General features: G+C 71.0%; 50 protein-coding genes and 1 riboswitch (1 of these 51 only partly in view). Of the genes, 23 read left to right on the plus strand and 27 right to left on the minus strand.

Annotation, left to right across the window (positions count from 1 at the left end; all coding sequences use genetic code 11):
* A protein-coding gene (locus AB0F17_RS09915; RefSeq protein ID WP_358019130.1) for a histidine kinase crosses the window boundary here: on the plus strand, nucleotides 1–1,107 show its 3' portion. Its footprint begins 255 nt before the window's first position; the window shows 1,107 of its 1,362 coding nt (coding positions 256–1,362); the start codon falls outside the window, past its left edge; it ends in the stop codon at nucleotides 1,105–1,107.
* Nucleotides 1,092–1,805 carry a response regulator transcription factor gene (locus AB0F17_RS09920; protein WP_358019133.1) on the plus strand — a complete coding sequence of 238 codons (714 nt, stop codon included), beginning with the start codon at nucleotides 1,092–1,094 and terminating at the stop codon, nucleotides 1,803–1,805. Before AB0F17_RS09915 ends, AB0F17_RS09920 begins: the two co-directional genes overlap by 16 nt.
* Before the next feature lie 61 nt (nucleotides 1,806–1,866).
* On the opposite strand, the gene AB0F17_RS09925 is transcribed toward AB0F17_RS09920, so the two are convergent.
* Together AB0F17_RS09925 and AB0F17_RS09930 are read right to left on the minus strand one after the other, a co-directional pair.
* Complete coding sequence (locus tag AB0F17_RS09925) at nucleotides 1,867–3,015, minus strand: methyltransferase domain-containing protein (RefSeq protein ID WP_358019136.1); 1,149 nt, start codon at nucleotides 3,013–3,015, stop codon at nucleotides 1,867–1,869.
* Nucleotides 3,016–3,260: 245 nt separating this feature from the next.
* Nucleotides 3,261–4,085, minus strand: a complete 825-nt coding sequence (locus AB0F17_RS09930; protein WP_358019139.1) for a L,D-transpeptidase family protein — start codon at nucleotides 4,083–4,085, stop codon at nucleotides 3,261–3,263.
* Nucleotides 4,086–4,219: 134 nt separating this feature from the next.
* On the opposite strand from AB0F17_RS09930, the gene AB0F17_RS09935 reads away from it, so the two are divergent.
* The 4 genes from AB0F17_RS09935 to AB0F17_RS09950 all read left to right on the plus strand — a co-directional run bounded on the left by AB0F17_RS09935 (nucleotide 4,220) and on the right by AB0F17_RS09950 (nucleotide 6,808).
* Nucleotides 4,220–4,696 carry a YbaK/EbsC family protein gene (locus tag AB0F17_RS09935; RefSeq protein ID WP_358019142.1) on the plus strand — a complete coding sequence of 159 codons (477 nt, stop codon included), beginning with the start codon at nucleotides 4,220–4,222 and terminating at the stop codon, nucleotides 4,694–4,696.
* Between the two features lie 10 nt (nucleotides 4,697–4,706).
* Nucleotides 4,707–5,444, plus strand: a complete 738-nt coding sequence (locus tag AB0F17_RS09940) for a GNAT family N-acetyltransferase (protein ID WP_358019145.1) — start codon at nucleotides 4,707–4,709, stop codon at nucleotides 5,442–5,444.
* Nucleotides 5,445–5,663: 219 nt separating this feature from the next.
* Entirely contained in the window at nucleotides 5,664–6,170 is a 507-nt protein-coding gene (locus tag AB0F17_RS09945) for a hypothetical protein (RefSeq protein WP_358019148.1), read from the plus strand.
* A 194-nt stretch (nucleotides 6,171–6,364) separates the two neighbouring features.
* Nucleotides 6,365–6,808, plus strand: coding sequence for a hypothetical protein (locus AB0F17_RS09950; RefSeq protein ID WP_358019151.1), 444 nt, complete (start codon nucleotides 6,365–6,367; stop codon nucleotides 6,806–6,808).
* A 16-nt stretch (nucleotides 6,809–6,824) separates the two neighbouring features.
* Here AB0F17_RS09950 and AB0F17_RS09955 read toward each other — a convergent pair whose 3' ends face one another.
* On the minus strand, nucleotides 6,825–7,595 hold the full coding sequence (locus AB0F17_RS09955) for a hypothetical protein (RefSeq protein WP_358019154.1): 771 nt from the start codon (nucleotides 7,593–7,595) through the stop codon (nucleotides 6,825–6,827).
* A gap of 232 nt (nucleotides 7,596–7,827) precedes the next feature.
* The gene (gene metF / locus AB0F17_RS09960) at nucleotides 7,828–8,751 is read right to left on the minus strand and encodes a methylenetetrahydrofolate reductase [NAD(P)H] (protein WP_214637748.1); all 924 of its coding nucleotides are present in this window, start codon (nucleotides 8,749–8,751) and stop codon (nucleotides 7,828–7,830) included.
* Nucleotides 8,752–8,824: 73 nt separating this feature from the next.
* Between metF and AB0F17_RS09965 the strand changes: the two genes are divergently transcribed.
* Nucleotides 8,825–9,892 (plus strand): polyprenyl synthetase family protein, encoded by a 1,068-nt coding sequence (locus AB0F17_RS09965; RefSeq protein WP_358019157.1) that lies wholly within the window; start codon nucleotides 8,825–8,827, stop codon nucleotides 9,890–9,892.
* A 124-nt stretch (nucleotides 9,893–10,016) separates the two neighbouring features.
* Here AB0F17_RS09965 and thiE read toward each other — a convergent pair whose 3' ends face one another.
* The 3 genes from thiE to AB0F17_RS09980 are packed head-to-tail and all read right to left on the minus strand — an operon-like array spanning nucleotide 10,017 to nucleotide 12,198.
* Nucleotides 10,017–10,652, minus strand: a complete 636-nt coding sequence (thiE, locus tag AB0F17_RS09970; protein WP_358019160.1) for a thiamine phosphate synthase — start codon at nucleotides 10,650–10,652, stop codon at nucleotides 10,017–10,019.
* Nucleotides 10,630–11,004 (minus strand): Rv2175c family DNA-binding protein, encoded by a 375-nt coding sequence (locus AB0F17_RS09975; protein ID WP_214637754.1) that lies wholly within the window; start codon nucleotides 11,002–11,004, stop codon nucleotides 10,630–10,632. The genes thiE and AB0F17_RS09975 overlap by 23 nt, the downstream gene beginning before the upstream one ends.
* Nucleotides 11,005–11,034: 30 nt before the next feature.
* A complete protein-coding gene (locus tag AB0F17_RS09980) occupies nucleotides 11,035–12,198 on the minus strand; it encodes an FAD-dependent oxidoreductase (RefSeq protein ID WP_358019163.1) in 1,164 nt (387 codons plus the stop codon).
* A gap of 58 nt (nucleotides 12,199–12,256) precedes the next feature.
* Nucleotides 12,257–12,374: riboswitch (TPP riboswitch) on the plus strand.
* Here AB0F17_RS09980 and AB0F17_RS09985 point away from each other — a divergent pair.
* The 4 genes from AB0F17_RS09985 (at nucleotide 12,343) to pknB (ending at nucleotide 16,760) form a co-directional block, all read left to right on the plus strand.
* Nucleotides 12,343–13,638, plus strand: coding sequence for an FAD-dependent oxidoreductase (locus tag AB0F17_RS09985; RefSeq protein ID WP_358019166.1), 1,296 nt, complete (start codon nucleotides 12,343–12,345; stop codon nucleotides 13,636–13,638). It overlaps the preceding riboswitch by 32 nt.
* Entirely contained in the window at nucleotides 13,635–13,835 is a 201-nt protein-coding gene (thiS, locus tag AB0F17_RS09990) for a sulfur carrier protein ThiS (RefSeq protein ID WP_358019169.1), read from the plus strand. Before AB0F17_RS09985 ends, thiS begins: the two co-directional genes overlap by 4 nt.
* Nucleotides 13,828–14,583, plus strand: a complete 756-nt coding sequence (locus tag AB0F17_RS09995; RefSeq protein WP_358019172.1) for a thiazole synthase — start codon at nucleotides 13,828–13,830, stop codon at nucleotides 14,581–14,583. Before thiS ends, AB0F17_RS09995 begins: the two co-directional genes overlap by 8 nt.
* Before the next feature lie 254 nt (nucleotides 14,584–14,837).
* Complete coding sequence (gene pknB / locus AB0F17_RS10000; protein ID WP_358019174.1) at nucleotides 14,838–16,760, plus strand: Stk1 family PASTA domain-containing Ser/Thr kinase; 1,923 nt, start codon at nucleotides 14,838–14,840, stop codon at nucleotides 16,758–16,760.
* A 13-nt stretch (nucleotides 16,761–16,773) separates the two neighbouring features.
* On the opposite strand, the gene alc is transcribed toward pknB, so the two are convergent.
* From alc to AB0F17_RS10015, 3 genes are read right to left on the minus strand one after another with little or no spacing between them, the layout of a single operon-like run.
* On the minus strand, nucleotides 16,774–17,718 hold the full coding sequence (gene alc, locus AB0F17_RS10005) for an allantoicase (protein WP_358019177.1): 945 nt from the start codon (nucleotides 17,716–17,718) through the stop codon (nucleotides 16,774–16,776).
* On the minus strand, nucleotides 17,719–19,029 hold the full coding sequence (allB, locus tag AB0F17_RS10010) for an allantoinase AllB (RefSeq protein ID WP_358019180.1): 1,311 nt from the start codon (nucleotides 19,027–19,029) through the stop codon (nucleotides 17,719–17,721).
* A gap of 39 nt (nucleotides 19,030–19,068) precedes the next feature.
* Entirely contained in the window at nucleotides 19,069–20,208 is a 1,140-nt protein-coding gene (locus AB0F17_RS10015) for a glycerate kinase (protein ID WP_358019182.1), read from the minus strand.
* A gap of 160 nt (nucleotides 20,209–20,368) precedes the next feature.
* Here AB0F17_RS10015 and AB0F17_RS10020 point away from each other — a divergent pair, with 160 nt between their 5' ends.
* The gene (locus tag AB0F17_RS10020) at nucleotides 20,369–21,520 is read left to right on the plus strand and encodes a winged helix DNA-binding domain-containing protein (RefSeq protein WP_358019185.1); all 1,152 of its coding nucleotides are present in this window, start codon (nucleotides 20,369–20,371) and stop codon (nucleotides 21,518–21,520) included.
* Nucleotides 21,521–21,552: 32 nt separating this feature from the next.
* Here the strand turns inward: AB0F17_RS10020 and AB0F17_RS10025 are convergent, their stop codons facing one another.
* Genes AB0F17_RS10025 through uraD form a run of 6 tightly spaced genes read right to left on the minus strand, consistent with a single transcriptional unit; the run spans nucleotide 21,553 to nucleotide 26,001 of the window.
* The gene (locus AB0F17_RS10025; RefSeq protein ID WP_358019188.1) at nucleotides 21,553–23,007 is read right to left on the minus strand and encodes an 8-oxoguanine deaminase; all 1,455 of its coding nucleotides are present in this window, start codon (nucleotides 23,005–23,007) and stop codon (nucleotides 21,553–21,555) included.
* A complete protein-coding gene (locus AB0F17_RS10030; RefSeq protein WP_214637761.1) occupies nucleotides 23,004–23,477 on the minus strand; it encodes a (2Fe-2S)-binding protein in 474 nt (157 codons plus the stop codon). Before AB0F17_RS10030 ends, AB0F17_RS10025 begins: the two co-directional genes overlap by 4 nt.
* Complete coding sequence (locus AB0F17_RS10035; RefSeq protein WP_358019191.1) at nucleotides 23,477–24,337, minus strand: FAD binding domain-containing protein; 861 nt, start codon at nucleotides 24,335–24,337, stop codon at nucleotides 23,477–23,479. Before AB0F17_RS10035 ends, AB0F17_RS10030 begins: the two co-directional genes overlap by 1 nt.
* Nucleotides 24,338–24,341: 4 nt before the next feature.
* Nucleotides 24,342–25,214, minus strand: a complete 873-nt coding sequence (gene pucL, locus AB0F17_RS10040; RefSeq protein ID WP_358019193.1) for a factor-independent urate hydroxylase — start codon at nucleotides 25,212–25,214, stop codon at nucleotides 24,342–24,344.
* A gap of 2 nt (nucleotides 25,215–25,216) precedes the next feature.
* The gene (gene uraH, locus AB0F17_RS10045) at nucleotides 25,217–25,519 is read right to left on the minus strand and encodes a hydroxyisourate hydrolase (RefSeq protein WP_214638059.1); all 303 of its coding nucleotides are present in this window, start codon (nucleotides 25,517–25,519) and stop codon (nucleotides 25,217–25,219) included.
* Nucleotides 25,516–26,001 (minus strand): 2-oxo-4-hydroxy-4-carboxy-5-ureidoimidazoline decarboxylase, encoded by a 486-nt coding sequence (uraD, locus tag AB0F17_RS10050; RefSeq protein WP_358019196.1) that lies wholly within the window; start codon nucleotides 25,999–26,001, stop codon nucleotides 25,516–25,518. Before uraD ends, uraH begins: the two co-directional genes overlap by 4 nt.
* A 147-nt stretch (nucleotides 26,002–26,148) precedes the next feature.
* Here uraD and AB0F17_RS10055 point away from each other — a divergent pair, with 147 nt between their 5' ends.
* Nucleotides 26,149–26,994, plus strand: coding sequence for a deoxyribonuclease IV (locus AB0F17_RS10055; RefSeq protein WP_358019199.1), 846 nt, complete (start codon nucleotides 26,149–26,151; stop codon nucleotides 26,992–26,994).
* A gap of 535 nt (nucleotides 26,995–27,529) precedes the next feature.
* Here the strand turns inward: AB0F17_RS10055 and AB0F17_RS10060 are convergent.
* From AB0F17_RS10060 to AB0F17_RS10070, 3 genes are all read right to left on the minus strand, one after another.
* Nucleotides 27,530–28,270, minus strand: coding sequence for a LytTR family DNA-binding domain-containing protein (locus AB0F17_RS10060; protein ID WP_358019202.1), 741 nt, complete (start codon nucleotides 28,268–28,270; stop codon nucleotides 27,530–27,532).
* Nucleotides 28,271–28,336: 66 nt separating this feature from the next.
* Nucleotides 28,337–29,500, minus strand: a complete 1,164-nt coding sequence (locus AB0F17_RS10065; RefSeq protein WP_358019205.1) for a histidine kinase — start codon at nucleotides 29,498–29,500, stop codon at nucleotides 28,337–28,339.
* Between the two features lie 44 nt (nucleotides 29,501–29,544).
* Nucleotides 29,545–30,141, minus strand: coding sequence for a molybdopterin-dependent oxidoreductase (locus tag AB0F17_RS10070; RefSeq protein ID WP_358019208.1), 597 nt, complete (start codon nucleotides 30,139–30,141; stop codon nucleotides 29,545–29,547).
* A gap of 263 nt (nucleotides 30,142–30,404) precedes the next feature.
* Here AB0F17_RS10070 and aroF point away from each other — a divergent pair, with 263 nt between their 5' ends.
* Both aroF and AB0F17_RS10080 read left to right on the plus strand, forming a co-directional pair.
* Nucleotides 30,405–31,436 carry a 3-deoxy-7-phosphoheptulonate synthase gene (gene aroF, locus AB0F17_RS10075; protein WP_358019211.1) on the plus strand — a complete coding sequence of 344 codons (1,032 nt, stop codon included), beginning with the start codon at nucleotides 30,405–30,407 and terminating at the stop codon, nucleotides 31,434–31,436.
* Between the two features lie 110 nt (nucleotides 31,437–31,546).
* Nucleotides 31,547–31,837, plus strand: coding sequence for a YiaA/YiaB family inner membrane protein (locus tag AB0F17_RS10080; RefSeq protein ID WP_358019214.1), 291 nt, complete (start codon nucleotides 31,547–31,549; stop codon nucleotides 31,835–31,837).
* A 60-nt stretch (nucleotides 31,838–31,897) separates the two neighbouring features.
* Here AB0F17_RS10080 and thiI read toward each other — a convergent pair whose 3' ends face one another.
* From thiI to AB0F17_RS10095, 3 genes are read right to left on the minus strand one after another with little or no spacing between them, the layout of a single operon-like run.
* A complete protein-coding gene (gene thiI / locus AB0F17_RS10085; RefSeq protein WP_358019217.1) occupies nucleotides 31,898–33,094 on the minus strand; it encodes a tRNA uracil 4-sulfurtransferase ThiI in 1,197 nt (398 codons plus the stop codon).
* Nucleotides 33,095–33,152: 58 nt separating this feature from the next.
* Complete coding sequence (locus AB0F17_RS10090) at nucleotides 33,153–33,794, minus strand: response regulator transcription factor (protein ID WP_358019220.1); 642 nt, start codon at nucleotides 33,792–33,794, stop codon at nucleotides 33,153–33,155.
* Between the two features lie 39 nt (nucleotides 33,795–33,833).
* On the minus strand, nucleotides 33,834–34,934 hold the full coding sequence (locus tag AB0F17_RS10095; RefSeq protein WP_358019223.1) for a DUF5931 domain-containing protein: 1,101 nt from the start codon (nucleotides 34,932–34,934) through the stop codon (nucleotides 33,834–33,836).
* Between the two features lie 113 nt (nucleotides 34,935–35,047).
* Between AB0F17_RS10095 and AB0F17_RS10100 the strand changes: the two genes are divergently transcribed.
* Together AB0F17_RS10100 and AB0F17_RS10105 are read left to right on the plus strand one after the other, a co-directional pair.
* Entirely contained in the window at nucleotides 35,048–36,013 is a 966-nt protein-coding gene (locus AB0F17_RS10100) for an MHYT domain-containing protein (RefSeq protein WP_358019226.1), read from the plus strand.
* 95 nt (nucleotides 36,014–36,108) lie between these two features.
* Complete coding sequence (locus tag AB0F17_RS10105; RefSeq protein ID WP_358019229.1) at nucleotides 36,109–36,945, plus strand: MHYT domain-containing protein; 837 nt, start codon at nucleotides 36,109–36,111, stop codon at nucleotides 36,943–36,945.
* A gap of 136 nt (nucleotides 36,946–37,081) precedes the next feature.
* On the opposite strand, the gene AB0F17_RS10110 is transcribed toward AB0F17_RS10105, so the two are convergent.
* Nucleotides 37,082–38,107: a 6-phosphofructokinase gene (locus AB0F17_RS10110; protein WP_358019232.1), complete on the minus strand. Its 1,026-nt coding sequence runs from the start codon at nucleotides 38,105–38,107 to the stop codon at nucleotides 37,082–37,084.
* Nucleotides 38,108–38,184: 77 nt separating this feature from the next.
* On the opposite strand from AB0F17_RS10110, the gene AB0F17_RS10115 reads away from it, so the two are divergent.
* The 3 genes from AB0F17_RS10115 (at nucleotide 38,185) to AB0F17_RS10125 (ending at nucleotide 41,236) form a co-directional block, all read left to right on the plus strand.
* A complete protein-coding gene (locus AB0F17_RS10115) occupies nucleotides 38,185–38,787 on the plus strand; it encodes an IS607 family transposase (protein ID WP_358019235.1) in 603 nt (200 codons plus the stop codon).
* A 174-nt stretch (nucleotides 38,788–38,961) separates the two neighbouring features.
* Complete coding sequence (locus AB0F17_RS10120) at nucleotides 38,962–40,476, plus strand: glycerol kinase (protein ID WP_358019238.1); 1,515 nt, start codon at nucleotides 38,962–38,964, stop codon at nucleotides 40,474–40,476.
* 31 nt (nucleotides 40,477–40,507) lie between these two features.
* Nucleotides 40,508–41,236 (plus strand): Clp protease N-terminal domain-containing protein, encoded by a 729-nt coding sequence (locus AB0F17_RS10125; RefSeq protein WP_358019241.1) that lies wholly within the window; start codon nucleotides 40,508–40,510, stop codon nucleotides 41,234–41,236.
* Here AB0F17_RS10125 and AB0F17_RS10130 read toward each other — a convergent pair.
* Together AB0F17_RS10130 and AB0F17_RS10135 are read right to left on the minus strand one after the other, a co-directional pair.
* Nucleotides 41,233–42,579 (minus strand): N,N-dimethylformamidase beta subunit family domain-containing protein, encoded by a 1,347-nt coding sequence (locus AB0F17_RS10130; RefSeq protein ID WP_358019244.1) that lies wholly within the window; start codon nucleotides 42,577–42,579, stop codon nucleotides 41,233–41,235. The two genes, AB0F17_RS10125 and AB0F17_RS10130, sit on opposite strands and share 4 nt — an antisense overlap.
* A 54-nt stretch (nucleotides 42,580–42,633) precedes the next feature.
* Nucleotides 42,634–43,548 (minus strand): lactonase family protein, encoded by a 915-nt coding sequence (locus AB0F17_RS10135; protein ID WP_358019247.1) that lies wholly within the window; start codon nucleotides 43,546–43,548, stop codon nucleotides 42,634–42,636.
* Nucleotides 43,549–43,570: 22 nt separating this feature from the next.
* On the opposite strand from AB0F17_RS10135, the gene AB0F17_RS10140 reads away from it, so the two are divergent.
* Nucleotides 43,571–44,482, plus strand: a complete 912-nt coding sequence (locus tag AB0F17_RS10140; protein WP_358019250.1) for a helix-turn-helix domain-containing GNAT family N-acetyltransferase — start codon at nucleotides 43,571–43,573, stop codon at nucleotides 44,480–44,482.
* Between the two features lie 59 nt (nucleotides 44,483–44,541).
* On the opposite strand, the gene AB0F17_RS10145 is transcribed toward AB0F17_RS10140, so the two are convergent.
* Nucleotides 44,542–45,564 (minus strand): alkaline phosphatase PhoX, encoded by a 1,023-nt coding sequence (locus AB0F17_RS10145; RefSeq protein WP_358019253.1) that lies wholly within the window; start codon nucleotides 45,562–45,564, stop codon nucleotides 44,542–44,544.
* Between the two features lie 201 nt (nucleotides 45,565–45,765).
* A complete protein-coding gene (locus AB0F17_RS10150) occupies nucleotides 45,766–46,233 on the minus strand; it encodes a DNA starvation/stationary phase protection protein (RefSeq protein ID WP_358019256.1) in 468 nt (155 codons plus the stop codon).
* A 98-nt stretch (nucleotides 46,234–46,331) separates the two neighbouring features.
* Between AB0F17_RS10150 and AB0F17_RS10155 the strand changes: the two genes are divergently transcribed.
* Both AB0F17_RS10155 and AB0F17_RS10160 read left to right on the plus strand, forming a co-directional pair.
* Nucleotides 46,332–47,303 carry a MerR family transcriptional regulator gene (locus tag AB0F17_RS10155; RefSeq protein ID WP_358019259.1) on the plus strand — a complete coding sequence of 324 codons (972 nt, stop codon included), beginning with the start codon at nucleotides 46,332–46,334 and terminating at the stop codon, nucleotides 47,301–47,303.
* Nucleotides 47,300–49,777, plus strand: a complete 2,478-nt coding sequence (locus tag AB0F17_RS10160; RefSeq protein WP_358019262.1) for a VIT domain-containing protein — start codon at nucleotides 47,300–47,302, stop codon at nucleotides 49,775–49,777. The genes AB0F17_RS10155 and AB0F17_RS10160 overlap by 4 nt, the downstream gene beginning before the upstream one ends.
* Nucleotides 49,778–49,932 lie beyond the last annotated feature (155 nt).

Below are 49,932 nucleotides of genomic sequence, written 5' to 3' on the forward strand. Positions count from 1 at the left end.
CCCGACAGCCTGGTACGGCTGGTCAATCCCGCCGCCGCCGACTCGGACGGTTCGGGCCCGCTTCCGCTCCTGGTGGTTCTGACCGCGTTGCCGCTGGCGGTACGGCGGCTGTATCCGCTGATCACCTTCTGGGTGGTGCTGGCCGCGGCGTTGGCCACCTCCGACGACGCGACCTGGATCACCGTGCTGACGTTCGCCATCGCCGCCTATGGCGCCGTGGCCCACAGCCGTCACCGGGCGCTGGCGGTGGGCGGCCTCGTCCTCGCGACCGTCCTGGCCGGCGCGGCCTTCCAGGACTCCGTACCGCCGTTGCCGAGCTGGCTGGGGCCGTTCGTGGTCCTGCTGAGCGCTGGAGTCGCCGCGAGTTTCGGCCGGTTCTGGAGGCAACAGCTCGACGCCGGCCGCCGCCGGTTCGCCGCACTGCAGCAGGCTCAGGAGGAGGCCATGCGCCGGGCCGTCGAGGTGGAGCGCTCCCGGATCGCCGGCGAACTCCACGACGTCGTCACCCACAATGTGAACGTGATGGTGATCCAGGCCGGAGCGGCGCGCAAGGTCATGGACACGGCCCCGGCCCAGTCGAAGCAGGCCATGCTGGCGGTCGAAGCCAGTGGCCGGGCCGCCATGGCCGAACTACGCCACGTCATGGGCCTGCTCGCCGGTCCGGAGAGCGCGCGGGCGGCAGGCAGCGCCGACGGGCTCGAACCACAACCGGGACTCGACCAGCTCGACTCCTTGATCAAACGGGTTCGCGAAGCCGGAGTGCCGGTCAGCGTCGAGATCTCTCCACCGCCCGGCCCGCTGCCGCCGGGGGTGGACCTGGCCGCGTACCGCGTCGTGCAGGAGGCCTTGACCAACACGATCAAGCACGCGGCCGGCGCCGCGGCGTCCGTCACGATCGGCCACAGCGGCGACTGGCTGGAGATCGAGATCACCGACACCGGTGGTCGGCAGGCGGCCGAGGTCACCAGCGCCGGCGGCGGCGGGCAGGGCAGGGGCCTGATCGGGCTACGCGAGCGGCTCGCGCTCTACGGCGGCACCCTGCGGGCGGGGCCAAGGAGCGGCGGCGGCTACCAGATCAAGGCGAGGGTTCCATGGACCAGCACGTGAACCGGCCACTGCGCGTGGTCATCGCCGACGACCAGGCGCTGGTACGCAGCGGGTTCGGGATGATCCTCGCCGCCGACGGCATCGAGGTGGCGGCCGAGGCGGCCAACGGCGCCGAAGCCGTCGCCGCCGTCCGGCGCACCCGGCCCGACGTCGTGCTCATGGACATCCGGATGCCGGAGATGGACGGCCTCGAAGCCACCCGGCAGATCACGGCGAGCGCCACGGACGAGACCCGCGTCCTCATCCTGACCACCTACGACCTCGATCACTATGTCTACGCCGCGCTCACCATGGGGGCCAGCGCGTTCCTGCTCAAGGACGTCACGCCCGAGCACCTGGTGGCCGCGGTCCGCCTGGTCCGCGCGGGCGACGCCCTGCTCGCCCCGTCGATCACCCGTCGCCTGGTCGAGCGGTTCGCCCGCCGCGACGAGGCCAGGGCGGCCGTCCACCGCGATCTGTCGGGGCTGACGCCCCGGGAACTGGAGGTGTTGCGCCTGCTGGCCACCGGGCTGAGCAACGCCGAACTCGCCGAACGACTGAGCCTCAGCCCGACGACGGTGAAGACCCACGTCGCGCGCATCCTGTCCAAGCTCGGCCTCAGGGACCGGGTCCAGGCAGTCGTGCTCGCGTACGAGACCGGGTTGATCACCCCAGGCTCACCCACCGACCGACCACCAGGGAGCCCCACCATCAGATGACAGGAACGCCTTTCCGTGGGAATCGAACTTCCCGCCCCGCGCACCACTTCGACGAGGCCGGTCAGCGAATAACGCCCTTCCAGGTGCCCCGCCATACGCGAATGACCCCGTTGGGCGTGATGGAGACGCGAGCGCCGTACAACGGCAGTGACCCGTTGGCCAGCCAATGGAACCGGATATCGTCGAAGATGTCCCACAACCTGCGAGGCCCCGCCTGGTGCACGGTCGGACAGTCCATCCCCTGCGCGCTGGCTCGAGCCCACGACCCGTCTTCGTGCAGGAGCCAGGCTGTCCGGCGGCCGTCCTCGCCCTCTTCGTATCGGTCCTCGATCCCCGGCGCCGTGACCTCCAGCATCGACCGCAGCTCCCACCCGGCTCCGGCGTCGACGACGGGATACCGCCCCTGCCTGACGTCCTCGCCGGACTGGTCGCGGATCGCCTCGTACATCTCGGCAAGCCGCGACACGTATGCTCCGCTGCCCGAACGGGTGGGCATGAACATCGCCCAATCACGCTCGATCTGTCCTCGCGCCCAACCGTCGTCGGTCTTGTTCGCCGTGACGATCAGCGAGGTGTTGGCGATGCAGGTGACCAGCCGTCCTCCGGGGCGCAGCGCTTCCAGCCAGCTCGTGGGAATCGGCCGTACCGCGACCATCGACACGATCCGGTCGTACCGGCCGGGCAGCGGGCCATTCCCATCGCAGGTGACGACCTTGGGGTGCAGACCGACGCGGTCGAGCCGCTCTGCGGCGGCCGCTGTCAGATAGGGGTCTACGTCGATGCTGGTGACGTGCGCGTCGCCCAGCAACCGAGACAGCAGCGCGGCACTGTAGCCCGAGCCCGTAGCCAGGTCGAGCACGTCCGCGCCGTCGTAGATCTCCCCGTGCCGCAGCATACGAACAACCAGACCAGGCAGTGTAGAGCTGGAGGTCGGCCGCCCGGTGAGGACCTGTCCGAGGCTGGCGTGATCGGCGTGAACCCCCGCCACCTGCGTGATCAAGCTCTCATCACGGTAACTCGCCGCCAGCCACTCCTGCTCGTCAGCGAGCCCATCGCGTAGTTCCCACCGGCCGAACGAGGCGCCGGCCGGGGTGTCCCACCACCGGGGAAGGAACAGGTGGCGGGCGATGGTCGCAACGGGCTCGCGCCAGCGTGACCCACGCGGAGTCACGTCGGCGGCGAGCCGAGCGGCATGTTCGTGCCAGGTCACTGATAGGGCCTCCGCTCAAAGCGGCCCATCAATACGCTCACGGTAGATGAGAGCACGATCTGTGAGAGCACATCAGTATTGTTGAGCGATCCCGCGGCGCCGACTACGCGTCAGCGGCTCGCCACCGAACAAGCCTCGGCCGTCTGACCCGGACGTTCGTTCGTCGGCGAGCCCCAGGATGCCGAAAGGTCCGCGAACTCCGGGACGAGAACCTCCCGAAGCTCACGGACCTGTCGTCGGCGGAGCTAGCGTCGCACGTGCACCGGTACGCCCTTGCCGAGCAGACCGGGCAGCTCGACCGCCACGTTCATCGGCATCCGCACGCACCCGTGAGACGCCGGGTACAGCGGCACCGACAGCGCGCCGTGGAACGCGATGCCGCCGTTGAAGAAGATCGGGTTGTACAGCTGGCCCAGGTACGACCGGTGCCAGCCCGTCGCGCGCCACGTGGTCTTGAAGTCGCCCGTGGGCGTCGTGGCCGAGCCGCAGAAGCGCTGGGTCTTGCCCTGCCACGTCGCCGTCTCGCAGTAGGGGACGCCGCTGCCGGACGAGATGTGGGTGATCAGCTTCACCTGGCCGCCGACGTAAAGGACCATGATCTGCTTGGTCAGGTTGACCTCGGCGCGGGTCGGCTGGCCGTTCTTGACCAGGACCTTGGGGGTCCTGGGGTTCTCCAGCGCGGTCCACGTGCGCTTGGCGATCGTGCTGGTCGGCCTGATGCCGTTGACCTTCTGGAACGCCCACACGGCCGTCAGCGTCGATCCGCCGTAGCGGCCGTCGGCCTTGCCCGGGCGGTAACCGAGCCCTCTGAGCCGGCTCTGCAGCCACATGACCGCTTCGCCCTTGGCACCCAGCTTGAGCTGCTTCTTCGGCGCGGCGACCGCACTTGGTCCCGCCTCGGCGGCCGCCGTGGGAGGCGTCGCACTGGGCGTGACCGCGGTGGGTGTAGCCGCACTGGGCGTGGCCGCCGTGGGCGTTGTCGTGATGGAAGTGATGGCGGGCGCGGCGGCCAGCCGCACCTGGGTTGCGGACGTACCGCACCCCGTCAGGAGTACTGCACCAACCGTCAAGAGAGCAGCCACGCCGGGCAGCCGTCGGTCCCCCACCCCGTACCACCTCTCATACCATGAACATTCGAATCAAAGGACCTTACACCACCACCATGTCCAGGTAATGCAATGGTCAATCTGTTTAGAGTGTGCCCATGTCTGAGAAGTTGCCGGCTAACGCCGTTCTGGTGGAAACCGCCCTCCGCGCGCTGGGCGCCGAGGGAGAGATCATCGTCTTGCCGGAGAAGGCTCCCACTGCGGCCACCGCCGCCGCGCAGGTCGGCTGCGAGGTCGGCGCCATCGCCAACAGCCTCATCTTCGACGCGGACGGCGCGCCGCTCCTCGTGCTGACCAGCGGTGCGCACCGCGTCGACGTCGAGTTGATCGCCCGCACGGCGGGGGTTCAGAAAGTACGGCGGGCGACACCGGAGTTCGTCAGGGCGGCGACGGGCCAGCCGATCGGCGGCGTCGCGCCCGTGGGGCATCCGGCCCCGGTGCGGACCCTGGTGGACAACTGGCTGGACAAGCACGAGGTCGTATGGGCGGCGGGCGGGCACCCGCTCACCGTCTTTCCCACCACATTCGATGAGCTGGTGCGTATCACCGGTGGCACCCCCGTCGACGTCGAGTAGTGTGCGACGCGTGATCGAGTTTCGCGGGGCGGGTCAAGCGGAGTTCACCGAACGCCTGGACTCGGTGATCGACATCTATACCGCCGCCATGCGCCCGCCCACGGACCAGATCACCGGCCGCAAGGCCATCATGCGAAATCACGGCACATATCCCTACTTCCAGTGCTACTTCGCTGAATTGCGCGGGGGCCCGGAGACTCCGGACTCGCCTTCGGCCTTCGCCGAGGTTCCGGCCCCGGGCGGGGTTCCGACGCTGAGTGAACGCAGACGGTGGTTCACGGCCTCGATGCCGGACGCCTCATCGAGCAGCGTGCCGGCCGCGGAGCCGAACACCGCGTGGAACGCCGCCGGAACGCGACACCCCGGCGGCGCGTCCAGCCCGAAGATCGTCGGCTTCGCCTACGGCTTCCGGGGCGCCCCGGGCCAGTGGTGGCACGACGTCGTGTTCCGCGCGCTGGAGAGCCGCGCGGGCAGGGAGGCCGCCGAAGCCTGGCTGGGCAACGCGTTCGAACTGGCCGAGATCCACATGCACCCCGACTACCAGGGCAAGGGCATCGGCCGGGCCATGATCACCACCCTGTGCGCCGGCCGCCCTGAGCGTTCGGCGGTCCTGTCCACGCATGACCGCCCCACCATGGCCCGCCACCTGTACGCCAGCATGGGCTTCACCGACCTGCTGAGCCCGTTCCTGTTCCCCGGCGGTTACGAGCAGTACGCGATCTTGGGCAGACGCCTCCCTCTGACCTGATCCATGCGCATCAGCCCGACCGTCCAAGAACAGCGGTACCTACCAGCGCGGCTCCCGGCCGTCCGCGACACGATCGACATAATTGAGATGATCAGCCTGGTCAGGCGGGATACTCGAGCCCTTCGTCCGGGTCATCCCGAGCACGTCCCCCTTCACCGACACCCGTGACACGCCACTCGGCGAGCATGCCGCCGCCCGGGCGTCCGGCAGGAGGAACACATGCGTCTCGTCGCCCAGATCGGAGTGGCCGCCACCCTCATGGTGGGCCCAGGCACCCCGGCCGAGCAGGTCACCACGCCTACCGCCACAGCAGGGGCCACGACGTCGCCACCCTCCTCAGACGACAAGGGCCCCATTCCCAAGGCGCTGAAGAAGGTCCCGTCACTCCGCATCCTCCCTTCGCATCCCCGCCAGGCCAGCCACGTCCGGGTATTCGTGCACTGCCCCAAGAAGGCCAATCACGCGATCATCGGCTCCACCGCGTTCCAGTTGAAGGGGTCGAGACGTGTCTACCGGGAGGTGGGGATGGGATTCTCCGACCGGGGCCTGGGGCACCGTGGCGTGTCCATCTCCTACTACGCCCTGCCGGGGTGGCACAAGGCGCTCCTGAAGTGCGTCAAGGTCACGATGAACAAGAAGACCCGCATCAGCCGGACTCGGGTGATCGGCCGGGACGCCATCCCCCTCTACGTGCGTAGGTTCAGCATCTGGCAGTACTTCGACTAGGCCGGCGGCGTGGCGGAACCCGTCGCGGGCGCGGCGTTCGGCCGTGGCCGGGAGCGGTCACGTTCAGGCAACCGATAGCGGTCTGCATGCGGATGTAAGCCCGCTGTAAGCACGTTTCAGGCGACCCGCGCATCAATGGTGACGCAAGCCTTCAACGGGCCCGCACGGTTCACGCCATCACCTAGGAGATCCCGATGAACCGCACCATCCGCAGCCTGCTCGGAGTCACCGCCGCCGCCGGCCTCGTCGCCCTGGGCGTCCCAGCCCTCAGCGCCGCCGCGAACGCGTCGACCGCATCCACCGCGGGCATCACCAGCGCGACCTTCGACGGTCTCCGGCAGGCCCAGCCCTTCCTGTTCACCTACACCTTCAACGGCCATCTCAAGGTCGCCGGCGGCAATTTCACCGTCAACCGCCGTGTCTACCTGGTCGTCAAGTTCACCACCGGCCGGGTGGCGTTCGCCAGGTGGGAGACCGCCCGGCCGCACCCCATCACTCCCGGCGGGGCCATCTATGTGGAGACGACGATCGCCGCTCCCTGCTCCGGGTTCAAGAACGGCTACGCTCGCGGGTACGACGAGGCCACCAAGACGTGGTCTCCCCAGCTGCCGGTGGAGATCTGCCAGCGGATCGACTGACCGGCCCGCGCCTGTCCTAGCGGGACGCCGTCGGCGTCCCGCCGCTGCCGGGCAGCCGCACCACCGCGGACCAGGCTTGCGCCTCCCCGAACCGCCATCCCGCGACCACCGGGTAGGGGAGAGCGTCATCTGTCCAGCCGGCATCGGACCCGAAGTAGAACGCGCCATCGGCGCGGGCGGTGTCCTCATCTCGGCACAGGTTCCGCAGATGCGCACTCAGCCCGGGATGGGCGATGGAGGACAGCGGGCCGTCCCAGCGGGGGTCCACCCCGTACGCCGGCTCCAGCGGGAAGAGGTGGTCGGGACCGCGCAGGGTGCCGGTGGCGACCCGCATCGCGTCCATCAGTGAGCCGTCGGTGTGCGCGCGGAGCATGACCGTCATGTAGGCCTGTTTCAGGTCCGCCGGTTTCATGCCACGCTCGACGAGGATGCGCCCCAGCTCCGCGCCCGGCAGCCCGCCCTCCAGGCCGTCGATGCCGTGCCCGGAGTCCTCGCCATAGAAGAGCGAGCGGCCCAGGTCGATGGTCCAGTGAGGCGCGATCTCGTCCCAGCCCTCCAGCAGCTCGCCCAAAATCGGAATAGTGGGAAACGGCGCCCGGACGAGCTCTCCCCGGACCACCGGGCCGATGTCGAACCCCTTCTTGAACAGCTCGAGCGATAGATCGTCGCAGCAGTAGTAGACGCCGTAGGAGGCGTTCGGGTCGTACTCGTCCACCGGCTTGCCGAGCAGGACAGCGAAGGCGCGGGCCAGGGTGTCGTCCCAGGCATCCCGGGGTGTAGCGGTCATCACGGCTCCCATCGACGCGTCAAGGTGGGCGTCACTCTAGACGCCGCCCCCGACATCCCCGCAGCCTCCGCCAGGTGAGTGGACGGCCAACAGCCCGCACGTAACGGCGCCAAGCCGGGGAACCCCGTGACCGTTCCCCTGGACAGGCCTCAGCCACGGTCGGCGGATGGGGCCCACCGTGCTCTGCCGTACAAAAAACCGCCTGTCACCAGTACGGACGGTCGGATCCGCGTCAGGCGGACAGCGCTTCGACCACCGAGAGCCGCTCGAACACCTCTCGCGTCGCGCTCGACCGGTTGAAGGTGATGAAGTGGATGCCCGGCGCGCCCTCGTTGAGCAGCCGCTGGCAGAGCTCCACCCCGTGATCGATCCCCAGCCGCCGCACGGCCGCCGGGTCGTCGGCCACCTCCTCGAAGCGGGCCGCCAGCTCGGCCGGGAACGGCGCCCCCGACAGCTGCTCCGACCTGGCGATCGTGCTCATCTGGGTGACCGGCATGATGCACGGGATGATCGGCGTGTCGCAGCCCTGCGCCGCCACCCGGTCGCGCAGCCGCAGGTAGTCGTCGGCCTGGAAGAACATCTGGGTGATCGCGTAGTCGGCCCCGGCCCGGCACTTGCGGACGAAGAAGTCGGTGTCGGACTCGATCGACGGCGAGCGCGGGTGTTTGTACGGGAACGCCGCCACGCCCACGCAGAAGTCGCCCACCTGCCGGATCAGCCGCACGAGCTCCTCGGCGTAGAGGACGCCCTCAGGATGCTGGACCCACTCGCCCGTCGGGTCACCCGGAGGGTCGCCCCGCACGGCGAGGATGTTGCGCACACCCGCGTCCGCGAAGCGGCCGATCAGGTGGCGCAGCTCGCGGATCGAGTGGTTGACGGCGGTGAAATGCGCCACAGGAGTGAGCGTGGTGTCGTGGGCCAGCCGTTCGACGATGTCCACCGTGCGGTCACGGCTGGAGCCGCCCGCGCCGTACGTCACGGACACGAACGTCGGCCGCAGCGACTCCAACTCCCTGATCGCCCGCCACAGCTGCCGCTCCCCCTCGTCGGTCTTCGGCGGGAAGAACTCGAAGGAGAACGACCGTGCACCGGAGGCGAGAAGCTCGCGGACGGTGGGGACACGATCGGGCAGGATGGAGGATCGACCAAGCGCCATGTGAACCAGGCTACCGCCACATGCCCCGTCCCTGGAGATCCGCCTTGACCGCCCGGCCACTAGTCTCAGTGCTATGACCACTGACGCCGCGAGCCTGGACGCACTGCGTACCGAGGTCGACGCCGCGCTGCGGAAGTTCGTCGAACGGCAGCTACCCGCCCCCGGCGACACCGAACTCGAACCGCTCCGCGCGGCCGCCGACGACCTGCTGTCCGGCGGCAAGCGGCTGCGCCCGGCCTTCTGTTACTGGGGCTGGCGTGGCGCGGGCGGCACCGACGTGCCCGAGATCTTCACCGCCGCCGCGTCGCTGGAGCTCCTCCAGGCCAGCGCCCTGGTGCACGACGACGTGATGGACAAGAGCGACCTGCGCAGGGGCATGCCGTCCGCGCACCGCCGCTTCGAGGCGATCCACGAGAAGTCGGCCTGGCACGGCTCGGCGCAGCAGTTCGGCGAGGGCGCGGCGATCCTGCTGGGCAACCTGCTGCTGATCTGGTCCGGCGAGATGTGGCGCAGCAGCGGCCTGCCGCCCGAGTCGCTCGCGGCGGCGCAGCCGGTGCACGACCACATGCGTACCGAGCTGATGTGCGGTCAATACCTCGATCTGCTGGAGCAGGCGCACGGCGAGAACACCTTCGAGTCCGCCCTGCGCGTCGCCCTCTACAAGAGCGGCAAATACTCCGTCGAACAACCGCTCCGCCTCGGCCTGGTGCTCGCCGCCGGCGGGCTGGCGCCGTGGATGGACGAGCTCTGCATGGAGTACGGCCGGCGTGTCGGCATCGCGTTCCAGTTGCGCGACGACATCCTGGGCGTGTTCGGTGACCCGGCGCAGACCGGCAAACCGGCGGGCGACGACCTGCGCGAGGGCAAGCGGACGATGCTGGTCGCCAGGACGCTGGCCGCGGCCTCGCCCGGCGACGCCGAGACGGTGCGTGCCCTGCTCGGCGACCCGGGGCTCGACGAGCACGGGGTGAACGTGCTGCGGGGGATCATCGAGGGCACCGGGGCGCTGCGGGCGTGTGAGGACATGATCGGCGACTACCTCGGCGAGGCACTGACGTTCCTCGGCAAGGCGCCCATCACGCCAGAAGCCCGCGCGGCCCTGTCGAGCCTGGCGGTGGCCGCCACCTCACGCACCACCTGAGCCCGGCGGCCGCACGCGCGACGCGAGTCCGGGCACTCGATGGCACGCGTGTCGCGGAAACACACCGCGCCGAGCGGACAACGGGCGCGCGGAAGCACCTCACGGACAAAGCACCGCACGCCCGTCAGTTGGCCAGGCGCTTGGCGAACTCCGCTGCCGCGGCGCCCGGGTCGTCGGCGTCCGTGATGGCGCGTACCACCACGACCCGTTCGACCCCGTACGACCGGACCTGGTCGAGGTTGGCCAGGTCGATCCCGCCGATCCCGAACCACGGCCGCCCGCCGCCGAGCGACGCCGCGTGCCGGAGCAGCGACGGCCCCGGCGCGTGGCGGCCCGGCTTGGTCGGCGTGGGCCAGACGGGACCGCAGCAGAAGTAGTCGACGCCCTCCTCCACGGCCGCGGCGGACGCCTCGGCGGTGGAGTGGGTGGACCGTCCGATGAAGACGTCGTCGCCGAGTATCTCTCGCGCGACCTTCACCGGAAGATCGTCCTGCCCCAGGTGGAGCACGTCAGGCCGGGCGGCGTACGCGATGTCGGCCCGGTCGTTGACCGCCAGCAGCCTGCCGTGCCGGTCGCAGGCGTCGCGGAAGACCTCGAGGAGCGCGAGCTCTTCGCGCGCCTCGAGTCCCTTCTCCCGCAGTTGGACGATGTCCACGCCGGCGGCCAGCACCGCGTCGAGGAAGTCCGCCAGATCACCGCGTTCGCGGCGGCCGTCTGTGCAGAGGTAGAGGCGGGCGTCAGAAAGCGAGGGCTTGGGCACGCCGCTTGACCTCGGTATGGCGACCGGCCCTGATGGCGTCGACGGGCGAGCCAGGCAGGGAGTCGTCGGGGGTGAAGAGCCACCGGAGTGACTCGACATCGTCGTAACCGGAGTCCCGCAGCACCGAGAGGGTGCCAGGCAGGCCCTTCATCACGTCCTTTCCATCAAGGAACACAGCGGGCACTTGTGGCCCGCCACCGCCCCGGCGTACACCCAGCAGCTTGCGGTCCTTGAGGAGTTGCTTGGCCCGCCCCAGTGAGAGGTCGAGGCGCGCGGCCACTTCGGGGAGAGTGAGCCACTCGGCGACGAGTTGGTCGGTCTCCCGGTCGATCTGCGCAACAGAAAGCGTCACGAAACCACAACTACCACATGCCGTGCTTGCTCAAACAACACAATCCCGTAGGGAGACGTCGGGATCTACCAGGCATTCGGCGTCAACGCGGTGGCCGCCTTCGATGATTCTGCGGCCCTGTACGAGATCCCGAGGCCGATCCACGGCGAGTACCGCGGCCAGGGTGTCGTCCGAATTGAGCCAGCAGGCCGACCATTTGCCTTCGAGCTCGCCCCGGTAGAGGAGACGGTCTCCGGCCGGGTGGTGGCCCGCGTACTGGACCATGTGGCCGAACTGCTCGGACCAGAAATAGGGCACCGGGTCGTAAACCGAGTCCCCGCCCAGCAGCGTGGCGGCGGCCACCTCGGGTGAGTTGAGCGCGGCGTCCCAGTGCTCGACCCTGAGCCGGGTCTGGAAGCGGCGCGACCACCAGGCGGCGCAGTCGCCCACCGCCACGACGTTCGGCAGGGAGGTGCGCATGTGCTCGTCGGTGACGACGCCGTTGTCCAGGTCGATGCCGGAGCCCGCCAGCCAGCCGACGGTCGGGCGCACCCCGACGCCGGTGACGACGACGTGCGCCTCGATGAAGCCGCCGTCGGCGAGTGTGAGGCCGCCCTCGTCCACGGAGCCGACCAGGGTGTCGAGCCGCAGGTCGATGCCCTCGTACCAGCCCTGGGTGCGGGCGCCGATCTCGGGCCCGACCGCCTGGGCGAGCGGGGTCGGGCCGGCCTCTATCACGGTCACCTCGCAGCCGGCCCGGCGGGCGGCGGTGGCCACCTCGGCGCCGATCCAGCCGGCGCCGATGATCACCACGCGGGCGCCCTTGACCAGCCGGGCGCGCAGCTCCAGCGCGTCGTCCAGGGTGCGCAGCACGTGCTGCTGGCCGTCGCCGGGCAGCGTGATCGGCTCGGCTCCGGTGGCGATGACCAGACCGTCATAGCCGAGCTCGCCCTCGGAGGTCTGCACAACGCCAGGGCGCAGCGACTTGGCCGAGACGCCCGGCCAGAAGTCCACCTCCAGCACCGCGAGGTCGGCGTCGACGAAGCTGGAGTCACTGCTGCCGGACAGGACCGCCTTCGACAGGGGCGGGCGATCGTACGGCCGATGCCGTTCCTGCCCGATGAGGGTGATCCTGCCGTCGAACCCTCTCGCGCGGAGCGCCTCGACACTACGTACGCCGGCCAGACCGGCGCCTGCCACCACGACATGATTCACGTCCAAGACCATAACGGGGGCCGTGCCGGATCGTCGCGCCGAGGCCGTAGGCTGGGGGCGTAAGACGCGCGGGAGTCCGGCCGTTTACCGGGCTGAGAGGAAGGCTGCACCGGGCCTTCGACCGCAAGACACCTGATCCGGATCATGCCGGCGAAGGGAGCGGATGTGGACATCGTCGTAGGCGGCGGGATCGTCGGGCTGTCCATCGCCTGGCGCCTGGCCCGCTCCGGTCGGCCGGTCACCGTGGTCGACCCGGCTCCGGCCTCGGGGGCCTCGCACGCGGCGGCAGGCATGCTGGCACCGGTGAGCGAGGTCACGTACACGGAGGAGCCACTGCTCCGGCTGGGCCTCGCCGGACTGCGCCGCTGGCCGTCCTTCGCCTCCGAACTCGCCACCGACGCCGGCCTTGGGGCTGACGGCAGCGGGCCCGCGGCGGCCGTGAGCGAGGTCAGCGACGCGGCGCGGGCCGGGCTGGACTTCCGGGTCGATGGGACGCTCGCTGTGGCGTTCGGGGCCGACGATCTGGCGGCGCTCGGAGAGCTGGCCGCGTTCATGGAGAAGTTGGGGCTCCCGGTCGAACGGCTGACCGGGCGCGAATGCCGTCGCCTGGAGCCCATGCTGGCGCCCTCCGTCCGTGGCGGGCTGCTGGCCCGGGGTGACGCGTGGGTGGACCCGCGCCGCGTCACCACCGCACTCCTGGCCGCCCTCAAGCGCCTCGGCGTCCCACTCGTACGGGCTCGCGTGAGCGAACTGCTCCGCGACGGCGACCAGGTCGTAGGCGTACGCCTCGCGCCCCCGGGCCAGGCACCCGCCCCGGATCGGTCGCCCGTCTGGGGCGGGTCACCCGAGACTCGGGGCGAGCGGATCGCCCAGGCCGACCTACCCGACGAAACCCAGGCCGACCAGATCACCCGGGCGCACCTGATCGACGAGATCCGGGGTGAGCGGGTCATCCTGGCGGCCGGGGCGTGGAGTGCCGGGCTGGTCGATGTGCCGGTGCGGCCGGTCAAGGGGCAGATCATGCGGCTGCGTTCCCCCCAGCCGCTGCTCGGCAGGTGCGTACGCGGGACGGTGCACGGGGCGTCCGTCTACCTGGTGCCGAGGGGTGATGGCGAGCTGGTGGTCGGGGCGACACAGGAGGAGCTGGGGTTCGACACGAGAGTGACGGCGGGCGGGCTGTACGAGCTGCTGCGGGACGCCCGCGAGCTGGTGCCGGGCGTCACCGAGTTGGAGGTGGCCGACGTGGTGGCGGGGTTGCGACCGGGCACGCCGGACAACGTGCCGCTCATCGGGCCCAGCGGTACGCCGGGACTGGTGCTGGCCACCGGGCATCACCGGGGCGGGGTGCTGCTGGCCCCTCTCACGGCGGCCATTCTGCTGGGCGAGGAAGGCGAGATGGCGGAGCTGTGCTCGCCGCTGAGGTATCGGGATATTTCATGAATGTGACCATCAACGGGGCCGCGCATGAGGTGCCCGACGGCACCACCGTGGCGCAGGCCGTACTCACTCTGACGACGGCCACGACCGGTGTGGCCGTGGCCGTCAACGACGAGGTGGTGACGCGGAGCACCTGGGAGACGACGGCGCTCGGCGACAGCGACCGCGTGGAGGTTCTGACGGCGGTGCAAGGTGGATGATCTGCTGATCGCCGGGGAGAAGTTCTCCTCCCGGCTCATCATGGGCACCGGTGGCGCGCCGTCGCTGGAGGTGCTCGACCAGGCGCTGGTCGCCTCCGGCACCGAGCTGACGACCGTCGCCATGCGGCGGCTCGACCCCGGTGCGCCCGGCTCGGTGCTCGACATACTGCGCGAGCGCGGCATCAAGGTCCTCCCCAACACCGCCGGCTGCTTCACCGCCGGCGATGCCGTGCTGACCGCCCGGCTGGCCAGGGAGGCGCTCGGCACGAACTGGGTCAAGCTCGAGGTCATCGCCGACGAGCGGACGCTGCTGCCGGATCCGATCGAGACGTTCGACGCGGCGGAGCGGCTGGTGACCGACGGGTTCGTGGTGCTGCCGTACATCGGGGACGACCCGGCGCTGGCGCACCGCCTGGAGCTGGCCGGGTGCGCGGCGGTGATGCCGCTCGGCGCGCCGATCGGCTCGGGCCTCGGCATCCGCAACCCGCACAACATCGAGCTCATCGTGGAGGCGGCCTCGGTGCCGGTGATCCTCGACGCGGGCATCGGTACGGCCAGCGACGCCGCCCTGGCCATGGAGCTGGGCTGCGACGCCGTACTCCTGGCCACGGCCGTCACCAGGGCACAGCGGCCGGACCTGATGGCGGCGGCCATGAGAGCGGCGGTCCAGGCGGGCCGGCTCGCCCGCCAGGCGGGCCGCATCCCCCGCCGCCGCTACGCGGAGGCCTCCTCCCCGAAGGGTCCTTAGCCCCGGGCCCCGGCCTGCCGCGGGGGCGCAGACTCACAAACCGCCAACCCATAAACCGGCAAGCCAGCCGACCGCAGGCCGGCCGACCCCCCAGACCCCAACCCCCGCAGCCCGAGGCCCGCGTGAGGGCAGTGGGACGTCGGTGGTTTATGTCCTGTTACGCGCAAAATAGGGGCATTTCAACGAGCACGGCTCGGCATCGGTTTCGGATGGTCAGGCCTTGCCAGTGGCAAAACGCCCGTAAACTCAGGGGGGTGGACACGACGACTGCGGACCCCCTGGTCGGCCGGCTACTCGATGGGCGCTATCGCATCGAGTCCCGGATCGCGCGGGGTGGTATGGCGACCGTCTACCTGGCGCTCGACGTCCGGCTTGACCGCACGGTCGCGCTGAAGGTCATGCATCGCTCGCTCGCCGAGGACCCGGCGTTCGTGCGGCGATTCATCGGCGAGGCCAAGTCTGTGGCCAGCCTCTCCCACCCCAACGTGGTGCACGTCTTCGACCAGGGCACCGACACCGACGCGGTCTATCTGTCGATGGAGTACGTGCCTGGCAAGACGCTCCGCGACACCCTGCGCGACCGGGGCAGGCTACCCGCCCGCGAGGCGCTGGAGATCATGATACCGGTGCTCGCGGCATTGGGCGCGGCCCATCAGGCCGGGATGGTGCACCGCGACGTCAAGCCCGAGAACGTGCTGCTCACCGACGACGGCCGGGGCAAGGTGGTGGACTTCGGCCTGGCGCGGGCGATCGAGGCGACCAACCAGACCCGTACCGGCGTGATGATCGGCACGATCGGCTACATGTCGCCCGAGCAGGTCATGACCGGCGGCGCCGACGTGCGGAGCGACGTCTACGCGGCGGGCATCATGCTGTTCGAACTGGTGACCGGCCAGCAGCCCTACGACGGCGAGACGCCGATGTCGGTGGCCTACCGGCACGTCCATGACACCGTGCCGGCGCCGTCGTCGGTGGTGCCGGAGGTGCCGCCGCTGATCGACACGCTGGTGAGGCACGCCACGGCGCGCGCCCCCGACGACCGTCCCGCCGACGCGACCGCCATGCTGGTGGCGGCCGTGGACGCGCACCGCATGCTGCCCCGTACGACGACGCCACCGACGCACACGAGGACGTCCCAGGCGCACTCCATGCCGTATTCGGCGCCGGGCTCCAGAACCGGCACCGCGCCGCACGCGATGACGCAGGCGGTGCCGAACCACACGATGATCCAGCCGCGCGAGGAGGTGCCCGCGCCGCGCGCCGGTTTCCGGCCCAACTGGTTCCTGGTCGTGCTCGCCGTCGTCATGGTGGTGGCGGTGGCGCTGACGGGCTGGTACTTCTCGCAGGCCACGTACGTACCGGTGCCGAACCTGGTCGGCAAGGACGTGGCGGCCGCCGAGAAGCTCGCCGCCGGCAGTGGCTTCAAGGTCAAGACGGCCGCCGGCCAGTACGACGAGAAGATCGCCGAGGGCCTCGTGCTGCGCACCGACCCGGCATGGAACGTCGAGGTCGAGCGGGGTGCGGTCCTCACGCTGGTGCCCTCGCTGGGGCCGAAGCGGGTGCTGGTGCCCAACGTCGAGGGCATGTCCGAGCCCGAGGCCCGCACCGCGGTCGCCAAGGTCGGGCTCGACGTCAATCGCGTCAGCCGGCTGGCCAACCAGGGGATCGAGCGCGGCAAGGTGATCCGCACCTCCCCCGAGGTGGGCGAGAAGGTCAAGGAAGGCTCGAAGGTCAACATCTACGTCAGCGCGGGGCTGGTGATGCCCGACGTCGCCGGCATGCCCAAGGACGAGGCGGCCAACTACCTCGGCACCCAGGGCTTCCAGGTGCAGGTCAACGAGGTCGACGACGACGCCGAGCCGTGCACGGTGATCGCGCAGGCGCCGAAGGCCAAGTCCGAGGTCGACAAGGGCGCCCAGGCCATGATCACGGTGGCCCGGTGCCAGACCGACTTCTGGGACTGGTTCAAGGGTGACAACGAGGCGCGTGACGACCAGGAGTTCCAGCTCGTCCCGTCGGTGGTGGGAAAGAACACCAACGACGCTCGGAACGAGTTACAGGGGCTCGGCTTCAAGGTGCAGGTCCGCAAGCTCTCCAAGGATGGAGTCGTCCGGTTCCAGCGCCCGGCGGGCAACAGCGAGCGCCCGCCCGGCGCGACGGTCGTCCTCTGGCAGTGACCCCGGCCGCCGGTCAGGCGAGGTTGCCGTGGAGCCGGACCCTTGCCAGCCCCCCGTCGGGGTAGATGTCGACGCGCACCCGCGTGACCGGCTCGTCGCCCTCCAGACGGAACCGGTGCGGGGTGTCGGGCCGCAACCGCGTCCTGGCCAGCAGCCCGACCTCATGGTCACCGTCGTACCCGGTCAGTGACACCCACCCGGGCGCGTTGAACAGCAGGTTCGTGGTGTCGATCTCGGCCAGCCGGATGACGCCCCGCGCGGCGAGCCGGATGACCAGCCACTCGTTCCCCTCCTCGCGCCGCCGCGCGGTCTCCCAGCCCTCCGCCTGGTGACGGGCCAGCCCGGGGGCGAGGACGTTGTCGGGAGCCGAGTAGAACTCGTTGGAGCAGGCGACGACCCGGCCCCCGTTCGCCAGGGCGGCCAGGTCGAGGCTGAGCCCGTCGTACAGGGACAGATCCGGCCGGACCTCACCGTGCACGCGCAACCGCGCGATGCCGCCGTCGGGGTACATGTTCAGCCGGACGTGCGTGTAACGGGAGTCGTCGGTCACCTCGAAAGGGTGCTCGGCGTCGCCTTTGAGGTCGCTCCTCGGCACGATCTCCACCCACGCGGCGTCGGCGAGCTCGGCGGGCGACGGATAACCGTCCACGGCCACCGCCTCGACCGACGCTTGAGGCGGGTAGTTGCCCTTGAACCAGGCCGTGTCGATCACCACGCCGCGGACGGCACCCGGCAGGCCGAGCCGGACGATCGCCCAGTCGTGGCCGGGCTCGCGGCGGCGGCGGGTCTCCCAGCCGTCGTAGACCTGGCCCTTGTTGCCGAACGTCTCCGCCCGGAAGCCGGGCCGTCCCGGCCGGATCAGGCTCTCCTTCTCGGCGAACGACTCGTCGCTGGCGGCGACGACCGACCCGCCGAGGGTACGGAGCGCGAGGTCGGGCAGCGCGGTGAAGCTGGGCATCTACTGCTCTCCAAACAGGAAGGTTCCGTGCGGTACGCCGTCGGCGGGCCGGCCGCGCAGCCAGGTGGTGAGGACGGCGCCCTTGAGGAGGTGGCCGTGGTAGGGCGTCACCGGGTTCTTGTGGTGCAGCCGGGCCGCGTCGACCGCGTTGACGCCAGTGGGATCGAAAGCCACCAGATCAGCGTCATTGCCCACCTTTATCGCGCCTTTTCCAGAAATATGGGCCATTGCCGCTGGTTGGGTGGACATCCAGCGGACCACGTCCGCCAGCCCGTGACCGCGACGCGACGCCTCGGTCCACACGGCCGGCAGGCCGAGCTGGAGCGAGGCGATGCCGCCCCAGGCCGCCGCGAACGAGGGCACCTTGAGGTCGGCCGGAGAGGGCGAGTGGTCGGAGACCACGCAGCTCAGCACACCGCTCGCCAGCCCGTCCCAGAGCCGGTCGCGGTTGGCCGCGGAGCGGATCGGCGGGCAGCACTTGTAGGCGGTGTCGCCTTCGGGCACCTGTTCGGCGGCCAGCGTCAGGTAGTGGGGACAGGTCTCGGCCGTGACGCGCACCCCTTCGGCCTGGGCGGCGGCCAGCGGCTCCAGGCAGTCGGCGCTGGAGACGTGCAGGATGTGCACCCTGGCGCCGGTCTCCCTGGCCAGCCGGATCACCTGCTCGACCGCGCTGCGCTCGGCCGCGCCCGGCCGCGAGTCCACGAACTCCCGGTATGTCGGGCCCACCGGCTCGGCGAGCAGCGCCGGATCTTCGGCGTGTACGACCATGAGGCCGTCGAACCCGGCGAGCTCCTCGAGCGCCGGCCGCACCTCCGAAGGACTCAACGGCGGGAACTCCTCCACGCCCGACGGCGACAGGAAGCACTTGAAGCCGTAGACACCGCGGTCGTGCAGCGGGCGCAGGTCCTTGACGTTGCCGGGGATCGCCCCGCCCCAGAAACCGACGTCCACGTGGCACTGACCGGCGGCGGCGCGCAGCTTGGCGTCGAGCGCGTCCACCGTGACGGTGGGCGGGAGCGAATTGAGCGGCATGTCCACGATCGTGGTGACCCCGCCCGCCGCGGCCGCCCTGGTCGCCGACGCGAACCCCTCCCAATGGGTGCGGCCCGGCTCGTTGACGTGCACGTGGGTGTCGACCAGGCCGGGCAGCAGCGCGAGGTCGCGCAGGTCGATGTCCTCGGCCGCCCCGAGCGCGTCGCCGTACTCGCCGATCGCGACGATCCGGCCGTCGCGAACGGCCACCGAAGCGGCCCGCTCGCCGTCGGGGGTGACGGTCCTGCGTGATCGGACCACGAGGTCGTAGCCGGTCATGTGCGCCCCTTCCTGGTCAACGGTCCTGGCCCGCAGCGGTCACAGGCGGTCGGCGGCGAGCTTGGCGGCCAGGCGTTCGAGGAGCGCGCCGGCGTCGGCCATGCAGCGGACCGGGTCGGGCTCCAGGTCGGTGAGCGTGTAGGCGGCCTCGATGCCCGCCGCCCGGAGCTCGGCGTCGGACAGGGTACGGCGGCCGCAGACGGCGACCACGGGCACCCCCGCCCGGGCGGCCGCCTGGGCGACGCCGATGGGGGCCTTGCCGCGCAGCGACTGCTCGTCCAGCGAACCCTCACCGGTGATCACCAGACGGGCACCCTTGACGTGCTCCCCGAACCCGAGCAGGTCGAGAAGGTAGTCGATGCCCGGCCGCACCTCGGCGTGCAGGAACGCCAGCGCGGCGAACCCCACGCCGCCCGCGGCTCCCGCGCCGGGCGCCCCGGCGACGCCCATCGGGCGGGGCACGTCGTCGTGCTCGACGGCGCCCGCGAGCCCGTGCGTACGGGTGGCGACGGCGGCGAGGCGGGCGAGCGCGCGCTCCAGGACCGGGACGTCCTCCAGGGTCGCGCCCTTCTGGGGACCGTAGACCGCCGCGGCGCCGTGCGGGCCGAGGAGCGGGTTGTCGACGTCGCTGGCCACCACCACCTCGACGCCCGACATATCCGTGAAGCCGGCGATATCGATGCGGTCGAGCCTGCTGAGGGCCGCTCCGCCGTACTCCAGCTCGTCGCCCTGAGCGTCGAGGAAGCGGGCGCCGAGCGCCTGCGCCATGCCCGCGCCCCCGTCGGTGCAGGCGCTGCCGCCCAGGCCCAGGACGACGCGCTTGGCGCCCTGGCGGATCGCGTCGGCGACGAGCTCGCCGGTGCCGTAGCTCGTGGCGGTGAGCGGCTCGTGGCCGCCGGGGAGGCGGCGCAGCCCGGACGCCTCGGCCAGCTCGACGACGGCCGTGTCGTCGCGCCGCGCGTACGAGGCCTGGACCGGCTCGCCCGTCGGCCCGGTGACCTGGCGGGAGACCCGGGTGAAGCCGCAGGCCACGACGGCGTCCACGGTGCCGTCTCCCCCGTCGGCGACGGGCAGCTCGATCGTCGGGACGCCGAGCCCCGCCGACACGTGGGCCGCCACCTCGGCGGCGGTCAGCGACCCCTTGAACTTGTCGGGGGCAACGAGCACATGCTCAACCACTACGAACTCCCACACGGTGACGAACGGCGAACGGTCCCGCCTCCGGGGAGGCGCGACGATTCATCATCACATCCCGGCGGGCGGCGACTCGAACCGGCGTCGGGCGCGGTCGTCTAGGCTCCGCCGTACCGAACGAGAAGTCATGTCGAGAGGAGGCCGCGTGCGGATCTCGGTGGCGCAGCGGCGCGCCAGGCTGGGCGTGCGGCATCGGCTCGCGCGGCGGACCGCGAGCGTGGAGGAGGCGGTGGCGTCCGTGGTGGCGCTGCACGGTACGGACCCGGCGACGGTGTTCCTGTCGGCGGGCGCGCGGCTGGAGTCGCCGGGGCCGGAGCCGGTCGAGCGTGCCCTGTACGAGAACCGGACGCTGGTGCGGATGACCGGGATGCGGCGCACGGTGTTCGTGGTGCCGGCCGAGCTGGTGCCGGTCGTGCATTACTCCTCGGCGCTGGCGGTCGCCAAGCTGGAGCGCAAGAAGCTGCTGAGGTTCCTGGCCGAGGGCGGCGGCTGGGACGAGGCGTGGGCCGGCGAGGTCGAGGAGTCGGTGCTGCGCCTGCTGGCGGAGTCGGGCGAGGCGACCGCGGCCGAACTGGGGGCGCTGGAGCCGCGGCTGCGCGAGCAGGTGAGGGTGGCGGAGGGCAAACCGTACGAGGCTACGCAGGGCGTCTCCACCCGGCTGCTGGGGCTGATGGCGATGGAAGGCCGCCTGGTACGTCGTGGCCGCCCGTCGGGCACGTGGATCAGCGGGCAGGTCCGGTGGGGCGTGGCGCCGGAGATGGCCGAGCTCACGGTGTGGGAGGCGCAGGCGGAGCTGGTACGGCGGTGGCTGGCGGCGTTCGGGCCCGGCACGGAGGGCGACGTGAAGTGGTGGACCGGGTGGACGCTCGGTGACGTGCGCCGGGCGCTGGGCTCGATCGGCGCGGTGACGGTGGAGCTGGACGAGGGCGTCGGGTACGTGCTGCCCGACGACCTCGATCCCGTACCGGCGCCGCCTCCGTGGGCCGCCCTGCTGCCGGCGCTGGACCCGACGCCGATGGGCTGGCAGGGACGTGATTGGTATCTGCCGCAGGCGCACCGGGCCGAGCTGTTCGACCGCAGCGGCAACGTGGGGCCGACCGTGTGGTGGGACGGCGAGGTGGTGGGCGGCTGGGCACAGCGTGGCGACGGCGAGATCGTCTGGCGCCTGCTGTCGGACGTGGGCGCGGAGGCCAGGTCGTCGATCGAGGCCGAGGTGATGGGCCTCGCCTCATGGCTCGCCGGCGTCAAGGTGACGCCCCGCTTCCGCACCCCGCTGGAACGCGAGCTCTCGGCCTGACCCGCGGGCGGCCTCGACGGCCGGGGGCGTCGTTACGAGTGGATCTCCTTTGCTGCGGTGATGCCGCGTTCCTCGGCCAGCCGGGTCAGGCGGCGGTGTGCCGCCGCGCCCGCGCGGCCGGTGGCGTCATGGGCGACGGTCCGGAGCTCGTCGTCCTCGACGACCGTCTCGCCGCCGACCAGCAGGCGGGCCAGCGGTGGTTGCCGGGTGGCGAAGACCAGGCGGCAGACCGGGTCGGTCACAGCCGCGGCGAACGGTTCGTCCACCCGCCACAGCGCGATGTCCGCGAGTTTGCCGGCTTCGAGCGTGCCCAGTTCGTCCTGGCGGCCGAGGTTGCGTGCTCCGCCGAGCGTGGCCAGTTCGAGCGCCTGCCTGGCGGTCAGCGCGCCGGGGCCGTGCACGGCCCGCTGGAACAGCAGGGCCTGCCGCATTTCACCGGACAGCGTGGTCAGCTCGGAGGAGGCGCTGCCGTCGACGCCGAGGCCGACGTTCGCCCCGAGGCGCAGCATCTCCGACACCCTGGCGATTCCGGCGCCGAGCCGCCCGTTCGACGAGGGGCAGTGCGCGGAGCCGGTGCCGGTGGCGGCGAACTTGCCGATGTCTGCGTCACTGAGGTGCACGGCGTGCGCGAACCACACGTCGGGGCCGAGCCAGCCGAGCTTCTCCATGTACTCGACGGGCCGCATGCCGAACTGCTCGCGGCAGTGCTCCTCCTCGTCCAGCGTCTCGGCCAGGTGGGTGTGCAGGCGCACTCCCCGGTCCCTGGCGAGGGCGGCGGCCTCGGTCATCAGCTCCCCGCTGACCGAGAACGGCGAGCAGGGCGCCACCGCGATCCGCAGCTTCGAGGAGAACGACGGATCGTGGTAGGCGTCGACGGCCTCGGCGGTGGCGGCCAGGATCTCGTCGAGCTTCTCAACGACGACGTCCGGGGGCAGGCCGCCCTGCGACTCGCCCCGGTCCATGGAGCCGCGTGCCGGGTGGAAGCGGATGCCCAGCTCGCGCGCCGCCTCGATCTCGGCGGCGAACAGGTCGCCGCGGCCCTTCGGGAAGACGTAGTGGTGGTCGCTGGAGGTGGTGCAGCCGGACAGGGCCAGGTGGCCGAGTCCCGCGCTCGCGGCGCCCCTGACGACCTCGGCGTCCATGGCGGCCCACACCGGGTAGAGAGTCGTCAGCCACTCGAAGAGCGTCGCGTCCTGGGCCAGGCCCTGCGAGGCCCACTGGTAGAGGTGGTGGTGGGTGTTCACCAGGCCGGGCGTGGCCAGGCAGCCGGTGCCGTCGATCCGGGTGGCCGCCGGGGTGGCGGGCGCCTCGGCCATCGGGCCCACGCCGGTGATCCGATCACCCTCGATCCTGATATATCCGGATCGGATCTCAGGCCCTGCGACGGGCGCGATGTAGACGTTGTCGATCTGCACCGAACCGGTCTGCGCGGGACCAGCCTGCGCCGGGCCAGACGACCCAGAGCCGGTCTGCGTCGGAGGCGTCATCTGGTCGCCGCCTTTCGGTCGGCGGCCAGCCGTACCGCGTCCAAGATCTTCTCGTAGCCGGTGCAGCGGCACAGGTTGCCCGCCAGGGCCTCGCGGATCTCCGCGTCGGACGGCCGGTCGACGCGCTCGAGCAGGTCGTGCGTCTGCACGATCAGGCCGGGCGTGCAGAAGCCGCACTGCACGGCACCGCTCTCGACGAACGCCTCCTGCACGGGGTCGAGCCGGTCGCCGTCGGCCAGGCCCTCGACGGTACGCACCTGACGGCCCTCTGCCTGGCCGGCGGCGACCAGGCAGGCGCAGACCGGCGTGCCGTCGAGGTAGACCGTGCACGATCCGCATTCGCCCTGCTCGCAGGCGTTCTTGGAGCCGGGCAGGCCGACCCGCTCGCGCAGCACGTACAGGAGGCTCTCGCCCTCCCACACGTCGTCGGCGCACTCCTCGCGGCCGTTGACGGTGAAGGTGACGCGCATCAGGCGGCCCTCTTTCCTCGGTAGTCGTTCCAGGCCCAGGTCAGCGTGCGACGGGCCATCACGCCGATGGCGTGCCTGCGGTAGTCGGCGGTGCCGCGCACGTCGTCGATCGGCGAGGCGGCCTGGGCGCACAACTCGCCGAACCGCTGCAGCACGGCGGGGTCGAGCCTGGCGCTCCAGTCGAGTTCGCGGCGCAGGAACTCCTCGGCCGCGAGCGCCCTGCGCGGCGTGGGCGCGGCCGAACCGAGGCCGGTGCCGACCCGGCCCTCGCCGGGATGCAGCGCCACCGCGAACGAGCACACCGCGATGACCATGGCGTTGCGGGTGCCGACCTTGGAGAAGTACTGGGGTCCCGCGGCGGGTTCGAGGCAGACAGCCCTGATCAGCTCGTCCGGCTCCAGCGCGGACCGCTTGACGCCCAGGTAGAACTCGTGCGCGGGGATCATCCGGACACCGCGGTCACGCGACTCCACCTCGATCACCGCTCCGGCGGCGAGCAGCGGCGGGTGGCTGTCGCCCGCGGGTGAGGCCGCGCCGAGGTTCCCGCCGACCGAGCCACGGTTGCGGATCTGCGGCGAGCCGACCGTCCGCGACGCCTGCGCCAGGCCCGGCAGCGGGCCGCCGAGTTCCTCGATGATCGTGGTGTACGACACGGCGGCCCCCACCCGGTAGCGGCCGTCCTCCAGGGACCAGGTCTGGAGCTCGGCCACCCGGGTCAGGTCCAGCAACGCCACCGGCCGCCGCACGTCGAAGTTGATCTCCACCATCACGTCGGTGCCGCCCTGGATGGGCACCGCTTCGGGCTGGTCCGCCTTCGCGGCCAGCGCCTCGTCCCATGTCGTGGGGCGCAAGAATTCCATCGCTCTACTCCCAGGCGAATGCGGCGTCGGGGGCGTCCTCGCGGAGTACGCCGCCCTCGATCAGGCCATAGGGGCGGTCGGCCGCGAAGTAGACCTCGTTGTCGTTGTCCAGGCCGAACGGCGACAGGTCCACCAGGAAGTGGTGCTTGTTCGGCATCGCGAACCTGATCTCGCAGACCTCGCCACGGGTGTCCAGTACCCGTTTTCCCATCGCGTACAGCGTCTGCTGCAGCGACAGGCTGTGCGTGTCGGCGAACGCTTCGAGCAGGCAGCGCCGTACCTCCTCGTAGGACTTGCCGTACGCGGACCCTTCGGCGGTGTGGCGCCAGCGGGCGGCGACGGCGGTGGCGAGGACGCGGTCGGTGGTCGGCGGGAGCGTGGTGTACTCGTCCTGGACGTAGCCGTGGAACTCCGAGCCCGTCGAGTTGAGCACGACCAGGTCCTTCAGGCCGGAGACCACGGTCGTGCGGCCGTCCCGGTCGTGGTGGACGACGCAGGTGCGCACCTCGCCGCCTTTGCGGGCGAACGAGTGCGGTCGGTCGCCGGAGATCCGCTCCCAGGCGTACTCGTCGATCTCGACCCTGGCGTGGTGGATCGGCGGCTGCGACTGGACGAAGTGCCGGGCCAGCAGCAGCGCGAAGTCCTCGATCTGGTCGACGCCGTGCTTCTTGGCGAAGGCGTAGACGGTGTTCTTCTGCGAGTCGGTCGGCAGGACGGTGGCGTTGTCGCCGGTCAGGTGGACGGCCTCCATGTCGCCGGAGAGCGAGGAGCTGACGTTGACGTCCTTGAGGTGGTGAACGTCGCCGTCCCGGACGACGCGGACGAGCCTGGTCTCCGCCTTGCCGTAGCGGTTGGGACCCAGGATGACGTCGGGCACGTTTAGCTCCCTCGGTAGGTGGAGTACGCGAACGGGCTGAGCAGCAGTGGCACGTGATAGTGCGCGGCCGGGTCCGTCACGGTGAAGGTGATGACGACCTCGGGGTAGAAGGTGTCGGCCAGGTAGGCGCCGGTGTCGAAGACCACTCGGTTGACGCCGGGTCCGGGGGTCCAGCCCTTGATCCGGCCGTCGGCGTCGGTGCGGCCGTCGGCCACGACCTCGCCCGCGTGCTCCAGCCGTACGGCGACTCCTTCGGCGGGGCGGCCGGTGACGGCGTTCAGGACGTGCGTGGAGAAGCTCATCAGGACCCCTCCAGCAGCTTGACCAGCCGCAGCTTGGTGATCTTGGCCAGTTCGTCGCGGACGGTCTCGCGTTCGGTCCCCTCGTCGTGGAGGAGGCGTTCGCGCAGCCGGGCGAGCATCTCGGCGCCCGTCAGGCCGGTGGCGCAGATCAGGTAGACGTGGCCGAAACGGTCCTCGTACGCCCGGTTGCCCTCGGCCAGCTCGGCGCGCGTGTCGTCCGCCACCCCCGACTGCTCCTGCCTGGACCAGGCACTGGCGGCGCGCTCCCCGATCCTGGGGTGCGCGCTGAGCGCTTCGAGGACGTCGGGCCAGGCCAGGCCGCGCACGGCCGCGTCGGCCGCGGCGGCGAGCTGAGCCGGGTCGCCGTAGGGGCGCTGGGCCGCGACGGACCCGGCGAAGGCGCGGGAGGCGCAGCAGGCGAGCAGCTCCGCCGCGATGTCGTCCCGGGCGTTGAACTCGGCCAGGCCGGTGAGCGTCTTGGGCATAGCAGCAGTACACACACCCGCGTGGTGCCCGGTCCATCCGTAAGAACTCTGAAGCGGTCCAGCGATTGGCTATGACTTTTCGTGTCATGCTCCAACTTCTAGGCCCGGCCCGGCACGCTGCGCGACCCGCCTAAACTGAGAGGCATCATGACCCCAACCTCTCTCATCGGCGGACACGTCTCCGTCGCCGGCGGCCTGGCGACGGGCGGTCTGGCGTACATGGCCGAGATCGGCGCCGAGATGATCCAGGTGTTCGTCACCAATCCCCGCGCCTGGGCGCTCACGGCGGGCAAGCCCGACCAGGACGCCGCGCTGGCCGAGTCGGGCGTCGACACCTTCGTTCACGTTCCCTACCTGGCCAACTTCGGCTCGCCCAACCCCGAGACGCTGGCCGGTTCCGTGGCGCTGGTCCGCTACACGCTGCGCCGCGGCGTCGAGATCGGCGCCAAGGGGGTCGTGGTGCACACGGGCTCGGCGGTGACGCAGCCGCGCGACGACGCGCTGCGCCAGTTGCGCGAGCACCTGCTGCCGCTGCTCGACGAGATCCCCGACAACGGCCCCGACCTGCTGCTGGAGCCGATGGCGGGCCAGGGGGCGATGCTCTGCGCCACGGTGCAGGACCTGGAGCCCTACCTGGCGGCGCTCGACTGGCACCCGCGGGCCGGCATCTGCCTCGACACGTGCCACGCGTTCTCGGCCGGGCACGACCTGGTCGCCGAGGGCGGGGTCAAGGAGACGTTCGACGCGCTGCACGAGATCGCGCCGGGACGGCTGAAGCTGATCCACGCCAACGACTCCAAGGACGCGTGCGGCTCGAAGAAGGACCGCCACGAGAACATCGGCGCCGGGCAGATCGGCGCCCAGCCGTTCGCCGACCTCATGCGCCACCCGGCCGTGGCGGGCGTCCCGATCTGCATCGAGACCCCGGGCAAAGCTGACAAGCACCGCGAGGACATAGAAACCCTCAAGAAGCTCCGCGACGTGCACGTGTAGGGACGCCCGCTCTCGCGATCCGGCCGCCCCCGTCAGGCCGGATCGCGGTCCTTCCGCGGCCACAGCGGGCGTCCCACACGTGCTCGGCAGGCGGGCCCTGCCCCCCGGTAGAGGGCCCGACAGCCGTGGTGACCGGTGCGGTCACCGACGGATCCGACGCATCAGACCAAAGCAGTGAGCCTTGCGGCTCGTCCCCCCGATGCGCCGGGTGGCTTCCGATGCGCAAACACTACGGTCGCGATCTTGCGGACGAACCCCAGTTCACGGACAGCTCGTCGAACGGTATGTAGTCATCGCCATACGGAGCGTATGGCTACGATGAACGGCCGATCCGACACGACGAGCGGTCGATTCCGGGGCTCCGCGGGCTCGGACACGATGGCCGCCCGGACCGCCACAGAGCCGCCCGACCCGGTGTGACCAGGGAACTTGCGCCCATCACGAAGAAACACCCCGCGCCGCGAACGGCGCGGGGGGCCGTTCACACTCCCCGCGTTCACGCCCACCCCGCCCGGAGAAACGGGCGGCGGGACGGTCAGGAGATGGCGCCGCGGTGCTGGCGGACCAGCTGCTCGCGCACCTGGCGGCTGTGCCGCCTGCTCACCTGGAGCGTCTCGGTGCCGACGGTCAGCGTCACCCGGCCGCCCTCGAATCTGAGCTCGCTCACATGCCGTGCGGAGACGAGAGTGCTCCTGTGCACCCTGATGAACCCGGCGTCCGCCCAGCGCCGCTCCAGCGCCGCCAGGGACATGCGTACGAGGTAGCTGCCGTCCACCGTATGGAGGCGCACGTAGTCGCCCTTGGCCTCGGCGAACCAGACCGCCTGCTGCGGTATGAACCGGGTGATCCCGCTCAGTTCAACCGGGATCACATCGTCCAGGCCCGGCTCGGGGGGCGGCGACACGGCCACCTCCAGCCGGCGCACCGCCTCGGCCAGCCGTTCGGCCCGGACCGGTTTCAGCAGATAGTCGACGGCTGCCAGCTCGAATGCCCGCACCGCGCACTCCTCGTGCGCCGTGACGAACACCAGCCTGGGCGGACTGGGGAAGCCGCCGACGAGCCGAGCCAGGTCGAGCCCGTCGATGCCCGGCATCCTGATGTCGAGGAACACCCCGTCGAGCCGCTCACCGGTCCCGATCATCTGCACCATCCCCTGCAAGGCGGCGACACCGTCGCTCGCGGTCGTGACCCGCTCCACCCTGGAGTCCTTGCGGAGCAGGTAGGCCAGCTCTTCCAGGGCGGGCACCTCATCGTCGACGGCCAGCACACGCAGCATGACCTCAACGCTGCCTTAATAACGCTGAGGTCACAAGCGACTTGCGAACGCAGCGCGAATAATTGACTACAGAGAGCTAGGGCGCGTCTTGGGCACCCGGAGCCGCACCGTGGTGCCCGAGCCCAGCGCGGTCTCCACCACCAGCCCGTAGCCGTCGCCGTAGATCTGGCGCATCCGCACGTCCACGTTGGCCAGGCCGATGCCGTTGCCCTCGCGCCTCGGGTCGTCGTCGAGGACCCTCCTGGCGTGCTCGGGATCCATGCCGGTGCCGTCGTCCTCGACCGTGATGTGCGCCTCCGGCCCGGCGTCGCGGGCCACGACCCGTACCTCGCCGGTGCCGCCGCGGCTGCCCATGCCGTGCTTGATCGCGTTCTCCACCAGCGGTTGCAGGCACAGGAACGGCACGGGCACCGGCAGCACCTCGGGCGCCACCTGCACGCTGAAGCGCAGCCGGTCGCCGAAGCGCGCCCGCTCCAGCAGCAGGTAGCGGTCGACGCAGGTCAGCTCGTCGGCCAGGGTGGTGAAATCGTGCGCCCGGCGCAGCGCGTATCGGGCGAAGTCCGCGAAGTCCAGCAGCAGTTCCCGGGCCCGCGCCGGATCGGTGCGGACGAAGGAGGCGATCGTGGTCAGCGCGTTGTAGATGAAGTGCGGGGAGATCTGCGCGCGCAGGGCCCGCAGCTCCGCCTCCAGCGCGCGCCGCCGCGAGGTGTCGAGCTCGGCCAGCTCCAACTGGCCCGACACCCACCGGCCGACCTCGGTGACGGTCCGCACCAGCGCCGCGCTCACCTCCTGGTCGAAGGCCGCCAGCGTGCCGACGAGCTTGCCCTCGACGAGCAGCGGCACGACGACCGCGCCGTACGGCTCGCCGGCGAACACCTGTGCCCGCCCCGACGCCAGCACGGTCCTGGCGTAGGTGAGCACCTCGTCGGTGCACGGCCCGTCCCAGGCCAGCGCCGCCTCGGTCGAGGTGATCGCGACGGCGTACGTGCCGAGCAGGGCGTGCAGATGGCGTACGGCCTTGCGGGCCGAGTCGCGGTTCAGCCCCGCGCGCAACGAAGGGGCCGCCAGCGCGGCGATGTGCAGCGCGGTGAACGTCGCCTCGTCCTTCCAGTCGCCCGCGGGAGGCTCAGACGGCTCGGGCGGCGCCAGACGTCTGCGCGACAGCCGGGCGACCGCATAGCCGAGAACGAAGGTCAGGGAGGAGAGCACCACGCACACGGTGGTCGACATGCGGGCAACCGTAGCCAACAACAGACCGTGTTCGGGGGAAAACCCTACGGAGGGCCTTCACCGGGTTCTTCCTGGTAGGAGTAGCGCTGCTCGTGCCAGGGATCGGCCACGTTGTGGTAGCCGCGTTCCTCCCAGAAGCCGCGGCGATCTTCGAGGAGATACTCGACGGCCCGCACCCATTTGACGCTCTTCCACGCGTACAGATGAGGCACGATCGCCCGCACGGGGAAGCCGCGCTCGGCGCTGATCGGCTTGTCGTCCAGTTCCATGGCGAACAACGTGCCCGGGGCGATGAAGTCGGACATCCGGACGTTGGCGCTGTAGCCGTACTCGGCCCAGATCATCACATGCCGCACACCCGGGTCGGGCGGCGCCGCCGCGACGATGGTCGCCGGGCTCACGCCCCGCCATTCGTTGCCCATGATCGAGAACTTGGTCACGCAGTGGAAATCCGCGATGACGCCGGTGCGCGGCAGGCTTTCGAACTCCGGCCAGGTGAAGCAGTGCTCCTCGCCCGAGGCGGTGGCTCCGAAGACGCGGAAGTCCCAGCTCTCGGGTTTGAACTGAGGCACCCTGCCGTAGTGGATCACCGGCCGGCCGCGCGGGACGTACTGGCCCGGAGGCAGGCGCGATTCCTCCACGTACACTCCCCTCGCCGGTTTCCGTGGTCTTGGGCCATCCTGCCACCGGCCCGTGCGTGGCTCGCGCCCGGGTGTGGTGCGCTAGGATCGGTCTCATGCGTAACGCTTTCCTGTTTTGGTATGGCGACGGACCCGAGTCCGTTCGCCATCTGACGCTGCGTTAGCAGACAGGCGAACGAAAGGCCCCGGGTCCACATGGACCCGGGGCCTTTCGGCGTTTCCAGGGCTTTTTCCGTTTCCACACTTGAGCAGAGGAGCAGCAGATGGTGATCGTCATGGACCAGGAGGCCACCGGGGATGATCTCGCGTCGATCGTCGCGGTCGTCCAGGCGGCCGGGGTCGAGGCGTTCGTGAGCAGGGGTGTGCGGCGCACCATCGTCGGGCTGGTGGGCGATGTGACGCAACTCGACGAGGCGAGCCTGCGCGGCATGCCGGGGGTGCGCGACGTGATGCGGGTGAGCACCCCGTACAAGCTGGTGAGCAGGGAGAACCACCCCGAACGGTCCACGGTCCACGTGGGCGGCGTGCCGATCGGCGCCGGCACCGTGACACTGATCGCGGGGCCGTGCGCGGTGGAGACGCACCAGCAGACGCTGGAGGCGGCCAGGATGGCCATGGCGGCCGGCGCGACGCTGCTGCGCGGCGGCGCCTTCAAACCCCGCACCTCGCCGTACGCCTTCCAGGGGCTGGGCGAGCAGGGCCTGCGCATCCTCGCCGACGTGCGCGAGGAGACGGGGCTGCCGATCGTCACCGAGGTCGTCGACGCGCAGGACGTCGAACTGGTCGCCTCGTACGCGGACATGCTGCAGGTCGGCACCCGCAACGCGCAGAACTTCGCGCTGCTGCAGGCGGTCGGCGCGGCGGGCCGGCCGGTCATGCTCAAGCGCGGCATGAGCGCGACGATCGAGGAGTGGCTGATGGCCGCCGAGTACGTCGCGCAGCGCGGCAACCTCGACATCGTGCTGTGCGAGCGCGGCGTCAGGACGTTCGAGACCGCCACGCGCAACACGCTCGACATCTCTGCCGTACCGGTGGCGCAGCGGCTGTCGCACCTACCAGTGATCGTCGACCCGTCGCACTCGGGCGGCCATCGCGATCTGGTGCTGCCGCTGACGCGCGCGGCGATCGGCGTGGGCGCCGACGGCGTCATCATCGACGTGCACCCGCATCCGGAGCACGCGCTCGTCGACGGGCCGCAGGCGCTGGTCGACACGGATCTGGGCGAGCTGGCCCAGGTCATGCGGGACTTCCCGCCACTGCTCGGCAAGACCGCCGCCGCCGCGCTGGCGGTCTGACCCGCCCCTGACGGGTACGGCCGGCACCGCGCCCGGTCGGCCGTACTCATCAGTAACTTGAGTATGTGACCCCATGCGCCGACCTCGCGCCCGGCGTGACGATGGTCGGCATGACGAAGCCCATCCAACCCACCCAGACCACCGCCTACTACGTCCAGGCGATCCTGTCGTTCGCCGTCTCCGTGTCGTCAGTGGTGATCGCCCTGGTCTATCTCCCGGCCTCCGGGTGGATCAGGGCCTTCCTCGCACTGGGCACCCTGTACGTCATCACCTCGACCATCACGCTCAGCAAGGTCGTCCGCGACCGCCAGGAGCTGTCCGAGGTCAGCACCCGCGTCGACCAGGCCCGCCTGGACAAGCTGCTGGCCGAGCACGACCCGTTCAGGGTGGACTCGGCCTGAGAAAGCCTGAGACCGGGCCCGCCCGGCTGGATGGCCCCCTACGGGCGGCCCGGCCTCAGCTCAGAGTTTGTACTCCTGGATCGAGTCGGCGAGCTGGACGGCGAGCTCCTCGGCGTCCAGCCGCTTCTCGATCTGCTTGAGGTCCTCGATCTTCGCGCGCGTCTCGGCCCGCTTGGGCGCCAGCAGCGAGCAGCAGTCCTCGTCGGGCAGCTCGGAGATCTCCAGCGTGCCGATGCGCCGGGCCTCGGCCATGATCTCCGTCTTGTCCCAGCCCACCAGCGGGCGCAGGATCGGCAGCTCGACCGCGTGGTCCTGGGCCGTGATGTTGGTCAGCGTCTGGGAGGACACCTGGCCGAGGGCGTCACCGGTGATCAGCGCGGCGGCGTGGATGCGGTGCGCGACCTCCTCGGCCGTCTTGAGCATGAGCCGCCGCTGGGTGATCACCGCGAGCCGGTCCTGCCCGGCGGTGCGGATCGACTGCTGGGCCTTGCCGAACGGCACCACCCACAACCGCGATCGGCTCTGGAACCGGTCGAGCTTCCTGACCAGCGCGTACGCCTTGTAGATCGACTCGGACGTGGTGAACGGGATGCCGGAGAAGTGCAGGAAGTCGACGTGCAGCCCACGGCGCATCATCCGGTAGGCCGCCACCGGCGAGTCGATGCCGCCCGACATGAGCACCAGCGCCCGGCCGCTGCTGCCGACCGGCAGGCCGCCCTGGCCGGGGATGCCGTCGGTGAAGACGAACACCTCGTCCCTGTCGACCTCGATGAACACGGTCAGCTCGGGGTTCTTCAGCCTGACCGGCAGGCCGTACGCGTCGTTGATGGCGCCGCCGACGAGCCGGTCGAGCTCGTTGGAGCGCAGCGGGAAGCGCTTGTCACGGCGGCGGGAGCGCACCGCGAACGTCGCCCCGCGCTTGACCTCCTCGCGCTCGGACACGAGCTCCACGCTCGCCTTGAGCACGGCGTCGGGGTCCTTGGCGACCCGCCAGGCCGAGTGGATCCAGACCAGCCCGGGCACGTCGGCGACCCGCCTGGCGACGGTCTCCGACTGCTCGGCCGTGGCGCCCTCGGGCAGGAAGATCGCGATGACGCCGTGCCGCTTGCGTACGTCGAGCTTGAGGCCGAGCTCTTTGACGGCTTCACGGATGTTGTCGACCAGCCGGCGTTCGAAGATGTCGCGGTTCTTACCCTTGAGGACGATCTCGCCCAGCTTGAGCAGAACGCAGGGCTCGCCCAGGGCGGACATCGACATGGCAGAACCTCCGGGAGTGATGGGGACGCGCCGAGGCCAACGCCTCGACCCACCGATTTTAGTCCGCGTCGAGCCCTTGCTCGATCGCATATCGCACCAGTTCGACCCGGTTGTGAAGCTGGAGCTTCTGGAGTGTGTTCTGGACGTGGTTCTGCACGGTCCGGTGCGAGAGCACGAGACGGCCGGCGATCTGCCGGTAGGACAGCCCCTTGGCGACCAGCCGCAGCACCTCGGTCTCCCGGTCGGTCAGCCGCGGCCCCTCGGCCGGCGCGGGCTGGGCGGCGAGCCGCCGGTACTCCCCCAGCACCAGCCCGGCCAGGCCGGGCGTGAACACCGCGTCGCCGTCCGCGGTCCGCCGGACGGCGTCGAGGAACTCCTCCCGGCTCGCCGACTTCACCAGATATCCGGAAGCCCCAGCCTTGACCGCGTCGAGCACATCGTCCTGCTCGGCGCTCGCCGAGAGCACCAGCACCCTCGGCGACGGCGACATCCCGGCCAGCCCCTTGGCCACCTCAGCCCCCGACATGTCGGGCAACCGCAGGTCGAGCACGACCACCTCGGGAAGCACGGCCCCGGCCACGCGGAGCGCCTGCCGTCCCTCGCCCACGGCGGCGACCACCTCGTAGCCCGCCTCGGCCAGATCCCTGGCGACCCCGTCGCGCCACATCGGATGGTCGTCCACCACCATCACCCGCACCATGGCCGCCACTCTAAGGTCGCCGGGCACGACAGCCCAACGCTAGGCGGGGACCGTGAGCTCGATCTCAGTACCCTCTCCCGGGACGCCGGTGATCAGGACGTGTCCGCCGAGACCCTCGATGCGGCCACGGATGGACTGGGAGACGCCTAAGCGGCCGGCCGCGGCGGCCTCCTCCAAACGGCCGGCCGGAATCCCCGGACCCTCGTCGCGGACGCTGACCGTCACCGTGCCGTCCCCCGATTCAGCGAACACCCACGCCCGCGCCGCAGGCCCGCAGTGCGCGCGGACGTTGTCGAGCGCCGCCCCGACGGCCGCCGCCATCTCCTTCGCCACCGGCCCCGGCAGCACCAAGGGGGTGGCCGGGGTCGAGATCGTCACCCGCTCGGAGCCGTAGCGCATGAGCAGCGGCCGCAGATCCGTCACCCCCGTGGGCGGGGGCGCGGGCCGGATGAACAGCGCGCGCAGGGCCGATTCCTGCTGACCGGCGAGACGGCCCAGCTCCGCGGCCTCGCCGCCCAACTCCTGGCCGCGGCGCTGGACCAGCGCCAGGACCTGAAGGACCGAGTCGTGGACGTCGCGCGCCAGCCGGTCGCGTTCGCGCTGCGCCGCCTCCATCTCGACGGCCCGCTGCATGCGTTCCTCCGCCTGCTTGGCCAGCCGCGCCACGTGACCCACCACCACGCCCGTCATGAACAGCAGCACCGCGCCGTTGATCAGGACGGGCGCGTCGGTCCCGCGGACCCGCAGCCACAGGTCCGCCGCCGCCACGACGGCCGCCGCCACCGTGCCGAGCCGCCGCCCGCCGTGCACCGCCCAGGCCAGCACCGGGCCCGCGATCCAGGTGGCCGGGACCGGCATGGCGCCCTCCCCGGACGGCCGGGCGCCCTCCACGTACGGCGAGGCGAGCAGGCAGGCCACGGCCACCAGGAGGTCGAGCACGAGCAGCGGCCACCGGCGCAGCGCCTCGACGGAGTAGGCGAAGATCGCCGCGGCGGTCCACAACCCCATGACACCGATCACCAGCCACCCCGTGAGCGGCTCGGCGTACCCCTGGTGCTGCGCCAGCAACACGGCGGCGTACAGCAGCGAGGCGACCCGGAAAACCGCTATCGCCCGCCAGAACGGCCTCTCAATACCCATGAGCCCTTCTCACGTTTCGACTTGACAAGTTGACAGATAGTCGAGATATCCATGTGAATAGGACAGGTCAACTGGCAGAATCCGGTGCACCCTAATGCAAGGAAACTGACTTAATGTCCGCTGTTAACCATTTCGTCCACGGCCCGCTCACGCCAGTCCTCGCCTACGTGATGTCGTGCATGGGGTCGATGCTCGGACTGCGGCTGACCGCCCAGGCGCACGCCTCTCGAGGCGCATCGCGGATGCGATGGCTGCTCGGGGCGGCCATCTCCATCGGCGGCACCGGCATCTGGGTCATGCACTTCGTCGCCATGATGGGCTTCGAGGTCGAGGGCACGCAGATCAAGTACGACGTGCCGCTCACCGTCGCCTCCGCCGTGGTGGCCATCGTGGTCGTCGGCACCGGCCTGTTCCTGGTCTCGTACGGCGGCGGCCGGGTGCTCGCCCTGCTCGGCGGCGGCCTGCTGACCGGCCTGGGCGTGGCCAGCATGCACTACCTCGGCATGTACGCGATGAACATGTCCGCGCACGTCTCCTATGACCGCAGGATCGTGGTCGCCTCCGTCCTCATCGCCGTGGTCGCCGCGACCGTGGCCCTGTGGTTCACCCTGCGGGTCAAGCGCGCCGTCTGGATCACCGGCGCGGCGCTGGTCATGGGCGTGGCCGTCTCGGGCATGCACTACACCGGCATGTACGCGATGCTGGTCACGGTCGACGCCGAGCCCTCCGCCGTGGCCGGCGCCGACGCCCTCGACTTCCTCGTGCCGCTCATGACCGTGATCAGCCTGATCACGCTGACCATGCTGCTCATGGTCATCCTGTCGCCGTCGGAGCAGGAGCTGCACGAGGACGCCGAGCTCGTGGCCCGGCTGGAGTTGCGCAGGCGCGCCACCCACCAGCAGCAGACCCTCCCCACACCCCCGACGGCACCCGTTCCCCCGCGGCAGCGGCCCGTTCGGCCGCAGCCGATCTTCGGCGCACCCGTCCCCGAGCCGCAGCCGACCTTCGGAACACCTGGATCCCCACACCACCAGGGGTTCCCGCAACAACCGACTCGCCCACAGACACGCCGGAGATAGTTGCAAAACCACCTGAGCCCTGCTCATACTCCCTTATTCACTTTTAAGGGACGTGTGTGCTTATGTCGCCTATCGACCACTTCTCGCATGGGCCGTTGACCCTCCTCCTCGCCTACGGCATATCCAGCGTGGGCTCCATGCTCGGCCTGCTGCTGACCTCGCGGGCCCGGCTGGTCGGCGGCAGGGAGGCCAGGTTCTGGCTGGCGGGCGCGGCGGTAGCCATCGGTGGCACCGGCATCTGGACCATGCACTTCATCGCCATGATGGGCTTCGCGGTGCAGGGCACGATGATCCGCTACGACATGCCGCTCACCGCCGCCTCGGCGGCGCTCGCGGTCGCGGTGGTGGGCGCCGGGCTGTTCATGGTGTCGCGGGGCGGCGAGCGGGCCCCGTACCTGCTCGGCGGCGGCGTCCTGACCGGCGTCGGCGTGGCCGGCATGCACTACCTGGGCATGTACGCGATGAACATGGCGGGCGACGTGAGCTACGACCCGCTGATCGTCGCGCTGTCGGTGCTCATCGCGATCGCCGCGGCCACCGTCGCGCTCTGGTTCACCCTGCGGGTCCGCGGCGCGGTCAAGATCGGTGGCGCGGCCCTGGTCATGGGCGTCGCGGTGACCGGCATGCACTACACGGGGATGTACGCGATGTCGGTGCACGCGCACAGCCCGTCGGCGCCGATCCCCGGCGCGCCGGCCATCGACTTCCTGCTGCCGCTGATCGTCGGGATCAGCGTGATCACCATGGGGCTGCTGCTCGCCGTCATGCTCTCGCCCTCGGAGAAGGAGATGCGCGGGGAGGCGGAGTTCCTCGCCCGGCTGGAGGGCCGCGGCGGGATGGAGGACACCGGCGGGCCGAACGGGCGCGGCAGGCCGGAGAACCGCGGCGGGGGCGCGCCGGATGTGGATCTCTTCGGCACGCCCCGCTCTTGATCTATGTCCTAGGTACGGCCTGCGGCGCGTTAGTGGGCCGCCGACTCGTCGCGGCGCAAGCCGTACCTCGAGGGGGTTGTAGCGGTAACCCCGCTGCTACAGAAGGTACGGCCGCCCGCTTGCAGGCCGCTTTCAATCAGCCGAAGAACACCTCGGCCTCCGCGTAGCGGGACACCGGCACCGTCTTGAGCTCGGCCGTGGCCACGTCGAGCCCGACGCGGACCATGTCGGTGCCGCGCAGCGCCACCATCTTGCCGTAGTCGCCCTCGTGCACCGCGTCGATCGCCTGCAGCCCGAACCTGGTGGCCAGGACCCGGTCGTACGCGGTCGGGGTGCCGCCGCGCTGGATGTGGCCGAGCACGGTGGTGCGGGCCTCCTTGCCGGTGCGCTTCTCGATCTCCTTGGCCAGCACCTCACCGATGCCGCCGAGCCGTACGTGGCCGAACGAGTCGAGCTCGCCGGCCTGCAGCGCCATCTGGCCCTCGATCGGGTGCGCGCCCTCGGCGACCACGAGGATCGGCGAGTAGCGGGTGCGGAAACGCGACTCGACGTATTCGCAGACACGGTCGATGTCGAAGGGCCGCTCGGGGATGAGGATGACGTTGGCGCCACCCGCCATGCCCGCGTGCAGCGCGATCCAGCCCGCGTGCCGGCCCATGACCTCGCAGATGAGCGCCCGGTGGTGGGACTCGGCGGTGGTGTGCAGGCGGTCGATGGCCTCCGTCGCGATGTTGACCGCGGTGTCGAAGCCGAAGGTGTAGTCGGTGCCCGACAGGTCGTTGTCGATCGTCTTGGGCACGCCCACGACCTGGACGTCGCGGTCGTAGAGCTGCTTGGCGACGCCGAGGGTGTCCTCGCCGCCGATGGCGATCAGCGCGTCGACGCCGGTGGCCGCCAGGTTCTCCTTGATGCGGTCGACGCCCCCCTCGATCTTGATGGGGTTGGTCCGCGAAGAGCCGAGAATCGTGCCGCCGCGCGGGAGGATGCCTCGTACGGCCTGAATGTCCAGCGGCATCGTGTCGCCTTCGAGCGGGCCGCGCCAGCCGTCGCGGAACCCGACGAACTCGTGACCGTAGACGCTCACCCCCTTGCGCACGACCGCCCTGATCACCGCGTTGAGACCGGGACAGTCGCCGCCTCCGGTGAGCACTCCGATTCGCATGACGGGTTCCTCCTATGGGTTTCTTGCCATTAGTGAAAACATCAGTTCTTCTAAGCTTTGTCTGAGATGGTCGATACGTGAAGCTCTCGGAGTGGGCGCGGCGGAACGGGGTGCATTACCAGACCGCCTGGCAGTGGGCGCGGGACGGGAAGATGCCGGTCCCGGTGGTCAAGACCGCGACCGGTAGGTACATGGTCCTCGATCGGACGGCGGAGGTCACGGGACGGGCAGTGGCGTACTGCCGCGTCTCCGGCACCGACCAGCTGGCCGAACTCGACCGGCAGGCGGCACGGGTGGTCGCCTTGGCGACCGGGATGGGCCTGACGGTCACCGAGGTCGTCGGCGAGGTCGGCTCGGGCATGGACGGCGACCGGCCGAAGCTCGCCCGGCTGCTGCGCGACGCGTCGGTGGGCGTGATCGTGGTCGAGCGCCGCGACCGGCTCGCCCGGTTCGGGCTGGAGCAGCTGTCGGCCGCGCTGGAGGCCACCGGCCGCCGGATCGTGGTCATCGACGACGACACGGAGGTCGGTGAGGGCGCCGTCCCCGGCGCCCGGGTCGATGACGAGCTGCTGCGGGACATGGCCGAGGTCCTCACCTCGCTCTGCGCCCGATTGTACGGCCGGCGCTCGGCCGCCCGCAGGGCCAGAGCCGCGCTCCGGGCCGCCTTCGAGGCAGCGTGAGGCGGCGCATGGCCCCGGACGGCCGGGGTGCATGCCGATGGAGCCGGCACGAGGATCAATAAGATTCTCCGAACGCTTTTCACAACCAGCATCGCATTCTGCCCGCCCGCGCGGGCAGTGGTCTAGACCAAATCGCGAGCGTAGCGAGCGGAACCCCTTCCGGGAGGCGATTTCGTGAGTGTGTTGGCCATCGACGCCGGGACCACCGGGGTGACGGCGCTCGTCGTGACCGAGGACGGCCGGATCGAGTCCAAGGGCTACGAGGAGTTCGCCCAGCACTTCCCCGAACCCGGCTGGGTCGAGCACAACCCCGAGGACATCTGGCAGGCCACGCTGAGCGCCTGCGCGGCGGCTCTGCGCGCGGCCACGTCCAGGCCGGCCTGCCTCGGCATCACCAACCAGCGGGAGACCGCGGTCCTGTGGGACCGGCGCACGCTGGCCGCGCCGCGCCGCGCGATCGTCTGGCAGGACCGGCGCACCGCGGGCAGCTGCGAGCGGCTGCGCTCGGCCGGCCACGAGCCGCGCGTCTCGGAGCTGACCGGCCTGCGGCTCGACCCCTACTTCACCGCCTCGAAGCTGTCCTGGCTGGCCGAGCACGACCGGGGCTCGTGGGCGGGCGTGCTGTCGGGCGACGTGGTGGTGGGCACCGTCGACTCCTACCTGATCGCCCGCCTCACCGCGGGCGCGCGCCACGTGACCGACCCCTCCAACGCCTCGCGCACCCTGCTGTACGGCCTGGCGTCCGGATCGTGGGAGCCCGAGCTGTGCGAGCTGTTCGGGGTGCCCGAGTCCGCCCTGCCGGAGATCGTGCCCAGTTACGGCCCGATCGGCCGTACCGACCCCGGTGCCTTCCTCGGGCTCGACCTGCCGATCAGCGGCGTGGCGGGTGACCAGCAGGCGGCGCTGTTCGGGCAGACGTGCTTCCGGGTGGGCGAGGTGAAGTGCACCTATGGCACCGGCTCGTTCATCCTGACCAACACCGGCCAGGAGATCGTCCGCTCCGACGCGGGCCTACTCACCACCGTCGCCTGGCAGACGCCGTCGGGCGACATCACGTACGCGCTGGAGGGCTCGATCTTCGTGACCGGCGCGGCCGTGCAGTGGCTGCGCGACGGGCTGGGGCTGATCGGCACCGCGCCGGAGTCGGAGGCGGTGGCCCGCACGGTGCCCGACAGCGGCGGCGTGGTGTTCGTGCCCGCTCTGACCGGGCTCGGCGCGCCGTACTGGGACCCGGAGGCGCGCGGCCTGATCACCGGCATCACGCGCGGCACCACCAGGGCCCACCTGGTCAGGGCGACGCTGGAGGCGATCGCCTTCGAGGTGCGCGACGTGGTCGAGGTGATGACGGGCAAGTCCGCACCGGCGCCCAACGGCGCGGGGTCCGCGCCCGCGTCCAACAGCGCCGGGTCCGCGCCGATGTTCAAGGCCGACGGCGGGGCCAGCGGCAACGACCTGCTCATGCAGATGCAGGCGGACCAGCTCGGCACGGTCGTGGAGCGGCCGGTGGTCCAGGAGACGACCGGGCTGGGAGCGGCGTTCCTGGCGGGTCTCGGCTCGGGCGTCTGGGGATCGGCGGACGAGTTGCGCGAGACGTGGCGGCTGGACCGCCGTTTCGAGCCGGGAACCCGCGACGACGCCGCGTACGAGCGATGGCGGGCGGCCGTCGCACTGGCGTCAACCCAGGGTTGACGATCCAGAATCGTCAACCTATGGTTGACCCATGGATCAGACCGTACGTCTCGACGACCTCATCAACGCGATCAAGAGCCGTCACCGCGACGATGACCCCCTGGGCCAGCTCTCCGACGCCGTGACGCTGGGCGAGCACCTCGGCGAGGTGGCCGACCACCTCATCGGCCACTTCGTCGACCGGGCCCGGCACTCCGGCGCCTCCTGGACCGAGATCGGCCGCAGCATGGGCGTGACCAAGCAGGCCGTCCAGAAACGGTTCGTGGCCAAGGAGGGAGGCGTGGCCGAAGACCTCCTCTCCTATGGCCGCTACACCAAGCGGGCGCAGACGGTCATCGTGGAGTCCGAGAAGGCGGCCAAGAGCGCGGGCAGCGCGTACATCGAGCCCGAGCACCTCGTGCTCGGGCTGCTGCGCGAGCCGGAAGCGCTGGCGGCCAAGGCCATGGTGACGCTCGGCGCGCCGCTGGACCGGGTCGAGGAGGTCATGAAGGCCTTGCTCAAGCCGGCGAGCGCGACCGCGCCCGACAAGCCGCCTTTCGCCCCGCAGACCACGAAGGCCCTGGAGCTGACGCTGCGCGAGGCCCTGCGGCTCGGCCACAACTTCATCGGCACCGAGCACCTGCTGCTCGGCGTGCTGTCACTCGGCGGAGGCCCGGCCCCGGCCGCGCTCGACGGACTCGGGGTGACCACGGAGGGCGCCGAGCGCGAGATCAAGCGACTGCTCGCCGAGCTCCTCCTCGAGCGCGACAAGAAGTCCTAAGGTGCCCCCACCGGGCCCTGGGCGAACCTGGTCAGGATGTTGCGCGTCGCGTGGCGGGTGAAGGGGGCGGCGGCCTTGGTCACCCCGTGGCCGCACTGCCTTCCCCGCATCCCGCACACCCAGCGCATCGTGCCCGAGGCGAACACCCCGGCTCCTCCCGGGGCCGTGTAGTAGGTGCTGTCGGAAGCCGTCGCCCGGCCGCCGCAGTTGACCGGCGAGTGGGCCAGCACCTTGACGTTCCGCGGCGAATCGGTGGACACCTTGTCCGTCTCGACGCCCGCCAGGCCGGGGAAGCGTCTGCCCCGGGTCCCCTCGAAGATCCAGTGGCCGGGCCTGCGCACCACGTAGGTCGCTTCGGCGGGGAAGCAGTCGTACTGCTGCCCCACCAACGCGCTCTCCGGCGCGGACGCCCGCCAGAGCGGGCACTGGCTCTCCTTGTCGCACATGATCATCCGGCCGTACAGCCCGATCCGCCAGTAGACGGCGTTGGCGCCGAGGAAGGCCAGGTTCGTGCCGGCGTCGCGGGCGCGGGTGACGGTGGCGCGCATGGCGGGCGACCAGTACTCGTCGTGCCCCAGGGACACCACGGCCCTGGCCCCGTCGAGCACGCCGGGCCGCAGGTCCAGGCTGGTCAGGTAGGCCAGCGGCACCCCGGTCCGCTCGGCCAGCGCGATCGCGGACCGCTCGAAGTCGAGGAAGAGCCGCGCGCCGGAGGTGTCGTAGGGCCGGTCGAAGGTCACCTTGCGCGAGCGGTCGTCGAACCCGCCCGGGCCCTGGTAGAGGCTGCGGCCGCCCCACACGTTGTACGCCTGCCAGGTGGTCACCGCATTGACCAGCACCACCCGCCCCCGAGTCGAGGCCGAGCGCACGGTGATCGGGACGTAGCGCTGGCCGCCGGTGGAGGCGTCGAGGCGCAGCAGGTAGGCGCCCTCCCGCCAGCCGGTGGTGTCGACGGTGAGCGAGGACTTCCAGTGGGCGGCCGTGACCATGCCCTCCACCGTCTGGGGCGGCGCCTGGCGTACCCCTGGGAGACGGCCGGAGCGCCACACCTCGGCCGGGCGGGCGCCCATGCGGAAGGCGTACGCGGTGAAGTGCGGCGCGGTCGTGGAGACGCGTATCCGGAACCGTTCGCCGGGCAGCACGCTGACGCGGTCGGCGTATCCCTCGATCTCGTGTTCCGCGCCGCGCTCGGTGATGCGCCAGTGCGCCGGACGGACGGCGGGCGCGTCCGTGGGCGGGGTGGCTCGCGGAGCCGAGACCGGAGGTGACGGGTGAGCCGGTGCGGCGGGGACTCCGCCGCACGCGGTCACCAGCAGGAGCAGGACGACGAGGGACTTTCGCACAGCGCACCATGGTCACGACCGGCCGCCCTCCGGGCCCGCGACTTGGCGAAGTCCTTACCCCGGCAGCACGCAAGAAGGACTTTCGACCTCCAGCACCTGCCCCGTCGGCTCGGGCACGCCGTCCTTCAGCGCGAACTCGGTGACCACTCCCGAGTGCTGGTTGGCCACGTACAGGCGGTCGCCGTCGATGGCGAAGTGCCGGGGCCACTCGCCGCCCGACGGCACCTCGGCCACCAGCGACAGGTCGTCGGCCCGCAGCACGGTGATCGTGTTGGGGCCGCGGTTGGCCACGTACAGGAATTCCCCCTCGAGATCGAGGTGGGAGGGATGGTTGACGCCCTCGGCCCGTGAGGCGAGGGTGCCCGCCGACTTCTCGCCGTCGATGAGCGTGACGATGCCGTCGAGCTCGCCGACGACGTACAGGCGCGAACCGGAGAAGACCATGTGGCGCGGCCCGGTGCCCGGGGACAGGCGGATCGGCTCCTGCGCCTCGCCCTCGGGGGTGTAGCGGCGGATCTGGTCGGTGCCCAGGTCGGAGACGTACAGCAGGCCGTCGTGGAAGACCGTCTGGTGGGCGTGCGGGCCCTGCTGGCGCTCGGGGTCCGGTCCGGAGCCCTCGTGGCTCAGCACGATCGGGCGTCCCTCGAACGCGCCGCGGGAGTCGAGGTGGTGCAGGCTCACCACGCCGTCGCCGTAGTTGGCGACGGCGAGCAGCGTGCCCTCCGGATCGACCGCCACGTGGCAGGGGCTGTCGCCCATGCTGGGCCGCTCGTCCAGCGGGACGAGCGTGCCCGCCTCGACGCTGAACGCGCTCAGCCAGCCCTGGGCCAGCTCGCCCACCGCGTACAACACCGGCAGCTTCGGGTGCGCTGCCAGGAACGAGGACGAGGTGAGCCGGGTCAGCTCTCCGCCGGGGGTGACGATGCCAGGCCCATATCCGCCTATATACAGGTGCTTCACAGAAGGCATCTTCTCATGGTTGACTAAGGCAATGAGTTCGTTGACAAAGGCAAGAGTTTCCGAGATCAGGGCCTTCAACCGCTTCTATACGAAGGTCATCGGTGTCCTCCAGGCCGGGATGCACGACTCGCCGTACTCGCTCGCCGAGTGCCGGGTGCTGTTCGAGCTCGGGCACGCGGGCCGGCTGGAGACGGGCGAGCTGCGCGCCCTCCTAGGCCTCGACGCGGGCTACCTGAGCAGGATCCTGACCCGCCTCGAGGGCGACGGCCTGATCTCCAGGGAACGCTCGGCCACCGACGCCCGCAAGCAGCTGATCCGGCTCAGCACGGCGGGCGTCGAGGCGTTCGGGCTGCTGGACCTGCGGTCGGACGAGGAGGCCGAGCGGCTGCTGACCGCGCTGCCGGAGCAGGGGCAGGAGCGCCTGATCGCCGCCATGGCCACGATCAGGGCGCTGCTGGAGGGCACCGGCGAGCGCGAGCCGTACGTGATCAGGCCCCCGCGCACCGGCGACCTGAGCTGGGTCGTCTACCGGCACGGCGTCCTCTACAGCCAGGAGTACGGCTGGGGCATGGACTTCGAGCGGCTGGTCGCCAGGATCATCGGCGGGTACGACCCGTCGCGCGACATGGGCTGGATCGCCGAGGTCGGCGGGGAGCCCGCCGGGTGCGTGTTCTGCGTACGCGAGAACGACACCACCGCGCGGCTCCGGCTGCTGCTGGTCGAGCCGTCCGCCCGCGGGCTGGGCCTGGGCGGACGGCTCGTCGACGAGTGCCTGCGCCATGCCAAGGCCGAGGGCTACAAGCGGATCACCCTGTGGACCCGCGACTGCCTGGTGAGCGCGCTGCGCCTCTACCAGGCCGCCGGGTTCGAGCTGGAGTCGGAGCACAAGGGGATGGAGAACGGGGTCGAGATCACCGAGCAGGAGTGGAGCCGCGACCTCTAAGGGCCACCTGGCCTCTGCCATCGGCGCCAGGCTGAGGGGCCGGACGCGTGGCGGCCCGCTCAGGCGCGGAAGGGGCCGGCCACCTCGAAGGTGCGGCCGTCGTCGCGGCCCCGTCTGGCCGAGAAGTAGAGTCGCCCGCCGCCGGGCGCGAACGCCAGCCCCGTGAGCTCGGCCCCGCTCGGGCCGCCGAGCTTGAGGAACGGCGTGACCTCCCGATCGGGCGTGATGAGGTCGATCTCCGTCGACTGCCTGGCGACGTACAGGTCGCCCGACGGTGCCGCGGTGATGGCGCGTACGCCGTCGCAGATCCGGTCGAGCGTGGAGGTCTCGGCGTCGTAGGCCCACAGGCCGCTGTCGCCCTCGGTGGTGAAGTAGCAGACGCCGCCCGCGTAGTGGCAGCCCTCGCCGCCGTCGAAGTGGCGGGCGTCCTCTATCTGATGGCGCGTGGCCTTGAGCAGAGCGGCGGGCGACGGCACCGGCTTCCAGTCGCCGCCGTCGCAGAGCACCTCCAGGGTGCCCTCAGTGAGATCGCCCCAATCGCCCGGCCTGAAACGGTAGAAGCACCCGTCGGGCTCCCCCTCCGTCAGGTAGACGACCTGCCGGTCGGGGTCGCAGGCGGCGGCCTCGTGCTTGAAGCGGCCCATGGCCAGGCGGGGACGCCCGGCGCGGGCGCCGTAGGGGTCGCATTCGAAGACCCGGCCGCGGTGGCCGAGCTCGCACGAGAGCCAGCTGTCCCACGGCGTCGCGCCGCCCGCGCGGTTGAGGTCGGTGCCGGACAGGATGCGGTACGCGTCCGCGATCGAACCGTCGGCACGGAAGCGGAGCGCGGACGCGCCGCCGAGCAGCGGCAGCTCGGAGTTGGACACGTAGATCCAGCCGGTGCCGTCGGGGAAGCACGCACCACCGTCGGGCGCCGCGTGCCAGGTCAGCCCGGCCACTTTCTGGCCCGAGCGGGCCACGATCCGGCCGCTGAACCCCCCGGGCAAGGCCAGATCGTCGCCGCCGGGCGGCTCCAGGGGGCCATACGGGCTCATCCCGTCCTGCCGGAGCGGACCCGTGCGGAGGAGCGTCTTGCTGGACATCGTGGAGCCTCCCTCTAAGTGCCACGCTAGTCGACCTCACCGACATGAATGACAGGGATGTGCGGGATCAAACTCTGCGCGAACCTCAGGCGTGATCCGGTGACACCAGCACGACCCACTTCGGCACGACCCACTTCGGCACGAGGCGGCCACGGCCCGGGAGCGGGCGGGCGGGCTCCCGGGCCGTGTGTGGTGCCGAGGTCAGCGCTGGGCCTGGAACATCCAGTGCTGCTTGTCGATGTCCTGAGCCACGGCGATGAGCAGGTCCTGGGAGACGGGGTCCGGCTCGTCGGTCGCGGCGATGCGCTCGCGCATCCGGTTGCCGATGCTCTCCAGGATGTCCGTCATCGTCGCCACGACCTTGCCGTCCTCGATCCACCCGTTCTCCGGCTGCGAGAGCTTGGTGGACTTGGCGACGGTGGCCGCGCGGCCGTCCGGGCTGATTCCCAGGGCGACGGCGCGTTCGGCGATGGTGTCGGCGTGCTCGCGGGCCAAGGCGGTGAGCTCGTCGAGCTGGAGGTGGATCTGCCGGAAGTGCGGGCCGGTCAGGTTCCAGTGCATCTGCTTGGCGAGCAGCGAGAGATCGATGAGATCGACCAGTGCTCCCTGGAGGGCCTTCGCGACCGTGTTCTTCGCGTCGCCCGAGAGCGGACCGGTGATCGTAGCCATGATGTGCTCCTCCCCCTGAGGGTCTTCTACAGAGAACGCCCCTCCTGCCCGCTGCCTTCCGATTGACACTGCAATAGTGACAGTGTAATTGTGAAGGTATGAGCGACACCTGGACCATCCGCGAGCTGGCGGAGCACGCCGCCGACGCGTTGCGCGCCCACGCGCAGCCGCTCAACGGCCGGGTTCGCGACGTGCCCGGTGAGCGCTTGATCAGGTGGTACACCACGATCGGCCTCGTCGACCCACCGCTGACCAGGCGCGGCAGGATCGCCCAGTACGGCAGGCGGCACCTGCTGCAGCTCGTGGCCATCAAGCGGCTCCAGGCCGCCGGGCGGTCGATCGCGGAGATCCAGACCGCCCTGACCGGCGCGACGGACTCCACTCTGGAACAGACGGCCCGTCCCGGATGGTCGCCTTTGGACGAGGACATCGCGGCGCTGGAGGCCGTTGTGGGCGACGCGACGACCGAGGCAACGGCGCCCCAGAGTGCGGGATCTCCCGATGTGGCGGGACTCCCGAACGGCGAGACACCCGAGGCGACGACCCCCCACGACGTCACGGCGGCCGGAGCCGGGAGCCCACGTGGCCGTTTCTGGGCCGAACGTCCAGCCGACGGCACCGGCCCCGCCCTTCCGCATCCACGTCCCGCCGACGGTCCCTTGCCCACCGACACTCCGATGCCCGCTGGCACTCCCCTGCCCGCCAACGCGCCTCTGCCTGTCGACACCTTCTTGTCCCCTGGCACTCCCCTGCCCGCCAACGGTCCCTTGCCCGTCGCCACTCCCTATCCCGCCGCCACTCCCCCGCCCCCCAGTACGGCCCTGCCCTCCGGCGCCGCCACGCCCGGCGGCGCTCTCCGGCCTGCCGGCCCTCCCCCGCCCAGCGATACCGGCCGACCCGCACGTGTCGCCCAGCCCAGTGGCGCGCTGGTGCATGGGGTCAGGCTCGCTGACGGGGTCACGCTCGTGCTCGACGGCGCCGGCCGTACCCCGGCTGACGACGACATCCAGGCGGTACTCGCCGCGGCGGCGCCGCTGCTGGCGCTGCTCGAAGAGAGGAAGCTGATATGAAGATCACTTCGCTGGAGCCCGCCCGGTGCCTGCCGGTGCCGGACGCCGGATTCGGCGCGCTGCGGACCGCGCGCGGGAACCTGCCCCTGGAGAGCGTGGCCGTGTCCGCCGACATCTCCGGATTGGTCGCCGGGGTCGAGGTGACGCAGGGCTTCCGCAATCCGTACGACGTCACGCTGGAGGCCACGTACGTCTTCCCGCTGCCCGACCGGGCGGCGGTGACGGGGTTCAGGATGGAGGCCGACGACCGGGTGATCGAGGGCGTGCTCAAGGAGCGCGGCCAGGCCAGAGCCGACTACGACCAGGCGCTGCGTGAGGGGAAGCGGGCCGCGATCGCCGAGGAGGACCGGCCCGACGTGTTCACGATCAGGGTGGGCAACCTGCTGCCCGGCGAGCGGGTGACGGTCCGGCTCACGCTGAGCCAGCCGCTGCCGTACGAGGACGGCGCGGCCACGTTCCGCTTCCCGCTGGTCGTCGCGCCCCGCTACATTCCGGGCACCCCGCTCGACGGCCCCAGCTCGGGTGACGGCACCGCGCCCGACACCGACGCGGTGCCCGACGCGTCGCGCATCACACCGCCGGTGCTGCTGCCCGGCTTCCCCGACCCGGTACGCCTGTCGCTGACGGCGACCATCGACGCCGCCGGGCTGGACCTGCGCGAAATGGCCTCCAGCCTGCACGTGGTCGAGGAAGAGGTCCACGAAGAAGAGGGCCATACGGTACGGCTGCGGCCCGGCGAGCGGCTGGACCGCGACTTCATCCTGCGGCTGTCGTTCGACGCCTCGACCGCGCTGCAGCTGGACGGCCGGGGCGCGTTCTCGCTGACCGTGCTGCCCCCGGCGCTGGAGTCGCCGCGCGCGCCGCGTGACCTCGTACTCCTGCTGGACCGCTCAGGCAGCATGGGCGGCTGGAAAATGGTCGCCGCGCGCCGGGCCGCGGCGCGGATCGTCGACACGCTGACCGAGCAGGACCGGTTCGCGGTGCTGACGTTCGACTCGGTGGTGGAGCAGGCGTTCGAGGGGCTCGTGGCGGCCTCGGACCGCAACCGCTACCGCGCCGTCGAACACCTCTCACGGGTGGACGCCCGCGGCGGCACCGAACTGCTGGAGCCGCTCCGCCAGGCCATCTCCCTGCTCCACGACCAGGCCGGGCGGGAACGCGTCCTCGTGCTGGTCACCGACGGGCAGGTGGGCCACGAGGACCAGATACTGGAGCAGACCGGCGGCGCCCTGTCGGCGATGCGGGTACACACTGTCGGCATCGACCGGGCGGTGAACGCCGGGTTCCTGGGCCGGCTGGCCGGTCTGGGCGCGGGCCGCTGCGAGCTGGTCGAGTCGGAGGACCGCCTGGACGCCGCCATGGAACAGATCCACCGGCGCATCGGCGCGCCCCTGGTGACCGACCTGTCGCTCAAGGACCTCGATGTGGAGCCCGGCACGGTCAGCCACCTGGGCTCCATCTTCCCCGGCGTCCCGCTGCGGGTACACGGCCGCTACCGGAACGGCTCGTCCGTGACCGTACGCGGGCTGGCCTCGGGCACCCCGTGGGAGCAGCAGGTGACGGGCACCGTGGTCGACAACCCGGCGATCCGCGCCGTCTGGGCCCGCGCGCACCTGCGCGAGCTGGAGGACCGCTACGCCATGGGCGAGCACGAGCTGGAGGCGCAGATCGTCCGGGTCTCGCTGGAGAACGGCGTCCTGTGCCGCTTCACCGCCTACGTGGCGGTCGACACCAGGAAGGTGGCGGAAGGCGAGCCGGAGCACCGCGTCATCCAGCCCGTGGAGCCGCCGAGCGGCTGGGAGCTGCCGCAGAACCCGCCGATGATGCCGTTCATGGCCCAGGCCGCGGTGATGGCCGCGCCGTCGTTCCGCGCCAGGTCGGTGCCCGCCCCGGGCTTCGCCCCCGGCCAGGGCCACGGCCTCGCGGGCGGCACCCAGGAGACGGGCGCTTCAGACACAGCCGGGGGCATCGACTGGGACACGGAAGCGGGCCCCGGCGGCACTCCGGGCGGCGCGGGCGGCGCTCCGAGCGCTCCGAGCGGTGGCGCGGACGGTGCTCCGAGAGGTGGCGCGGGCCGCGGCTTCGGTGGCGGCTCGGCCGGTGGGCGGATGAGCCCGCCGCCGCGGTTCGCCCCGCCCCCGGCTCCGCGGCCGGGCGCATCCGGGCTGGAGTCGGTCAGGCCGCAGTTGGTCGTCGAGCTCGACCGGCTCAAGGCGCTGCTCGGCGGCACCGACCCGCTCTACCTGGCGGACCTGGGCTCCCGGCTCTCGGCGCTGGCCGCCTTCCTGGGCGGGCACCCGGAACTGTCCGCCCTGGCCCAGGAGCTCCAGGCGGCGGAACTGCCGGGCACCGACGCCGAAGCGCTGAGGACGCACGCCATCGAGGTGCTCACCGCACTCACCAGCGGATCGTCCACACCGGGTTCGTCCGCACCGAGTACGCCGCCCCGCCGCCCGTTCTGGAAGCGCACCTGACCGGACCGGCGAGCAACCTGTGGCGGGGGGGGGGGGCGCGGGGGGGCCCCCCCCCCCCCCCCCCCCGGCCCGGCCGCAGAGAGGGGTGCCACCAATGTTGGCGACACCCCCAAAAAAACACGCAAAAAGAAGAAAAGACAGGGAAGAACACCCAA

Origin of the sequence: Nonomuraea sp. NPDC026600 (assembly GCF_040638335.1) — a bacterium.
Taxonomy (GTDB): domain Bacteria; phylum Actinomycetota; class Actinomycetes; order Streptosporangiales; family Streptosporangiaceae; genus Nonomuraea.

Bases quoted from the DNA above. Each gene is read 5' to 3' on its own strand.
- AB0F17_RS09920 (WP_358019133.1), top strand. From the start codon at position 1,092: ATGGACCAGCACGTGAACCGGCCACTGCGCGTGGTCATCGCCGACGAC.
- AB0F17_RS09935 (WP_358019142.1), top strand. From the start codon at position 4,220: ATGTCTGAGAAGTTGCCGGCTAACGCCGTTCTGGTGGAAACCGCCCTC.
- AB0F17_RS09945 (WP_358019148.1), top strand. From the start codon at position 5,664: ATGCGTCTCGTCGCCCAGATCGGAGTGGCCGCCACCCTCATGGTGGGC.
- AB0F17_RS09950 (WP_358019151.1), top strand. From the start codon at position 6,365: ATGAACCGCACCATCCGCAGCCTGCTCGGAGTCACCGCCGCCGCCGGC.
- AB0F17_RS09955 (WP_358019154.1), bottom strand. From the start codon at position 7,595: ATGACCGCTACACCCCGGGATGCCTGGGACGACACCCTGGCCCGCGCC.
- metF (WP_214637748.1), bottom strand. From the start codon at position 8,751: ATGGCGCTTGGTCGATCCTCCATCCTGCCCGATCGTGTCCCCACCGTC.
- AB0F17_RS09965 (WP_358019157.1), top strand. From the start codon at position 8,825: ATGACCACTGACGCCGCGAGCCTGGACGCACTGCGTACCGAGGTCGAC.
- AB0F17_RS09985 (WP_358019166.1), top strand. From the start codon at position 12,343: ATGCCGGCGAAGGGAGCGGATGTGGACATCGTCGTAGGCGGCGGGATC.
- thiS (WP_358019169.1), top strand. From the start codon at position 13,635: ATGAATGTGACCATCAACGGGGCCGCGCATGAGGTGCCCGACGGCACC.
- alc (WP_358019177.1), bottom strand. From the start codon at position 17,718: ATGCCCAGCTTCACCGCGCTGCCCGACCTCGCGCTCCGTACCCTCGGC.
- allB (WP_358019180.1), bottom strand. From the start codon at position 19,029: ATGACCGGCTACGACCTCGTGGTCCGATCACGCAGGACCGTCACCCCC.
- AB0F17_RS10025 (WP_358019188.1), bottom strand. From the start codon at position 23,007: ATGACGCCTCCGACGCAGACCGGCTCTGGGTCGTCTGGCCCGGCGCAG.
- AB0F17_RS10030 (WP_214637761.1), bottom strand. From the start codon at position 23,477: ATGCGCGTCACCTTCACCGTCAACGGCCGCGAGGAGTGCGCCGACGAC.
- AB0F17_RS10035 (WP_358019191.1), bottom strand. From the start codon at position 24,337: ATGGAATTCTTGCGCCCCACGACATGGGACGAGGCGCTGGCCGCGAAG.
- uraD (WP_358019196.1), bottom strand. From the start codon at position 26,001: ATGCCCAAGACGCTCACCGGCCTGGCCGAGTTCAACGCCCGGGACGAC.
- AB0F17_RS10055 (WP_358019199.1), top strand. From the start codon at position 26,149: ATGACCCCAACCTCTCTCATCGGCGGACACGTCTCCGTCGCCGGCGGC.
- AB0F17_RS10060 (WP_358019202.1), bottom strand. From the start codon at position 28,270: ATGCTGCGTGTGCTGGCCGTCGACGATGAGGTGCCCGCCCTGGAAGAG.
- AB0F17_RS10065 (WP_358019205.1), bottom strand. From the start codon at position 29,500: ATGTCGACCACCGTGTGCGTGGTGCTCTCCTCCCTGACCTTCGTTCTC.
- aroF (WP_358019211.1), top strand. From the start codon at position 30,405: ATGGTGATCGTCATGGACCAGGAGGCCACCGGGGATGATCTCGCGTCG.
- AB0F17_RS10080 (WP_358019214.1), top strand. From the start codon at position 31,547: ATGACGAAGCCCATCCAACCCACCCAGACCACCGCCTACTACGTCCAG.
- thiI (WP_358019217.1), bottom strand. From the start codon at position 33,094: ATGTCGATGTCCGCCCTGGGCGAGCCCTGCGTTCTGCTCAAGCTGGGC.
- AB0F17_RS10090 (WP_358019220.1), bottom strand. From the start codon at position 33,794: ATGGTGCGGGTGATGGTGGTGGACGACCATCCGATGTGGCGCGACGGG.
- AB0F17_RS10095 (WP_358019223.1), bottom strand. From the start codon at position 34,934: ATGGGTATTGAGAGGCCGTTCTGGCGGGCGATAGCGGTTTTCCGGGTC.
- AB0F17_RS10100 (WP_358019226.1), top strand. From the start codon at position 35,048: ATGTCCGCTGTTAACCATTTCGTCCACGGCCCGCTCACGCCAGTCCTC.
- AB0F17_RS10110 (WP_358019232.1), bottom strand. From the start codon at position 38,107: ATGCGAATCGGAGTGCTCACCGGAGGCGGCGACTGTCCCGGTCTCAAC.
- AB0F17_RS10125 (WP_358019241.1), top strand. From the start codon at position 40,508: ATGGATCAGACCGTACGTCTCGACGACCTCATCAACGCGATCAAGAGC.
- AB0F17_RS10135 (WP_358019247.1), bottom strand. From the start codon at position 43,548: ATGCCTTCTGTGAAGCACCTGTATATAGGCGGATATGGGCCTGGCATC.
- AB0F17_RS10140 (WP_358019250.1), top strand. From the start codon at position 43,571: ATGAGTTCGTTGACAAAGGCAAGAGTTTCCGAGATCAGGGCCTTCAAC.
- AB0F17_RS10145 (WP_358019253.1), bottom strand. From the start codon at position 45,564: ATGTCCAGCAAGACGCTCCTCCGCACGGGTCCGCTCCGGCAGGACGGG.
- AB0F17_RS10150 (WP_358019256.1), bottom strand. From the start codon at position 46,233: ATGGCTACGATCACCGGTCCGCTCTCGGGCGACGCGAAGAACACGGTC.
- AB0F17_RS10155 (WP_358019259.1), top strand. From the start codon at position 46,332: ATGAGCGACACCTGGACCATCCGCGAGCTGGCGGAGCACGCCGCCGAC.
- AB0F17_RS10160 (WP_358019262.1), top strand. From the start codon at position 47,300: ATGAAGATCACTTCGCTGGAGCCCGCCCGGTGCCTGCCGGTGCCGGAC.